General features: G+C 42.4%; 66 protein-coding genes, 2 tRNA genes and 1 other annotated feature (2 of these 69 cut by a window edge). Of the genes, 51 read left to right on the top strand and 17 right to left on the bottom strand.

The window, feature by feature from the left end; translation table 11 throughout:
- Positions 1-128, top strand: partial view of a hypothetical protein gene (locus FD27_RS07220; protein ID WP_057751958.1) — the 3' portion only. It extends 232 nt beyond the left edge of the window; only the last 128 of its 360 coding nucleotides appear in the window; the start codon falls outside the window, past its left edge; it ends in the stop codon at positions 126-128.
- On the opposite strand, the gene FD27_RS07215 is transcribed toward FD27_RS07220, so the two are convergent.
- Positions 79-708 (bottom strand): phosphatase PAP2 family protein, encoded by a 630-nt coding sequence (locus FD27_RS07215; RefSeq protein WP_057751955.1) that lies wholly within the window; start codon positions 706-708, stop codon positions 79-81. The genes FD27_RS07220 and FD27_RS07215 overlap by 50 nt on opposite strands.
- An 86-nt stretch (positions 709-794) precedes the next feature.
- Positions 795-1,000 (top strand) — a binding site (T-box leader).
- A gap of 70 nt (positions 1,001-1,070) precedes the next feature.
- Between FD27_RS07215 and leuS the strand changes: the two genes are divergently transcribed.
- The 3 genes from leuS to FD27_RS07200 all read left to right on the top strand — a co-directional run bounded on the left by leuS (position 1,071) and on the right by FD27_RS07200 (position 5,740).
- On the top strand, positions 1,071-3,491 hold the full coding sequence (gene leuS / locus FD27_RS07210; protein WP_057751952.1) for a leucine--tRNA ligase: 2,421 nt from the start codon (positions 1,071-1,073) through the stop codon (positions 3,489-3,491).
- Between the two features lie 252 nt (positions 3,492-3,743).
- Entirely contained in the window at positions 3,744-4,007 is a 264-nt protein-coding gene (locus tag FD27_RS07205; protein WP_057751950.1) for a type II toxin-antitoxin system HicB family antitoxin, read from the top strand.
- A gap of 80 nt (positions 4,008-4,087) precedes the next feature.
- Positions 4,088-5,740 carry a putative polysaccharide biosynthesis protein gene (locus FD27_RS07200; RefSeq protein WP_057751947.1) on the top strand — a complete coding sequence of 551 codons (1,653 nt, stop codon included), beginning with the start codon at positions 4,088-4,090 and terminating at the stop codon, positions 5,738-5,740.
- Positions 5,741-5,810: 70 nt separating this feature from the next.
- On the opposite strand, the gene FD27_RS07195 is transcribed toward FD27_RS07200, so the two are convergent.
- Positions 5,811-6,671, bottom strand: a complete 861-nt coding sequence (locus tag FD27_RS07195; protein ID WP_057751944.1) for an NAD(P)H-hydrate dehydratase — start codon at positions 6,669-6,671, stop codon at positions 5,811-5,813.
- Positions 6,672-6,762: 91 nt separating this feature from the next.
- On the opposite strand from FD27_RS07195, the gene pepV reads away from it, so the two are divergent.
- The 5 genes from pepV to FD27_RS07170 all read left to right on the top strand — a co-directional run bounded on the left by pepV (position 6,763) and on the right by FD27_RS07170 (position 11,457).
- Positions 6,763-8,163 (top strand): dipeptidase PepV, encoded by a 1,401-nt coding sequence (pepV, locus tag FD27_RS07190; RefSeq protein ID WP_057751942.1) that lies wholly within the window; start codon positions 6,763-6,765, stop codon positions 8,161-8,163.
- Positions 8,164-8,233: 70 nt separating this feature from the next.
- Positions 8,234-8,731 (top strand): universal stress protein, encoded by a 498-nt coding sequence (locus FD27_RS07185; protein ID WP_057751939.1) that lies wholly within the window; start codon positions 8,234-8,236, stop codon positions 8,729-8,731.
- 213 nt (positions 8,732-8,944) lie between these two features.
- Positions 8,945-10,330, top strand: coding sequence for a L,D-transpeptidase (locus tag FD27_RS07180; RefSeq protein ID WP_057751936.1), 1,386 nt, complete (start codon positions 8,945-8,947; stop codon positions 10,328-10,330).
- Between the two features lie 69 nt (positions 10,331-10,399).
- Positions 10,400-10,810 carry a hypothetical protein gene (locus FD27_RS07175; protein WP_057751933.1) on the top strand — a complete coding sequence of 137 codons (411 nt, stop codon included), beginning with the start codon at positions 10,400-10,402 and terminating at the stop codon, positions 10,808-10,810.
- Between the two features lie 47 nt (positions 10,811-10,857).
- Entirely contained in the window at positions 10,858-11,457 is a 600-nt protein-coding gene (locus FD27_RS07170) for a glycoside hydrolase family 73 protein (protein WP_268872918.1), read from the top strand.
- A gap of 62 nt (positions 11,458-11,519) precedes the next feature.
- On the opposite strand, the gene FD27_RS07165 is transcribed toward FD27_RS07170, so the two are convergent.
- The gene (locus tag FD27_RS07165; RefSeq protein ID WP_057751927.1) at positions 11,520-12,152 is read right to left on the bottom strand and encodes a deoxynucleoside kinase; all 633 of its coding nucleotides are present in this window, start codon (positions 12,150-12,152) and stop codon (positions 11,520-11,522) included.
- 191 nt (positions 12,153-12,343) lie between these two features.
- On the opposite strand from FD27_RS07165, the gene FD27_RS07160 reads away from it, so the two are divergent.
- From FD27_RS07160 to FD27_RS07150, 3 genes are read left to right on the top strand one after another with little or no spacing between them, the layout of a single operon-like run.
- Positions 12,344-12,979 (top strand): hypothetical protein, encoded by a 636-nt coding sequence (locus FD27_RS07160; protein WP_057751924.1) that lies wholly within the window; start codon positions 12,344-12,346, stop codon positions 12,977-12,979.
- Positions 12,980-13,037: 58 nt separating this feature from the next.
- Positions 13,038-13,268, top strand: a complete 231-nt coding sequence (locus FD27_RS07155; protein ID WP_057751921.1) for a hypothetical protein — start codon at positions 13,038-13,040, stop codon at positions 13,266-13,268.
- Entirely contained in the window at positions 13,261-13,929 is a 669-nt protein-coding gene (locus FD27_RS07150; RefSeq protein ID WP_057751918.1) for a CPBP family intramembrane glutamic endopeptidase, read from the top strand. The genes FD27_RS07155 and FD27_RS07150 overlap by 8 nt, the downstream gene beginning before the upstream one ends.
- A gap of 728 nt (positions 13,930-14,657) precedes the next feature.
- On the opposite strand, the gene FD27_RS07145 is transcribed toward FD27_RS07150, so the two are convergent.
- From FD27_RS07145 to FD27_RS07120, 6 genes are all read right to left on the bottom strand, one after another.
- Positions 14,658-15,743 (bottom strand): tyrosine-type recombinase/integrase, encoded by a 1,086-nt coding sequence (locus tag FD27_RS07145; protein WP_057751915.1) that lies wholly within the window; start codon positions 15,741-15,743, stop codon positions 14,658-14,660.
- A gap of 187 nt (positions 15,744-15,930) precedes the next feature.
- Positions 15,931-16,407, bottom strand: a complete 477-nt coding sequence (locus tag FD27_RS07140) for a hypothetical protein (RefSeq protein WP_057751912.1) — start codon at positions 16,405-16,407, stop codon at positions 15,931-15,933.
- 9 nt (positions 16,408-16,416) lie between these two features.
- Positions 16,417-16,854, bottom strand: coding sequence for a hypothetical protein (locus tag FD27_RS07135; protein WP_057751911.1), 438 nt, complete (start codon positions 16,852-16,854; stop codon positions 16,417-16,419).
- Positions 16,855-17,065: 211 nt separating this feature from the next.
- Positions 17,066-17,533, bottom strand: a complete 468-nt coding sequence (locus tag FD27_RS07130; RefSeq protein WP_057751908.1) for a hypothetical protein — start codon at positions 17,531-17,533, stop codon at positions 17,066-17,068.
- A 26-nt stretch (positions 17,534-17,559) separates the two neighbouring features.
- Entirely contained in the window at positions 17,560-18,402 is an 843-nt protein-coding gene (locus FD27_RS07125) for a DUF5067 domain-containing protein (RefSeq protein WP_057751905.1), read from the bottom strand.
- The gene (locus FD27_RS07120; RefSeq protein WP_057751902.1) at positions 18,403-18,960 is read right to left on the bottom strand and encodes a helix-turn-helix domain-containing protein; all 558 of its coding nucleotides are present in this window, start codon (positions 18,958-18,960) and stop codon (positions 18,403-18,405) included.
- A gap of 135 nt (positions 18,961-19,095) precedes the next feature.
- On the opposite strand from FD27_RS07120, the gene FD27_RS07115 reads away from it, so the two are divergent.
- The 12 genes from FD27_RS07115 (at position 19,096) to FD27_RS07075 (ending at position 24,024) form a co-directional block, all read left to right on the top strand.
- Positions 19,096-19,281: a helix-turn-helix domain-containing protein gene (locus FD27_RS07115; RefSeq protein ID WP_057751899.1), complete on the top strand. Its 186-nt coding sequence runs from the start codon at positions 19,096-19,098 to the stop codon at positions 19,279-19,281.
- Between the two features lie 13 nt (positions 19,282-19,294).
- The gene (locus tag FD27_RS07110) at positions 19,295-19,933 is read left to right on the top strand and encodes a BRO-N domain-containing protein (protein ID WP_057751896.1); all 639 of its coding nucleotides are present in this window, start codon (positions 19,295-19,297) and stop codon (positions 19,931-19,933) included.
- 5 nt (positions 19,934-19,938) lie between these two features.
- Positions 19,939-20,226: a helix-turn-helix domain-containing protein gene (locus FD27_RS07105; protein WP_057752069.1), complete on the top strand. Its 288-nt coding sequence runs from the start codon at positions 19,939-19,941 to the stop codon at positions 20,224-20,226.
- Between the two features lie 42 nt (positions 20,227-20,268).
- Positions 20,269-20,403, top strand: a complete 135-nt coding sequence (locus FD27_RS09005; protein WP_268872917.1) for a hypothetical protein — start codon at positions 20,269-20,271, stop codon at positions 20,401-20,403.
- A 16-nt stretch (positions 20,404-20,419) separates the two neighbouring features.
- Positions 20,420-20,596: a hypothetical protein gene (locus FD27_RS08735; protein WP_157055091.1), complete on the top strand. Its 177-nt coding sequence runs from the start codon at positions 20,420-20,422 to the stop codon at positions 20,594-20,596.
- An 11-nt stretch (positions 20,597-20,607) separates the two neighbouring features.
- A complete protein-coding gene (locus FD27_RS07100; protein ID WP_057751893.1) occupies positions 20,608-20,925 on the top strand; it encodes a hypothetical protein in 318 nt (105 codons plus the stop codon).
- A 166-nt stretch (positions 20,926-21,091) separates the two neighbouring features.
- Entirely contained in the window at positions 21,092-21,364 is a 273-nt protein-coding gene (locus tag FD27_RS07095) for a hypothetical protein (protein WP_057751890.1), read from the top strand.
- Positions 21,361-21,501, top strand: coding sequence for a hypothetical protein (locus tag FD27_RS08945; protein ID WP_235803025.1), 141 nt, complete (start codon positions 21,361-21,363; stop codon positions 21,499-21,501). Before FD27_RS07095 ends, FD27_RS08945 begins: the two co-directional genes overlap by 4 nt.
- Positions 21,502-21,642: 141 nt before the next feature.
- Positions 21,643-21,831 carry a hypothetical protein gene (locus tag FD27_RS08940; RefSeq protein ID WP_235803024.1) on the top strand — a complete coding sequence of 63 codons (189 nt, stop codon included), beginning with the start codon at positions 21,643-21,645 and terminating at the stop codon, positions 21,829-21,831.
- A complete protein-coding gene (locus tag FD27_RS07085) occupies positions 21,831-22,808 on the top strand; it encodes a hypothetical protein (RefSeq protein WP_057751887.1) in 978 nt (325 codons plus the stop codon). Before FD27_RS08940 ends, FD27_RS07085 begins: the two co-directional genes overlap by 1 nt.
- Positions 22,809-23,269: 461 nt before the next feature.
- Positions 23,270-23,623, top strand: coding sequence for a hypothetical protein (locus tag FD27_RS07080; RefSeq protein WP_235803023.1), 354 nt, complete (start codon positions 23,270-23,272; stop codon positions 23,621-23,623).
- A 35-nt stretch (positions 23,624-23,658) separates the two neighbouring features.
- On the top strand, positions 23,659-24,024 hold the full coding sequence (locus FD27_RS07075) for a primase-like DNA-binding domain-containing protein (RefSeq protein WP_057751884.1): 366 nt from the start codon (positions 23,659-23,661) through the stop codon (positions 24,022-24,024).
- A 1,036-nt stretch (positions 24,025-25,060) separates the two neighbouring features.
- On the opposite strand, the gene FD27_RS07070 is transcribed toward FD27_RS07075, so the two are convergent.
- Both FD27_RS07070 and FD27_RS07065 read right to left on the bottom strand, forming a co-directional pair.
- Positions 25,061-25,144, bottom strand: a tRNA-Leu gene (locus FD27_RS07070).
- A gap of 73 nt (positions 25,145-25,217) precedes the next feature.
- Positions 25,218-25,502: a YbjQ family protein gene (locus tag FD27_RS07065; protein ID WP_057751881.1), complete on the bottom strand. Its 285-nt coding sequence runs from the start codon at positions 25,500-25,502 to the stop codon at positions 25,218-25,220.
- Between the two features lie 214 nt (positions 25,503-25,716).
- On the opposite strand from FD27_RS07065, the gene folB reads away from it, so the two are divergent.
- From folB to folP, 6 genes are read left to right on the top strand one after another with little or no spacing between them, the layout of a single operon-like run.
- Entirely contained in the window at positions 25,717-26,088 is a 372-nt protein-coding gene (folB, locus tag FD27_RS07060) for a dihydroneopterin aldolase (RefSeq protein ID WP_268872919.1), read from the top strand.
- Complete coding sequence (gene folK, locus FD27_RS07055; RefSeq protein ID WP_057752063.1) at positions 26,081-26,587, top strand: 2-amino-4-hydroxy-6-hydroxymethyldihydropteridine diphosphokinase; 507 nt, start codon at positions 26,081-26,083, stop codon at positions 26,585-26,587. The genes folB and folK overlap by 8 nt, the downstream gene beginning before the upstream one ends.
- Positions 26,575-27,147, top strand: coding sequence for a GTP cyclohydrolase I FolE (gene folE / locus FD27_RS07050; protein ID WP_057751875.1), 573 nt, complete (start codon positions 26,575-26,577; stop codon positions 27,145-27,147). Before folK ends, folE begins: the two co-directional genes overlap by 13 nt.
- Positions 27,141-28,403: a bifunctional folylpolyglutamate synthase/dihydrofolate synthase gene (locus tag FD27_RS07045; protein WP_057751872.1), complete on the top strand. Its 1,263-nt coding sequence runs from the start codon at positions 27,141-27,143 to the stop codon at positions 28,401-28,403. The genes folE and FD27_RS07045 overlap by 7 nt, the downstream gene beginning before the upstream one ends.
- Positions 28,396-28,989, top strand: a complete 594-nt coding sequence (locus FD27_RS07040; protein WP_057751869.1) for a non-canonical purine NTP pyrophosphatase — start codon at positions 28,396-28,398, stop codon at positions 28,987-28,989. The genes FD27_RS07045 and FD27_RS07040 overlap by 8 nt, the downstream gene beginning before the upstream one ends.
- A complete protein-coding gene (folP, locus tag FD27_RS07035; RefSeq protein ID WP_057751866.1) occupies positions 28,986-30,149 on the top strand; it encodes a dihydropteroate synthase in 1,164 nt (387 codons plus the stop codon). The genes FD27_RS07040 and folP overlap by 4 nt, the downstream gene beginning before the upstream one ends.
- Here the strand turns inward: folP and FD27_RS07030 are convergent.
- Positions 30,118-30,453, bottom strand: a complete 336-nt coding sequence (locus FD27_RS07030; RefSeq protein ID WP_057751863.1) for a hypothetical protein — start codon at positions 30,451-30,453, stop codon at positions 30,118-30,120. The two genes, folP and FD27_RS07030, sit on opposite strands and share 32 nt — an antisense overlap.
- A gap of 133 nt (positions 30,454-30,586) precedes the next feature.
- Here FD27_RS07030 and FD27_RS07025 point away from each other — a divergent pair, with 133 nt between their 5' ends.
- Together FD27_RS07025 and FD27_RS07020 are read left to right on the top strand one after the other, a co-directional pair.
- Positions 30,587-30,940, top strand: coding sequence for a hypothetical protein (locus FD27_RS07025; protein ID WP_057751860.1), 354 nt, complete (start codon positions 30,587-30,589; stop codon positions 30,938-30,940).
- Positions 30,941-30,988: 48 nt separating this feature from the next.
- Positions 30,989-31,059, top strand: a tRNA-Gly gene (locus FD27_RS07020).
- 53 nt (positions 31,060-31,112) lie between these two features.
- On the opposite strand, the gene FD27_RS07015 is transcribed toward FD27_RS07020, so the two are convergent.
- Both FD27_RS07015 and thiD read right to left on the bottom strand, forming a co-directional pair.
- On the bottom strand, positions 31,113-32,054 hold the full coding sequence (locus tag FD27_RS07015) for an L-lactate dehydrogenase (protein ID WP_057751857.1): 942 nt from the start codon (positions 32,052-32,054) through the stop codon (positions 31,113-31,115).
- Positions 32,047-32,880: a bifunctional hydroxymethylpyrimidine kinase/phosphomethylpyrimidine kinase gene (gene thiD, locus FD27_RS07010; protein WP_057751854.1), complete on the bottom strand. Its 834-nt coding sequence runs from the start codon at positions 32,878-32,880 to the stop codon at positions 32,047-32,049. Before thiD ends, FD27_RS07015 begins: the two co-directional genes overlap by 8 nt.
- 310 nt (positions 32,881-33,190) lie before the next feature.
- Between thiD and argS the strand changes: the two genes are divergently transcribed.
- From argS to FD27_RS06980, 6 genes are all read left to right on the top strand, one after another.
- The gene (gene argS, locus FD27_RS07005; RefSeq protein WP_057751851.1) at positions 33,191-34,891 is read left to right on the top strand and encodes an arginine--tRNA ligase; all 1,701 of its coding nucleotides are present in this window, start codon (positions 33,191-33,193) and stop codon (positions 34,889-34,891) included.
- 152 nt (positions 34,892-35,043) lie between these two features.
- Positions 35,044-37,179, top strand: a complete 2,136-nt coding sequence (locus FD27_RS07000; protein ID WP_057751847.1) for a PBP1A family penicillin-binding protein — start codon at positions 35,044-35,046, stop codon at positions 37,177-37,179.
- A gap of 66 nt (positions 37,180-37,245) precedes the next feature.
- Positions 37,246-37,638, top strand: a complete 393-nt coding sequence (locus FD27_RS06995) for a YlbF family regulator (RefSeq protein WP_057751842.1) — start codon at positions 37,246-37,248, stop codon at positions 37,636-37,638.
- Positions 37,639-37,739: 101 nt separating this feature from the next.
- The gene (locus FD27_RS06990) at positions 37,740-38,957 is read left to right on the top strand and encodes a metallophosphoesterase family protein (protein WP_057751832.1); all 1,218 of its coding nucleotides are present in this window, start codon (positions 37,740-37,742) and stop codon (positions 38,955-38,957) included.
- Positions 38,947-41,397: an ATP-binding protein gene (locus FD27_RS06985; protein ID WP_057751829.1), complete on the top strand. Its 2,451-nt coding sequence runs from the start codon at positions 38,947-38,949 to the stop codon at positions 41,395-41,397. The genes FD27_RS06990 and FD27_RS06985 overlap by 11 nt, the downstream gene beginning before the upstream one ends.
- Before the next feature lie 110 nt (positions 41,398-41,507).
- Positions 41,508-42,458: a peptidylprolyl isomerase gene (locus tag FD27_RS06980; RefSeq protein ID WP_057751826.1), complete on the top strand. Its 951-nt coding sequence runs from the start codon at positions 41,508-41,510 to the stop codon at positions 42,456-42,458.
- Positions 42,459-42,527: 69 nt separating this feature from the next.
- Here FD27_RS06980 and FD27_RS06975 read toward each other — a convergent pair whose 3' ends face one another.
- Positions 42,528-42,797, bottom strand: coding sequence for a hypothetical protein (locus FD27_RS06975; protein ID WP_151495796.1), 270 nt, complete (start codon positions 42,795-42,797; stop codon positions 42,528-42,530).
- Positions 42,745-43,170, bottom strand: a complete 426-nt coding sequence (locus FD27_RS06970) for an HIT family protein (protein ID WP_057751819.1) — start codon at positions 43,168-43,170, stop codon at positions 42,745-42,747. The genes FD27_RS06975 and FD27_RS06970 overlap by 53 nt, the downstream gene beginning before the upstream one ends.
- Before the next feature lie 121 nt (positions 43,171-43,291).
- Between FD27_RS06970 and FD27_RS06965 the strand changes: the two genes are divergently transcribed.
- From FD27_RS06965 to trmB, 3 genes are read left to right on the top strand one after another with little or no spacing between them, the layout of a single operon-like run.
- Positions 43,292-44,029, top strand: coding sequence for an ABC transporter ATP-binding protein (locus FD27_RS06965; protein WP_057751806.1), 738 nt, complete (start codon positions 43,292-43,294; stop codon positions 44,027-44,029).
- A complete protein-coding gene (locus tag FD27_RS06960) occupies positions 44,022-45,224 on the top strand; it encodes an ABC transporter permease (protein ID WP_057751795.1) in 1,203 nt (400 codons plus the stop codon). Before FD27_RS06965 ends, FD27_RS06960 begins: the two co-directional genes overlap by 8 nt.
- A gap of 9 nt (positions 45,225-45,233) precedes the next feature.
- A complete protein-coding gene (trmB, locus tag FD27_RS06955; protein WP_057751793.1) occupies positions 45,234-45,881 on the top strand; it encodes a tRNA (guanosine(46)-N7)-methyltransferase TrmB in 648 nt (215 codons plus the stop codon).
- Between the two features lie 58 nt (positions 45,882-45,939).
- On the opposite strand, the gene FD27_RS06950 is transcribed toward trmB, so the two are convergent.
- Complete coding sequence (locus FD27_RS06950) at positions 45,940-46,275, bottom strand: hypothetical protein (RefSeq protein WP_057751790.1); 336 nt, start codon at positions 46,273-46,275, stop codon at positions 45,940-45,942.
- A gap of 160 nt (positions 46,276-46,435) precedes the next feature.
- Between FD27_RS06950 and FD27_RS06945 the strand changes: the two genes are divergently transcribed.
- The 10 genes from FD27_RS06945 to dnaI all read left to right on the top strand — a co-directional run.
- Positions 46,436-46,756: a thioredoxin family protein gene (locus FD27_RS06945; RefSeq protein ID WP_057751788.1), complete on the top strand. Its 321-nt coding sequence runs from the start codon at positions 46,436-46,438 to the stop codon at positions 46,754-46,756.
- An 81-nt stretch (positions 46,757-46,837) separates the two neighbouring features.
- A complete protein-coding gene (gene ytpR, locus FD27_RS06940; protein WP_057751785.1) occupies positions 46,838-47,488 on the top strand; it encodes a YtpR family tRNA-binding protein in 651 nt (216 codons plus the stop codon).
- A gap of 24 nt (positions 47,489-47,512) precedes the next feature.
- Positions 47,513-48,817: a UDP-N-acetylmuramate--L-alanine ligase gene (gene murC, locus FD27_RS06935; RefSeq protein WP_057751783.1), complete on the top strand. Its 1,305-nt coding sequence runs from the start codon at positions 47,513-47,515 to the stop codon at positions 48,815-48,817.
- Between the two features lie 83 nt (positions 48,818-48,900).
- Entirely contained in the window at positions 48,901-49,614 is a 714-nt protein-coding gene (locus FD27_RS06930; RefSeq protein ID WP_057751780.1) for a Bax inhibitor-1/YccA family protein, read from the top strand.
- Between the two features lie 119 nt (positions 49,615-49,733).
- Complete coding sequence (gene polA, locus FD27_RS06925; RefSeq protein ID WP_057751777.1) at positions 49,734-52,394, top strand: DNA polymerase I; 2,661 nt, start codon at positions 49,734-49,736, stop codon at positions 52,392-52,394.
- 18 nt (positions 52,395-52,412) lie between these two features.
- Positions 52,413-53,246, top strand: a complete 834-nt coding sequence (mutM, locus tag FD27_RS06920) for a DNA-formamidopyrimidine glycosylase (protein WP_057751774.1) — start codon at positions 52,413-52,415, stop codon at positions 53,244-53,246.
- On the top strand, positions 53,246-53,845 hold the full coding sequence (gene coaE, locus FD27_RS06915) for a dephospho-CoA kinase (RefSeq protein ID WP_057751771.1): 600 nt from the start codon (positions 53,246-53,248) through the stop codon (positions 53,843-53,845). The genes mutM and coaE overlap by 1 nt, the downstream gene beginning before the upstream one ends.
- A gap of 49 nt (positions 53,846-53,894) precedes the next feature.
- Positions 53,895-54,362: a transcriptional regulator NrdR gene (gene nrdR / locus FD27_RS06910; protein ID WP_057751769.1), complete on the top strand. Its 468-nt coding sequence runs from the start codon at positions 53,895-53,897 to the stop codon at positions 54,360-54,362.
- A gap of 11 nt (positions 54,363-54,373) precedes the next feature.
- Positions 54,374-55,744, top strand: coding sequence for a DnaD domain protein (locus tag FD27_RS06905; protein WP_057751766.1), 1,371 nt, complete (start codon positions 54,374-54,376; stop codon positions 55,742-55,744).
- Positions 55,741-56,592, top strand: the 5' portion of a protein-coding gene (gene dnaI, locus FD27_RS06900) for a primosomal protein DnaI (RefSeq protein ID WP_057751764.1). It continues 90 nt past the right edge of the window; the window shows 852 of its 942 coding nt (coding positions 1-852); it begins with the start codon at positions 55,741-55,743; its stop codon lies off the right edge, out of view. Before FD27_RS06905 ends, dnaI begins: the two co-directional genes overlap by 4 nt.

Genomic DNA, 56,592 nt, shown 5'->3' with positions numbered 1-56,592 from the left:
CCGATATAGAAAGTGTCATCAAGGACAAGTACCAGCAAATTCTGTTAGCCCGTTATAATGATGCCCAGGATAGCAACGTTACAGTTGCTGGGGGAAATAGTGACTCCACAACCAATCAAAAGTCGTAACTATCCAAATGCCTAATGACCAGCCCCCGAGCACGTCGGTTGGGTAATGGGCACCGACGTAAATTCGTGAATAACCAATCAACATGATCATGAGTACCCATATGAAAGTGAGAAGCCATTTAAGATTGGCTCGTTTGCAAACCCGCCAGGTTAGCAGAATGAGCGAACCGCCAACTAGAGCGACCGTACTGGAGTGCCCGGATGGAAAACTATAGCCCGAGTAATGCATCAAGATGTTATTGCCAGGGCGTGGGCGGCCGACAATTTCTTTAATAAATCGGTTAAAGAATAGGCCACCAAGGATGGTCAAGAAGATTTGAGCAAAGAAGAGACGGTTTACTAACCACCAAGCGGCACTAATGGTTAATAAGATCCAACCACATGCCCAGCTAAAGTTATACAACTTAGTCAGGTGCGTCCACCACATAGTCTGAAAGCTACTCCGATGAGCATTGATCATGATACGGATGGATTGGTCAAAATGATCAGCACTCGCTGGAGCACCTAATTGCCAGCAAATTAGTAGAATGAAAATGATTAAGCTGACCCACCACCAAAACCTTGTAATTGATATTTTCATAACACAACTCCTTAAACATTCTCAATTGTAGCAAATCACTTGATCTTATTCTTGCAAATGGACGAAAAATTTGTTATATTCTCATTAATATCTAATCAAACGAGGACTAGTAGCTTTAATTTTTGCTTCAGAGACCACATGGTGCTGTGAATGTGGGTAATGGATTGAGTGAACTCACCTCATAATGAGCAATGCTGAACCGAGTAGGCGTTGACGTTTTCCGCGTTAAGGAGTCAAGAGCTACGTTTTAACGTAGAATACGGGTGGTACCGCGGCTAGTTTCGTCCTGTAGATGTGTTGCATCTGCGGGATTTTTTTGTTTGGTTAGTAAGATGTTGTAGATTTCAAAAAGGAGTATTGGTATGGCATACGATCACACTGCCATTGAAAAAAAGTGGCAACGTTTCTGGAAGAAAAATAAGACCTTTAAGGCCGAGATTAATCATGACCAAAAGAAGTATTATGCGTTGGACATGTTCCCATATCCATCAGGACAAGGACTGCACGTTGGTCACCCTGAAGGTTACACCGCTACCGATGTTATGGCGCGTTTGAAGCGGATGGAAGGCTTTAACGTCTTACACCCAATGGGCTGGGATGCGTTTGGGTTACCAGCTGAACAATACGCGTTGAAGACGGGCCATAATCCAAAGAGCTTTACTAACCAAAACATTAACCACTTCCGTGACCAAATCCAATCACTTGGTTTCTCATATGATTGGGACCGTGAAGTTAATACCACTGATCCGCAGTACTACAAGTGGACACAATGGATCTTTGAACAACTGTACAAGAAGGGCTTAGCTTACGAAAGTGAAATCATGGTTAACTGGGCTCCTGACTTTATGGGTGGTACCGTTGTGGCTAACGAAGAAGTGGAAGACGGTAAGACCAAGCGTGGTGGTTATCCGGTTTACCGGAAGCCAATGAAGCAATGGGTCCTGAAGATCACTGCTTATGCAGATCGTTTGATTGACGACTTGGACTTAGTTGATTGGCCAGAAAGCGTTAAGGAAATGCAACGGAACTGGATTGGCCGTTCTGAAGGTGCTTCCGTCTTCTTCCCAGTAGCTGGCGATGAAGATACAAAGATTGAAGTCTTTACTACCCGTGCCGATACCTTATTCGGTGCTTCCTACGTCGTTTTGGCTCCTGAACAGGAATTAGTCGATCAATTAACCACTCCAGAACACAAGGATGAAGTTAAGAAGTACCAAGAAGAAGCTTCTCGTCGTTCCGACCTTGAACGGACTGATTTGAACAAGGACAAGACGGGGGTATTCACTGGTTCTTACGTGATCAACCCAGTTAATGGTAAAAAGCTGCCAATCTGGATTTCAGATTACGTCCTGGCATCATACGGGACTGGTGCGGTGATGGCTGTGCCAGCCGGTGACCAACGGGACTTCGACTTTGCTAAGAAGTTTGACTTGCCAATCAAGCCAATTATTGAAGGGGCGGACCTTTCAGAAGGTGCCTTTGATGGCGATGGCAAGCACATTAATTCTGGCTTCCTGGACGGCTTAAACATTGCGGACGCTAAGGCCAAGATGATTGACTGGTTAACTGAACATAAGGCTGGTCATAAAAAGGTTAACTACCGTCTTCGTGACTGGATCTTCAGTCGGCAACGTTACTGGGGTGAACCAATTCCAGTTATTCACTGGGATGATGGGCGGACAACCCTGGTTCCTGAAGATGAATTACCACTGAAGCTGCCTGATACCGACAACATTGAACCATCTGGAACCGGTGAAAGTCCATTAGCCAACGTTAAGGATTGGGTCAACGTTTATGATGACCAAGGTCGTCACGGATTACGTGAAACTAATACCATGCCACAATGGGCTGGTTCATCATGGTACTGGTTACGATACACTGATCCACACAACGACAAGGAATTTGCTTCTAAGGAAGCTTTGGACTACTGGTCACCAGTTGACTTATATGTTGGTGGGGCTGAACACGCTGTTCTTCACTTACTTTATGCCCGGTTCTGGCACAAAGTTCTTTATGACTTAGGCTTAGTTCCAACCAAGGAACCATTCATGAAGTTAGTTAACCAGGGAATGATTCTGGGTGCTAACCATGAAAAGATGTCCAAGTCCAAGGGGAATGTTGTTAACCCAGACGACATTGTTGAAAAGTACGGTGCGGATACTCTTCGTTTGTACGAAATGTTCATGGGACCGCTGACCGAATCTGTTCCATGGGATGAAAAGGGCCTGCATGGTGCTTACAAGTGGATCCAGCGGGTATGGCGGTTGTTAATGGATGACAACAACCACCTGCGTGATCGGGTTTCGACCTTCAATGATGGCCAGTTGACCAAGGTTTACAACGAAACCGTTAAGAAGGTTACAGAAGATTACGAACGGATGCACTTTAACACCGCTATTTCTCAACTGATGGTCTTCGTCAATGAAGCCTTTAAGGCAGATGACTTGCCTGTTGAATACATGGAAGGCTTTGTTAAGATGATTTCGCCAGTTATCCCTCACGTGGCCGAAGAATTATGGTCACACTTCCATGTTTCAGATACCATTACTTATCAACCATGGCCAAAGTATGATCCAAAAGCCTTAGTTGAAAATGAAGTTGAAGTAATGATCCAAGTTAATGGGAAGTTACGTTCGAAGATCAAGATGGCTAAAGACATCGACCGTGAAGAAGCGGAAAAGTTAGCTTTGGCTGATGAACACGTTAAGAAGTTTACGGACGGCAAAGACATCAAGAAGGTCATTGTTGTGCCGAATAAGATCGTGAATGTGGTGGCAAAATAGTAGAGGGTGTGAGGCCGTTGAAAGCCCTGTATGGCTTAGTCTAGTAAGATTCTTGAGGTGCGCACATTAAGTATTCTTACGTAACTAGACACTAAGGGCTTAGGCCGAGCACGTTTATTCAGCTACATTAGAACATCGCTTGACGACCTAATCAGTAAACATGTACATTAAAGCAGTGGAGTGGCCGGTAAGTTGATTAAACTTACCGCCTCACTACACTGTTTTTTTGAATTTAAAATTTGGAGAAAAATAATGGAAATTGTTAGCTACCCTGCTTTATTTCAAAAGCAAAATAATCAAATTGAAGTCGACTTTCCTGACCTACCAGAAGCCTTTACTCAGGGTCATGATATGGATGAGGCCATGGACTATGCTCAATTGGGCCTGGCCATCACCATTAATGATAAGTTAGGACATTTTGAGACGGCTCCACAGGCGTCGTCCATTGAACAAGTTCAAGCGGATCATCCAGGCGTAACCGTTAAAATGGTGACGGTTGATCTTGATAAATATTAATTAAATAGATTTGCGCCTGACTATTAATCAGGCTAAAATGGTAATTATTGATTTTGAATAAAGATAGGATGAAACCAATTATGAATGAAGAACAACAAAGTGGACCAACAGCGTCTACCAAGGTTGATGCTCGTTCTAAAATGCTGACGGGGTCCGCGTGGATGACTGCCGGAAGTATTACTTCGCGTATTTTAGGGGCATTATACGTTATTCCTTGGGTAACTTGGTTTGGGGCATACAGTAACGTTGCTAATGCCTTGTTTGCTCAAGGTTACAACATTTATAACCTGTTCTTAACGGTGGCCACGGCGGGGATCCCATCCGCAATTTCTAAACTGGTTGCTCACTATAACGGGATTAACCAGTATGGGGTGAGTCGTAGTTTATACCGGTCGGGAATGTATGTTTCGACCGCGATGGGGGTTATTTGTGCGACCATCATGATGTTCGGGGCCTCGTTAACTATTATGGATAATGGTGACCCGAATATGATCCCGGTTATTCGTTCACTGGCATGGGCAATTTTGATTATTCCACCAATGGCAATTACGCGCGGATTCTTACAAGGCTACAATTGGATGGCCCCATCTGCAATTTCGCAGTTTGTGGAACAGCTGTTTCGGGTTATTTACATGCTGGCGGCCACTTACCTGATTATGAAGATTCAAAAGGGCAGTTGGGTCCATGCGGTTACCCAATCAACCTTCGCAGCTTTTATCGGGGCGGTTGGTGCAATTATCGTTTTGGAAACAGCATGGTTGAAGCACCGGAATGAAATGAATTCGCTAGTAGCTCAAGGAGAGGTTAACCATGATGTTGCCACCCGTGAATTGATATTTAAGATCATTTACCAGTCCATTCCGTTTATCATTATTGAGTCTGGGATTATTTTCTTCCAATTGATTGACCAGTACTCATTCAAACGGATGATGCCACTAGTTGGTAACTTTAATAAGTATCAAATTGATGTGCTTTACGCCTTATTTGCCTTCAATGCCAATAAGTTATACATGATCGTTATTTCCTTAGCATCGGCTTTAGCAGCAACGGTTATTCCTTTATTGGCGATGGCGCGGGCACAAAATGATCAGGATGGGATGCGCAAGCAGATTCAAAACGTCTTGCTGTTGTTCTACTTTGTGATGATCCCTGCGGCGTTGGGACTATTTGCCGTTGCTCAACAGATCTACACGGTCTTCTACCGTTACGATCGCGCTGGAATCGTGGTTCTGCAGTTTGCGGCCTTCATTGCCATTCCAATGGGACTATATACAGTTGGGGCAGCCATGATGCAGGGAATCTCTGAGAACCGCCGGATGATGAAGTACTTGGCAATTGGCTTGATTGTTAAAATGATTATTCAGTTCCCATGTATCTGGGCTTTTCAAGGATTAGGACCACTGTTGGCCACCGGGTTATCCATGTCCGTTACTAACTACCTCATTATCCATTCATTTAATATGGAATTTAATTTAAACTTTGCAAAGATGGCCACACCAACCAATCAAATCTTGGCTTATTCATTAGTAATGGTGATCATTACTAAAGCGGTAATGATGCTGATTGGCTTACTCGTTAGTCCATATGGTCGTTACACCGCCTTCTTCTCCTTGATTCCAGGAGTGATCGTTGGGGTAGCAGTGTATGGATACTTGGCTTTACACTTCCGTCTTGCTGATAACTTGCTAGGTGGCCGGGCGGCTGGCTTACGTCGGCGCCTTCACATGGCTTAGTAATATAAAATAAAAAGACTGTCCGTGAACCAAATTGATTTGCGGGCAGTTTTCTTAGTTAGTAATAATGTTAGTTTAAGAAGCCAATGTGGTCTTCATCGTGTCCCTTTTCCATCTTTTTCATAAAGGTCGGTAGTGCTCGACTAATTTGGTGGGGGAGCACAATGTATTGCGATTCTGCAATTTGCTCTGCGACGGCGCTGTGGGCATATACAGCCGCTAAGACGGCTTGAAGAGGATGCTGAGAGAATTCGGCGGTGAAGCCACCAACCATTCCAGCTAAGGTGTCACCCATGCCACCAACCGCTTGGGCAGGAGTACCGATAGTAAGCTGATAGACTTTATCATCGGTATAGATTTCGGTGTGATGTTTCTTCAGAACTACAGTCGCACCTAATTTAGCTTGGGCAGCCTTATTACGTTCTTCGCTTTGGTCTGCAATCTTAATTCCCGAGAGTCGTTGCCATTCCATTTGATGAGGTGTATAGATGATATTACCTGCTGGTTGGGATAATCCTTCCCGGGCCATTAAAGTAATTGCTGACCCATCAATTACCACGTTCTGCTGGTTACTGGTATGAGCAAAAACGTTCTTCAAGATATGCAGACTTTGCTGGTCATCGCCGAGCCCTGGGCCCACCACAACCGTTGTCGCTGGTTCAACTAGTTTAGCGACTTGTTCGTCGTCATTGAAATCGGCAAACATTGCTTCTGGTAATTGCGAATGAAGTGGACTGGCATTTATAGGATCAGTACAAGTGGTTACTAATCCGGCACCTGCACAGACGGCAGCCGTTGAAGCCATGATGATGGCGCCACCAAAGTTTTTATTACCACCAACTAACGTAATCTTGCCAAAGGTTCCTTTGAAACTATCTTTGGGACGGGGCTTAATGACGTCAAAGAGAATTTGATCAGTCAATTTTTCCATCGTAAACACTCCTTCGTCAACACTATTCAATCGTGTTCTTACACATTCATGGTATCATTATTTGTAAGAAATATTAATTGGAGGTTTACGAATGACAAATTGGCAAGAAGCTGCTGAAGGGCAGAAGAAGAACTACTTAGCAGATTTAACTAACATTATGAAAATTGCCAGTGTGCGTGACGATAATGCAGCCACGGATGAATTTCCACTGGGTCCGATGCCCGCCAAAGCATTACAAGCATTCTTAGCAATGGCGGAAAAAGATGGTTTCCGGACTAAGAACATTGATAACTTAGTCGGGTATGCCGAATGGGGTGAAGGTAACGAAACTTTAGCCATCCTAGCACACTTAGATGTGATGCCAGCTGGTAAGGGATGGAATACCGACCCGTTTCAACCGGTAATTAAAGATGGCAATATTTATGGTCGGGGCGCTTCTGATGATAAAGGACCGGGTATGGCCTGCTACTATGCCTTGAAGTACTTGAAAGACCATGGGGTGCATTTCAACAAGAAAGTCCGCTTTATCGTTGGGACGGATGAAGAGAGCAACTGGACGGGGATGCATCGTTACTTTGAAGTAGAGCCAGCACCAACTCTCGGTTTCTCACCAGATGCTGAGTTCCCGGTTATTAACGGGGAAAAGGGGCAGGCTTCATTGAAGCTTACCGTGCCAGCTGGTAATGGGGATGGAATTAACTTGAAGAGTTTTCAATCCGGCTTACGGTTCAATATGGTGCCACGAGAAGCTGTGGCGGTTCTAGAATATGCTGATGCAGCCCAAATCAAAATGGACTTAGAAAAGTTCCTAGCTGATAACCCCGTTAAAGGCAGCGTTGAAGAAGACAATGGTAATGTTACTGTTACGATTATCGGTAAGGCCGCTCACGGGATGGAACCTGAAAAGGGAATTAATGCCGGAACGTACTTGGCAACCTTCTTAAACCAATACCCATTTGAAGGTGGAGCTGCTCACTTCATTGAATTTCTTGCCAAGTATCTGCATCTGGATACGCGGATGGAGACGTTTGATGGTGCCTTTCGTGATGATGTCATGGGTGAAATGACCATGAATGCCGGAATCCTGAACTTTACAGCTGAGGATGGCGGTCATATTGACATGAACTTCCGCTTCCCTAAAGGCATTACACCTGACCAGATTCAACAAATTGTCCAGCCAGTTGCAGATCAATTGCAAATTAAGGTTGAACAGGGGCCAAGCCAGAAGCCGCACTTTGTCCCTGCTGATGATCCACTAGTTCAAACTTTGATGAAAGCATATGTTGATCAGAGTGGTGATCAAGACGCTGAACCAGAAGTTGTCGGTGGTGGTACTTATGGCCGTTTGATGAAACGTGGTGTAGCGTTCGGGGCCCTAATGCCTAACACACCAAATACGATGCATCAAGCAAATGAGTACCAGCCAGTGGCTGACTTAATCAAGTCGATGGCCATTTATATGCAGGCAATTAATGATCTGGTCACAGACTGATCCATACCGTCATCTTATGCTAAAATAAAGGTAGATGGAAACATCCAATTGAATAGTGGAGGTGTGGAAAATGAGTTATTCAAAAATTTTAGTTGGGATCGATGGTTCCAAGCAATCAGCAATGGCTTTTGATAAGGCGGTGGAAATCGCTAAGCGCAATGAAGCAACGCTGTATTTGCTGAGTGTAATTAATGGTGAACGTTACCCAAGCACTAGTCCAAGCGGCTATGGCTTTGTTGATCACAGCATTTACGAATCTGCTGTTGAAGAAATGAACAAGCAGTTGGCTCATTTTAAGGATAAGGCCCAGAAAGCGGGCGTTGATTCAGTTGAGACGGAAGTTGAGATTGGCAATGCCAAGGTTGAACTTGCAGAACGTTATCCAAAGGAACACGACATTGACCTGATCGTTATTGGAGCAACGGGCTTGAACGTTGTCGGTCGGTTGATTGTTGGTTCTACTGCGGCTTATACTATTCGAGTTGCTCCTTGTGACGTTACAGTTGTTAAGACTGACGAAAATAATAAGAAGATTGATATCAAGGAAAGCTCATATCCAGAAATCTAAGAGGATGCTATTCGATGGCGCTTTGATCTCCAATGATCAAAGCGCTTTTTTATTAACATTCGAGCAAACTGTAATGTTTTATTGCCCTTGTTCGTGGTAAAATACAACAGTTAACTGTTTTACTAAACAGCCAGATCGATCTTTTTAGTAAAACAAGCAATGGATACTAAACAGAGACGAACAATAATGTGAGTTTCAAGGGGAGATTAAATAATGCGGTTTCGTATGAAGACTGTTGTGGCAATTATTGTTGTGGTAATTTTAATTGCCTTTGGATGGATAGGCTGGCATCAACACAACCACTTCAATCGAAATGTCACTATTAATGGCGTCAATGTTGGTGGAATGACTGTTGATGAGGCCTTTGACCGAGTAAAGTCAGATCACCAGGATAATAAGGTTTATCTTGATGGTAAGTTGATATATGACGGTGCGGATACTCAGGCAACAATGACCAGCACAGACCGATCTAAAGTTGAGCGCGCACTGGCCCAGCAACGGACAATTCTACCTTCACGGAAGAACTATCAGCTGCAGATAAACCCTGACCAAAATAATCAAACGCGGTTAGATAAAATTACATCGACAGTCACGTCAACGGTGAACAAAGAAAATCGGGGACGTCGGGCACCACATGATGCTTATGCCTTATTAAAGAACGATAAGGTCACTGTGGTCGCCGCCCAGTCGGGTACGAAGATTGACGAACAACGAATTAAGCGGGAACTTAATCAACAACGGAATAACAGCGTCATTCGGCTGAACAGTCACCACGAACAGCCACTAAGTGCTAACAGTACCACTGTTCAACACGAAAAGGCTCAATTGAAGAAGTTATTAAATCGCCATGTCACTTACCAGGTTGAACAGAAACAATATCGCTTTGGTACTGATGATGTGATCACGAGTGCTACTTATCAACATGGTCACTACCAATTTAATACGACTGCTGTTAATAAGCGGATTGCGAAAATCAACCGTCGTCAGGCTACGCTTGGGCGGAAGTTCAAGTTTAAGACGCACAGTGGTAAGGTAATTGAAACTAGTCAGGCCGGTACATATGGTTGGAGGATCAGTAAAGAACGAGCTGGTCAATCCTTAGCTCGTGCCATTGCGAATGGCACCAAGAAAGTTGAAGCTAAGCAGGATATTTATGGGATCGGCTATAATAAGCGTGGAACTGGCTATGGTGTTACTAGCAATGATGGAATTGGCGATACTTATGCCGAACTGTCAATTGCTGACCAACATGCTTGGTTCTACAAAGATGGTAAGTGTGTCTTTGAAGCTGATGTCGTTACTGGGAAAAACAGTCGGAAAGAAGATCAAACGCCCCTGGGTGTCTGGTATATTATGTATCAAGCCTCTCCTTCTGTCCTGAAAGGAACTGATGATTCTGGCTCTAACTATAGCAGTAAGGTTCACTGGTCCCAATTTACCAATAGTGGTTGTGGATTCCACGATGCTTCATGGCGGCATAATTGGTCCAAGACCGCTTACCTGAACGACGGTTCTTCAGGATGTGCTAACATGCACCCGGTTGACGCAGGACCAGCATATCGGGCACTGCAAGTTAACGAACCTGTTGTGGTTTATTAAATTTAAAAAGTGCAAAACTCTTCTTTTTACGTTCTTAATAGGTAGGACGTAAAAGGAGGAGTTTTTATTATGTCCAGACCAATTATGTTAGGAACCTTCGTAGCGCTAATGGTATTGCAGACGCCGTTAGCGGCCTTGGCGAGTGCTAGTACAGATGCTGAAAACGCCGTTATTGAGGACCGGACAATTTCATATGAGCAATTGCGCAGTTATGGTCCACGGTACGCCACTGATTTTATCAATGCTTATCATTATGGAACGATCACTTACCGTCAGGGCTACCAAGCGGGAACAAATGACTACTTTCATCATCGGCTGTACCAACCGCCGCAAAACCACGTCGGGCAAGTTGGGTATCAACGGGGATGGCAGCGAGCGCAAAATGTTCAGACACATTCAGCAGCGTCATTAAGACAGGAAGCATCGACCCCATCAAATGAGAAGCGACCAACCATATTGATGATCAACAATATCCGGTAAATGCTCCAGCACCGAACCAAGCCCATTTCATTAACCGAATTGCTAAGTTGGCACAGCGATTGGGAAAGCAATATGACTTATACCCCTCAGTCATCATTGCTCAGGCGGCCTTGGAAAGCAATTGGGGAAGTAGTGATCTTAGTCGTTCCCCGTACCATAACCTTTTCGGGGTAAAAGATAATGGCCGTGGTGACACGATCATGGCTCCAACTAGTGAGTACTTTGCTGGCCACCAGCACCAGGTTAAAGACCGCTTTCGGACCTATGATAGTGATTGGGCGTCACTGCTTGATTATGGGGAAACCCTCCAGAATTCGCTGTACCATAATGTTCATCGTTCAGTATGTTCACATTACCGTCAAGCCACCTATGCTTTATTAGGCAAATACGCTACTGATCCCGAATATGACCGTAAACTAAACCGATTAATCGACCAATACCAATTGACCAAGTATGATCAACCGTTGCGGAAAAGTGCGGTCCATCATCCAGTTCATGCCACTTACCATGATGTCACGGACTCTGCTAGCAATCATCATTCATCATCACATACTAGCCATCATTACCCAACACCCATTGTTTCAGTAATGGGCGGGGCCGGAACAGCTGGATTATTCCAATTGGTCCGGCGATTCTTGTTTAAATGAAAAAAGCCATTAGCATTCAGCATGGTGAATACTAATGGTTTCTAATGAATATCTGTTAAATATTAACGAATATCTTTGAGACGGTCGTCAATCATTCCTAATACAGCTGTGACATTGGCTGGGTTTTCTAGATCGTACTTTTCTAGGTCAATTTTCATCTTCGGACTAGCGTCATACTCGCGATACCATTGCTTGTATGCTTTCCACATTTTGTAGTAATAATCCTTCAGTTCAGGATTAGTATCAATCTGTTCATAATCACGCCCACGTTTTTTGATCCGGTAGAGGATTGTTTCAAAATCCGTTTCTGAATAAACCATCAAATCAGGAGCTCGTTTGGGGAGTCGTTGCAAGTCAGCCATCATGTTATCAAGAAGCTTCAGGTATACTTCCAATTCAGTATCAGAAATATTGCCTTCTGCGTTATTTTCCTTGGTAAATAACGCATCTTCGTAAATAGAACGATCAAGAACGTTATTGTCATCTTTTAAAGCGCGTTTGATCATTGAAAAACGTTTATTTAGAAAATAAATTTGGAGAAGAAAACCATATTGCTTCGGGTTCTTGTAGTATAACGGCAAGACGGGATTTTCGCCGACCGGTTCGAAAAATGCTTTTGTATGTAAGTGATCGGCAATCTTACCAGTAAGCGTGGTTTTGCCGACACCAATCATTCCTGCTGTAATAATCACCATAGTTGACCCTCTTTACTTAAAATTAAACACAAGAACCATCTTACTACAAAATATAGCAATTTCCTATTTTAAAAAGTCATATATTGTGTGATTACTTCAATTCGCTTATCATTCAAACAGGCTGTTATGATTGCCATTAACGGTTCAAAACTGGTACACTACTTTGAGTAACTTTTTTCATCCTTAATTGAATGATAACCGAAAGAGGGACCGCTTTGACTGAACAGATGAGTAATGAAGAAGTTCGTATTCAGCTAACGATTGCCAAGCAACAAGGGACGTTGATAGAAGTTCATAATCTCCCTCATGATGACTACTTTAATATTGGCTTCGTTGTCGGTTTGGATACCACCTTTTGCTTGCTGATTAGTATAGATTGGGATGGCAAAATCAATGATTTAGTTGCTATTCGATTGGATACTATTCGGTATACCGCCAGTGGAACAGATTATTTAACGACCGTATCAGAAAAAACTAAGGTGGCCCACGAACATCACTATTTTGACTTGTGGCATATTCAATCTTTCTTAGATGAGCATCCAGATTTTCCCAATGGCCCCATCCTTGAAAAAGCCTTAGCTGATTCGTATCAGCATCAATTGCCAGTCGTGATTGGCACTGATAAGTACCAGGGGCATGATGATTTCACAGGGATGATTCATGAACTTAATCAAATTACTTTGAACCTTCACTACCTGAATGAACATGACCTGTCATCTATGTGGACTTATGACATTCCTTTGAAGCAGATTACCTATGTCCGGATGCGGGGAACACAGATGCACACTACAAAGCAAATTATGGACGATGTGTTTCACCAGTATTAGTGACTTGCGTGAACACGGATGCTTTAGTAAACTGATTGAAAAAAATGGAGATAATGTTATGAAAGCAGATATGATCCTGAAAATTATTATTCCACCAGTGATTATCTTTGCCGTACTGATCTGGCTTACAATTGCCAAAGTCCTCACTGGCTGGTGGTTATATATTGTTTGGATTCTGGGATTTATCGTCGCTAATGTGATTGTGACCCGGATTACGGCCCGGTGGAGTATCCAGCGACAACGGGCCAAACGGTTAGCGGAGGAGAAGAAGGACCACCACAATGAGTAAACTTTGGAGTTTTATAAAACGAGTCGGTACCATGGCCGGCTTTTTTCTCTTTATTCAGGTACCGCCAGTAGCGGTCGAGATAGCTAACCGGCACCCCCATGCTGAATCAATTGTCGGCCCGATGTTGGCTGTTTTTATTGGCCTCATGCTGGCAGTGATTGTTCTTGCACGCAGCATGTACCGTCGTTATAACCAGTTAGGTAAACCGCGGGGGATTCGGCTTGGCGCAATTTTTCTCGGGTACCTGACGATCTTGTTTGCTGAAGGAATTCTTGGCAATTTAAACCAGTTGTTTTATCATCAGTCGGAAACAGCCAATAATGCTAATTTGGCAATGATGTTAGGACATAACCCGTTAATCACACTGGTATTTTCTTTTTCGGCGGTGGTTTTGTCACCGATTGCAGAAGAGTATATTTTCCGGGGAATTTTAACGAACATGTTTTTCAAGCCCGGTTCTTTCTGGCCTAAAATTATATTATCAGGGATCGTCTTTTCTTGTGGTCACCTTAGTACCAATCCAATTAGCTTTGCAATTTATGCGGTGATGGGGATGGTGCTAGCTTTTGTTTACCGGCGGACAGGCGACATCCGCAACTCAATGATTCTCCATGGGATTAATAACTTGGTTGCAATGATGCTCTTACTTTCACAAATTTAAGAAAAAGCATTGCAACCGCTTACAAAAGATGGTATATTACAGGTGTGGAAGGAAATAGAAATGAGGCAATGTTAATCATTGATTCCTCCCGTATCTCTAGCGCCGAAGGAAGTTACGGAGTAGGCTAGAAGCAACGTAAGTGTGACTAGAAATCTCATTTAACATTCTGTTAACGAATTATATGTAGTCACCAGGGTGCACTTAGAGAACGGTTAAATTAAATAAAGCGACTTTGCGGAAGTTTAGAATCAAAGAGTATGGTAGTTATTAGTTCCAGTGCAAAGTGGCTAGATTCCTTCCGTTAAAGCGAGGTACGATCGTCCATGATCGTACCTTTTTGTTTAAAAATATTTAGCGGATTGAACCTGTATTAGATTCAATCCGCTTTGTTCAAATATTTAAATAGTTCGTCAACTGATTACTATTGTTTATTTTTAAATTGATGAAGATATGATGTCACTATCTTTACCTCTAAACGTTCATTAACTAGTTACTTACATAGAAAGTAAAGTTAGCTGACAAAATATTGCAAAGTTGATTGAATCATTTGAAGATACTCATTAGATTATAACTATCGACTTTGTAAAAGGGTATCGATAAAACGAAAAAGCCCGGTAGAATAACATCTACCAGGCTTAGTTTATGCCCCAAACAGGAATATAATACCTCTTACAAATGCCGTTATATCAACATTCTGACTTTATTTTTCAACAATTTTTCAACACTTTCTATAATTCCGCAAGTTTATCGATAATTAGGCTGTCATTTTTAGCCTTGTACTCATCGATTAAATAAGAGTAAGTGTTCAGAGTTACAGTAATGTTAGAATGCCCTAGACGCTTACTAATAGCGTAAACATCCACGCCTTGACCTAGTAAATAGGCAACATGGACATGTCGCAATGAGTGAAAGTGGAAGCCTTGCTTTTTGATACCAGCATCGCTCATAATTGAACGTAGACATTTGTTAAGAGCATTACTTGTAGGAATTGTTCCTAACACATTTTGAAATACCATAGTTGTATGATTGGCTTTCAATTCAGCAAGATAGGTTAGCAACTGACGATTAACTTTAATCATTCGGTTACTGGATTCTGTTTTAGCTGGTTTGAAAGTCTTTTTCTTTTCGTCCCACGATTTACTAATTGAAATGGTGGCGTGAAGAAAATCAATATCCTTCCAGGTAAGAGCTTGAATCTCGCTTTTACGCATTCCCGTGTAAATTGCGGTGAGGATCATGTAACGACTAGTGTTGAAGTGGTTTAATTTGCCCGTAACGGCCTGTATTAGCGTTTGAAGCTCATTAGTAGTTAAGTACTCCACTTGTTGCTCTCTGGACTTGTCATAGACCAGTTTGACGTTGTGAGTGAAGTCTTTAGTGATAATGTCATCATCAATTGCATAACCAACTGCAGAACGGATAGCATTGTTTAACTTGCTGACACTATCATGAGCATGATTAGCACCATACCAATTGATAAAGGACTGATAGTCAGAACGTTTAATAGTCGCTAATTTGGTGTTCTTAAAGTAATCATGAATGACTTTTCCGATGACCTTATAGCGGTTCTTAGTAATATCAGTAATCCCGTTTTCTTCATAGAGCTTAAACCAGCGCTCATAGTAGGCGAATAGGGTAATATCCTTCAAATCTTGGTTTACGGTTCCTAGCTCTTGCTCTTTCTTATCAGCAACTGCCAGAGCCTCTCTTTTTAGTTTGAAACAACCAACAGATTTTTGGTGACGTTTGCCGTCACGATCTCTATAGAGGGCAATTCCGTAGTAGCCCTTCTTAGCTTTCTTAACAAAACTCATATAATAAAAACCTCTTTTCATTCGCACAGCCCGCCAGCGTGGATTGAATGAATGGAGGTTTATTTAGTTAAACCAATAGTTAAAGTGTTACTTAAAGGCTTACTTAAACTTTAAGCACAAATAGTTGTATCAACGTTACCAAGAACACGTCCCTCACAGTGGGGATGATGACTTAGAAATTAGAAGGTTAATTACTTGTGATTGTTCCATCAGGGAAAACATTAACGCTGTATTGCGTTCCCGTCATAGTTCCATTATCTGCTGTACCCTTAACGAAATATGAACCATCAGCGTTACGAATTGGTTGTCCTGTTTCACCATCAATCATATAGCCCCAGTGAACCGAACCATTATCATCACCATATTTAGCACGTGCAGCCGCAACCGCATCATCAGCATTATTTACACTTGTACTCTGACCATTTGCATGGTTAGTCTGTGTTTGCTGATTGCTTTGTTGGGTTGATGAATCAGTAGCAGAACTAGAATTCTTATTGTTTGTTTTCTTTACAGAATGTTTGTTGACTTTCTTTTTGAGTTTAGAGTTTGCAATTTTAAGACTTGAAGCCTCACTGTCCTGCTTAGCTTGTTTGCTGTTAGTGCCACAAGCTGATAGCGATAAACAAGCAAGTACAGCAAAACTAATTAATGATATTCGTTTCATATTACGCCTCTATTTAAAATTCTGACCACCGTTAGCATTCATTTGTTGACGCATATCATTCAATTGTTGGTCGTTCATCCTGGTTAAGGAACCAGTGGATGGATCATAATTGTAACCCTGATACCAAGCGTTATAACGCATATAGTCATCATGATTGGCAAAAGACTCAGGCTTTCTAGTTCCATCAGGATATAACCCTTTGTCAACATTTGCTTGTTGAGCAGAGCTGAGATGTTCGCCATCATTACTTTGTGTTGCATGGTGATCATTATTTTGTCTCGTATTTTGATTGGAAGCCTTGTTCTGAACATCAGATGATGATTTCTTGCTTGAAGCGTTTTGCTTGGCTTCTTTCTTAGACTTGGTTGAGTGACTGTTAGAATGATTGTGTGTCTTATGTTTAGATTGCTTTAATAATCGTGCATGCTCTGCACGTAGCTTTTTCAAGCTATAGTTATGACTGTTACCACATCCCCCGAGCGAAAGCCCTACAAATGTAACAGCACTTAGTAGTAATATTTTTCTCAATGTTATATCTCCGATTTTGGAATTATTTATCCTGAGCAATGTTTGCATCACTATTATTGGATTACATGAAGTTTAGACATAATATCTTAATATAAATAGCAATAAAAGCAATTGTTGTTTATGTTCTATGTTATTTTGCCGGCTCATCAACAGAACTAGGCTGGGTGCTATTGTAATAGCCATTTTGATAAGGATCATTAGCCCTACTTTCACCATCGGCCCACTGACTCCATTCTTGCTTTTCTTGTGGTGAAAGGTTTCTCCAGTAGTCATCATTGGCTTTTTGCAGTGAAGAATAGTAAGCAGAGGAATCATCTTTAGCCACTTGATTACCATTGCTGTTCTGTTGAGTGCTTTGCTTAACAGATTGTGATTTGGATTTTTGCCGATTTGATTGAGAATTAGATGGCTTAACACTTTGACTTTTAATTCTTCTAGCATGTCTATGCTTATGTTGCTTTAGTTGCTTTTCTTTTTTTAAAAGTCTACTGTGTTCAGATTTTAAATTACTAAGTTTTGATGAATGATCACCATTTCCACAAGCAGTTAAAGACATTCCCACCAGTGCAGTAGCACAGATTAAACATATCTTTTTCATGAATTACATCCCCCAAATAGTAGAAATTACTCATTGTAATAATTAGGGTCTCTAGAAGCCCAATAATCATGATTTGCTTCAATATAATCGTATCGTTGCTGTGGAGTGGCATTCTGATACATAGAACCGTTCCAATTATCATCGTTTTGGGCATCATTCCATAACTCTGGGTCATTATGCCAATCTCCAGAATGACGGTTATCACTCTTATTAGAACTGTTAGAAACAGTTTGAGAGATGGTATTAGGCTTTAAGCCATTCTGTGAAGTCGATTTATTAGCGCTGATAGAATCGTTATCTTGATCGACATTTATCGTTTTTAATTTATCTAATCTGTAAGTTCTTTTGCCTAAAAAGTGACTATCACTACCTTTAGTAGCTTTAAGGATAATTGACTTCTTATTGCTATCAAAGTTATAGGCAGCACGGCATTGTACAGTACCGTTTTTCTTAATGGCTTGGTTCTGATCGTGTAGCACTTGATTGCTAGTGTCAGGTGGTAGTGCGCAAACTTCGAGCTTATCTTCAGTATTTTTGTTATCTTGGTAAGCGTTAAATACGGATTGCCAACCTTCAATAGCATTGATATCCTTATCAGTTTTATTAGTGATAGTGTAGTCAAAACAAACTAAATTCTTGTTATTAGTCGTTTCACTTGCTTTGTATATTTGTACCTTGTCAATATGAATCTTGATATCGTGTAAGTTGGCTGTTGTACCATTAAAGTAGTATTTTTCTTTTGTAGTATATGTTGTGTAGTTTGATGAGCTCTTCTTAGTGGACGATAGAGTACCGCAAGCTGACAAACTGAAACATGATATGACTATAGCAAAAATGAGGTAAACTATTTGCATTCTTGAGCTCTTCATCTAATCATCACCCTTTGACTTAGAAACATCATCCAGTTTTTCCAAGATACTGATTACTTCGTCCACGTCCTTATCGTGTAGTGAATTTGTTATGTTGTTGATTAGTTTATTTATCCGATTTATAACAATATGTTTTTTATGTGAGTCATCGAATGAGTCGTCATTACTAGGAATATATTTAGAAAGAATATATTGTAGTTGGTAAACAGTGTTAACCATCCTGATCTTTTCACCATCAGATAAGTCTGTATTGCTTATATTTCTAGTATTTTGTTGGAATAAAGTATTGAAATTTTTAAGCGCGTCTATATTGCTGTTGACGGGCGCCATCCTATATCCACCAGTGTTGTTTATATTGGACTTGCCTTTTAAATAATCAACGTTCACATTAAAAAAGAAAGCAAGGCTAATCCAATTTTCGATTTTTGGACGACGCACTTCTCGCTCATACTTTGAAATTGAAGCAGGAGATATGGAAACACCTCTTTTCTTCAATTCTTTACTAAGTTGGTCAATGGAAAGACCTCGCTTTTGCCTCAATTCTTTTATACGGTTCATAGTTTCACCACCTTATCAAAGCTCTTTCATAATACCACAAAAAGGTTCATTTCAGTACAAAAGTATTGACAATACATTTGTACTGGTTTATTTTTGTGTCTGGTGAGTACATTTGTACTGAAAGGAGGTGTGATTATGTCCGAATACTTTAGCTACAAGCAGGCCATGCAATACATAGGCATTAAATCAAAAGTTACCTTTGATAAATACCTTAAAAACGGTTTACCAACAATCAAAATTGGAAATTCCAAACGTATCAGTAAATCTGATATTGATAAGTTCATGGCTGATCATCGTGTCGTAGCAACACAAGACAAGTAAGGGGATGATCTGAATGAAATTACGAGTTGAGAATTGGAATGGTAATTTAATTCGATTCATCAGTTCGGATAATAATTGGAAAGCTATCGGTTTTGATGTTGCTAAGGCATTAGGCTACAAGCAACCAGACCATGCAATTCAGCAACACGTTTCAGGACAAGATAAACAACTAATTAACTTGGGTTCCCTCCTAAATCAGGCGGGAACCCCAAAAGGTGGTTCACCTGTAATGCTTGTTATTAGTGAGTTCGGAATATATGATCTTGTTTTCAGTTCAAAAATGAAACAAGCAAAAGAATTTAAACGGTGGGTCTATCAAGTCATCCAACAATTGCGAAAACAATCCGGGCTTGAAGAATCTGAAGCCTTGAAAATGCTTGATGCTCGCATTCAACAGCAGGCAATGGAACGCCTGGATGCTGATAATGAAGTGGATTATATCAAGGCCAACTCCATTGCTAATAAGGCGGTATCTACTAAGTATGGTTTGCCAAAGATGATTGCTAAGCGTGATATGACCCCAGCTATGAAGCGTGATCGTCCAATGATTCTTAACGATGTTGTGGACCTAATGAATGCTAAACGGCGGTTTGGACTTGATGTTTCTGTATCACAAACTATTTATCACAACCTAAATAAGGAATCGAGGTGACCATTATGGACGCAACAATTCAAATGCAATTGCCAAGCGACTTGCAGCGGGCCATTACCCGCATGACCAGCCAGGCGATCGAGCAGGCACTAATTGAAGCCAAAGAAAAAGATGGTTTCCCGCCTTACATGACTAAGACCGAAACCGCCAAGTACTTACATATTGCACCTAAAACACTTCTTGACTTGGAATCTCGTTACCATGACATTCCCACCATTGAGATTGAAGGTGTGACCCGTTATCAGCGGATTGCACTTGATGAGTGGATGCAACGACACCAATTGAAAAGGTAGATTATCGACAGCCCGCCAGCGTGGATAATTTGGAGGTACACCATGAAACTATTAGCAACTATTGACCAGCGTATTCTTGCATTTTGGGACACAGCACCAAGTGAACGGCTGTGGGCTTACTTAGCAAGCATGCCCGTTGTCGTATTAATTATTGATGCACTCACACGATTCATCTAATGAGGGGATGGTTTACATGAAGTTAAACAAAGACGACAGATTGTTAAAAACGGCTTTACTGAATGATGTTGCGGGCAACATCGCAACCCTACAGGGAAAAGCTAAAACCACCATTAATGGTGAAAAGCCAAATGACCAAGAACTAATCAGTGAAGCCATTGATGACTTAGAGCAACTCAAAAAATTAATCTAAGAGGTGAAATTATGGCACGAAAGTTAGATAAAGAAGAACAACGCATTATGGATTTATTGCCAAAGGGAATTGACCGGCCTCGACCCTTAAAAGAGCTAATTAATCTCACAGGCTGGAGCAGTCGCAAAGTTCGGGGAACGATCAACCGTTTAATTGTGATTCATCATCAACCAATTGGAGCAAGATACGAGCATCCAAACAATGGTTACTTCATTATTACCAATGACAAAGAACGGTCTATTGCCCTTGCTCCACTTACTTCTCAAATAATGGTAATGACCAAGCGAGCACAAGTAATCGGTAATGCACAGTTAGGAAATGAAGAATGATGTTCAGACAAAATAAAAAGGCCGTCAAATGCTACTCACCGACCAAAGTAGTTAGCATTTAACAGCCCAAAATATAAGCATTGCAACGGTTTCCCGTTGCTTGCTTATTCTAACATGTAACTTTTGATATTGGGGCAATCATCCCTAAAAATGGAGGAATAAGATCATGAAACAATTCAGTATCGACAAAGTGGAGAATGTTCAAATCACATTGGATACCGTGAAGGGATTGTCAGCAACGTTTAATGACCTAATAAGCGATTCAACAACGCTTTTTACCAATTACCCCTCAACTGATAAGGGCAAGCAGTACCAAGCAAAACGGCTTTGGTTTAAATTGCTAACTCTGTCTAACGCTTCCGAAGATACTATCAACCAGGCTGAAAAACAATTGAATGAGGCTGTCAGCGCATATTACAAAGGGGACGATGACCAATGAATCTTGTAACTTTAACCGCCCCAGATGGACGCAAAGAGCGTTGTGACATTAATACTACATATCTTGCCTTGTTGAGCTGGTATAAGTATTTGAAGGATGTTGACCAGGCCAAAAAGCCAAACGACTTAGCTAACTGAATTGGTGAATTTGTTGGAGATAATATTGGGCGAGTTCATACTTTATTGATTTATCTTGATGGTTTCAATGATGATCTATATTCCAAGTTGTCACTATTAACGCACAATCGCAATGAGGATGTAACCCGCTTATATTTCATCATGAAGTCAATTGGCAATCCTAATTACTTAACTCATAACAAAGGTAAAGAGCGTAATCGCCAAAATCTTATCAACCGGATTAAGCAAGTCACCAATAATGACCCAGACACGTTAAAACGGCTTATTGAACTAACAAAGTTATTTGTTGATGGCGAATTATATTACAACAAACTGGAGGAATTTCATTAATGGCTGAAAGAAGAATGATTAGTCGGAGTATTGCAGAGGATGACCGCTTCGTTGATATGAATCCTATTAGTAAACTGTTGTATTTTTATCTTGTCTTAAATGCTGATGACGATGGCTTTGTTGGAAGTGTTAAAATGATTAACTTTTTGACAGGGGCTAACGCCGACAATTATGAGGAATTGTTAGATAATAATTTAATCCTAAAGCCTACCCAGAGCGGTGTCTATGTTATTACAGATTGGTACTCTCAAAATAAGATTGAAGGTAAAATTTACAAGCCTACAGAATTCCTATCGATTCGAGAATTGCTCTACATAAAAACGAATTTTGCATATACTCTTAATCCATCTGATGATGATGTAATGGCGCCTGTTAATGCATGGATTAAAAATGGCCGAGACAAGAAAACATCGCCAGAAATCCAGTTACAACAGTATTCTCACCACTTCCAAGAAACTTCTAAGAAAGTTCCTGGAAGTGTCGAAGAAACATCATCGAAACTTCTTGCACAGAATAGAATAGATAAGATTAGATTAGATAAGAGTAGAGTAGACAAGACAAGAAAAGATCAAGTCAGCAAAGATCAACATAGATCAACGCACACGGCAACAACTACTTCTAATAAGGGTTTGGGGAAAGATTCTTCGTCATCTGTCGCTTCTACTTCCACTATGTATAATAATGCTACTATTGCAAGCACCGAAAGACCGTCAATGGAAAACCGATTAGCGGTGAATGATGAGATTGAATCTCTCTTCGATTCACTGAATCGTGAGTTTGACAGCAATATTCCTTATGATGACCAGCGCCTAGTGGTAATCTTCACTGACTTACTCAATAAGTACAAAATGTCTTTTGTTCAAGAAGGAATAAGTCAGTTAGCATCAACAAGATCAGGACAATCAGATGTTAATAGTATTAAGAATCTGGTAGTTAATCATCTGTCGGATGCTATTGAGCAGGTTACAGTTGGATAATCTCTATATACAGATTAGATAGCCAATAAAAGGGCAGTTAGGGCACACTATAAAAAGATTGTCATATTTGACGGGTGTTAAAAAGCTATGGTGTTACTTTGACCGCTAAACATTAACATCCCCTAACCGTTGTCATTTCAACGAAAATAGGGGATGCTTTGTTATTATTGAGCGGAAAAGGATGAAAATGTAGTAGGATTCTGGTTTCATAGTGTGCATATCAATCGTGAACATACGTTTATTTTGAAAAATTACCCTGTTTTAAAACGACTAGCAGGCAATTAATATAATTTAATCATCTTAAACCCAAAATGGCTCAGACGGCTTTAAAATCGAATCTAAGTATATGCAGATTTTTCGGGCATAAAAAAGGCGCACCATAATCGGCACGCTCACGCAATCAATCAAACAAGCCAATTATATTGGAGCTGTTTAAATTATCAATCATCCCCACTGTAGACGTGAAAAGCGCTAGTCAAGAAGCTAAAAACTATCTGAAAAGTTTTGAGGATTGGAATCTGATCTATAGTCGCCGAAAAATTAGTAACTTAGCTAATCCAATTGAACATCAACAAGCAAAATATGAACTCGTTGAAAGAAGAACGGTAGTTAGTGCAGTCAATCAGATTGATCCTAGCAGTGCAATTATTTTAGAATGTCGCTTTATCAAGAAGTACAGCACTCAAAAGACGATTGAGCAGTTGGCACGCCATGATATTACTATCACGGTTGGCAACTTTTACCACCGACAGAGAAAAGCATTGTTATTGGCTTATGAGTTCATGCCTAAAAGCCACACGAAAATAGTTAAGTAACCAGCTTGAATAAAGCAGAATGGAGATGATTTTGAATGAGTTGGTATCGTGGACGCTATGTATTTAACCGAAATAATCTAATGCAGATGATGACAGAAAGCAAAAAAGATTATCATTTCAGAGTTAGAAATAAAGACAAAGCAGACCCCACAGTTGTTAGTTTTGTGTTCTCTGACAGTATTAGCAAAGATAGACGGTTATATAGTGCTTGCCGTGTTATCTATGAACATTACAAAGAATACTGTAATCAACAAGGACTAAAGCCGTTAACCAATCGCAAGTTCAAGCAAAACATGGAGTTACTGGGGTTCGTGTATCAAAAGCACCGTCGCTTTTATGCAGGATATTACAGTAACAAGGTGACGACCGCATACAAGAATATCGGAATAATGGCCGATTAGTTCCATACAATGTACAACCATTAGGGATTGCCTAAACATTGATACAACGGCAACACAGTACCAATAGTATTGGGCAAAATTGGACATCATGAGAGCATTTGTAGTTACTAAAATGTAGGAAAATGTTACGTTATACCGTGATTCGTAGTTAACAATCGTTACCTTTGATCGAATGGCAATAAGCGTTGGTATTACAGGAATTATCACAAAAGGCAAGCGCAATAATTAGGGGCTTTTAACTGTCGAATTTGAACATAAAGAACCTGTCAAAATACTATATTGATAGTGAATTCGTAGTTAAAGGGGATGATCGTGTTGAATGATGAGATAGATAAATTTATCAATGATTACTTACAGTAAATAAAGACCATTGCTCTATACATGCTAGGGCGATGGTCTTTGAGTTAAAAAGATTCAATTAATTAAAATATTCTAGTTGTTTAACTCTTTAGATAATTCATCAATAGAATTAAATGACTGGTAATTACCGTCTTTCAGCTCTTTTAATGAACGGTCAATACTTGATGGACGATTAGTCAATTCAAAAGGGATGCCATTAGTATTATTTATTTGATTCAAGAACTAGCTCAATTGCCAAAAGCAAAAGGACAACCTAAGAATTACTTAGATTGCCCTTTAATTTTGTACCACTCAATAAGTCAATTATAATCCTGTAATGACTTACAGCGAGCAATAAACAAAAAGCGTCCTACATGGCGCCTTCAACGGTATATATTCAAACAGAATCATTATATCATCTCCCAAATAAACTTTATTTTTGGTGGGGATGATTCCTAATTCTGACAATTCAGACACCCTAAAAAGAGAAAAAGCACCATTTTTTCCGCAAAAGTTCCGCAGGCAAAATAAAAAGACCACTGAAAACAGTGATCTGACACGCTGACGGGAAGAAATGTTTTTCAACAATTTTTCAACAATTTCTTCAAAAGATACCTTTTATTGGCATTTTTCAAAATTAAGAATGCTGATATATCAACGTTTAGCGACTAGTAAAAAGTATTTAAAACTAAAAAAGTGCCCCAAACAGGATTCGAACCTGTACATGGAAACCCATACAACGACCTGAACGTTGCGCGTCTGCCAATTCCGCCACTGGGGCAACAAATTGCTATCAATCACTTGACAACAATAAATAGTATACAGACTCTTTCGATAAATTACAAGACTTTTAATCAATCCTTCTTCAAGAATTGGATCATTGTCCCATAACCTGTCAAAACTAAAAACTTAGGGGCAACTTGGACATTGGCGACATTCGTTGTAAAGCGGATGTTCACCACACCGTCCGCGTGCTTGCTGTTTGCCCGCTCTTTTAATTTTTCACGGACTTCATCAAACAACTGGTCCATTGATTCGAATGCATCGATAGAATCACTCGGTAACATTAAATGAGCAGTTGCATTGACGATTCCTAAAACTTTGTGGGCTTGGGGAAAAGCTTCAGTTGAAAGAAACATTTTATCACTTCCTATTTGATTCCATTATACAGGATAATTTAGCTAATGCTTCCGTACTTTAAGATTATCAATGCCATAATTGTTCGCTTAAATCGAACTATTACCAGCAAAAAGAAAATAAAAATAGTCAATTCCTTGGTCATTCCACTTGGCGAAAGTCATATGGTAAAGTATGATTAAATTAGTAAAGAGCCTTGTTAGGGGAGTGATCGTTATCGGAAAGATTTGTTTAAATAACATGGTCTTTCATACCTATAATGGTGTGTTTGATGCAGAACGGCAGCTAGGACAGAAATTGGAAATTGATTGTCTGATGACCTATCCTATTGAGGAGCAAGTTCAGGACGATGACCTGCACGAAACAGTTAGTTATGCAGACGTTTACGAGACTATTCGTCAATTTGTTAGTCAGCACCACTATAAGCTGATCGAGAGTTTGGCTAACCATTTGGGAAAACAAATTTTGCGTGATTATCCCCAATTACAGGCAGTTCATCTAAATATTCGGAAATATAACTTGCCAATTGAGGGCGTCCTCAATAATGCTGAAATCGAGGTTGATTTCCACCATGAACAAAATGATTGAAGCGGTGTTAAGCTTAGGTAGCAATATTGGCGACCGGTTAAGCAATCTTCAAACGGCTGTCCGAATGCTTAACAGCCAGCAAGCAGTGACGATTACGTCTATATCGTCGGTATATGAAACTGAACCAGTCGGTGGGGTTGAGCAACAAGCTTTCTATAATATTGCGATCATTTTACAGACGAGTTTAGACGCTCAACAGTTGCTGGACTTACTGCACGATATTGAGCAGCACTTACACCGGAAAAGACTGATTCACTGGGGACCACGGACGATTGACTTAGATATTATTTATTATGGTCAGGAACACATTAATACGCCGACGCTGACAGTTCCTCATCCAGAAATGGGGAATCGCCGGTTTGTGTTAATTCCCACTTTGGAAGCGATGTCCAAAGATGACGTTCACTACCAAGCAGTTCAGCGACTATTGGACACGACAACCGACCATAATTGGCTCAAAAAGAAGTATTCAAGTGAGGTGTTAGGATGGACCAAGTGAAAGTTGAAAGGGCAATTCATGATTTAATTGTCGCCTTGGGCGAAGACCCTGACCGTGAAGGCCTTCGTGAAACGCCAACACGGGTTGCTAAAATGTATGGGGAAATTTTCTCTTCGCTTAATCATCGACCAGAAGAATTTACTAACTATAAAGTCTTTCACGTTGATGAACAACCGGAAATGGTATTGATTCAACACATCCCCTTTTACTCCATGTGTGAACACCATTTTCTACCGTTCTTTGGGTATGCTAACGTCGCGTATGTTCCACGTAATGGTCGGGTGATTGGCCTAAGTAAGATTCCGCGGTTAGTGGACTTTGTTACCAAAAAGCCGGGGATGCAGGAACGAGTTACGACTGAACTGGTTGGCGAATTACAGCGTATTTTAGACCCCCAAGGGATTGCAGTTACAATTGTTGCCCGCCATATGTGTATGGAAATGCGGGGAATTTGCAAGGCTGGTCAATTTACGTACACTGATAAGTTTACTGGTGATTTTCATGACCGCCAGGATCTTCGTCAGGAATTTTTGCAACAAACGAGGCAAACACAGTGTTAACTTACCAGCAATTAGTCCATGAGATGAACCAGTCAATGTTGGGTGGGAACGATGACCGGGTGCCATTATTAAAACGCGTACTATCTGCACTTGGTCATCCGGACCACGATTATCAAATTATTCACATTGCTGGCACAAATGGGAAAGGTTCAACAGGCTCACTCATTGAAAAAACTCTTCAGGGTGACGGAAAGCGTGTTGGCTACTTCTCGAGTCCTGCGATGGTCGATCAACGTGAACAAATCAAAGTCAATGACCAAATGATTAGTCCGCAAGATTTTGTTAAAACCTATCAATATATTGCAGAGCGGTTACCTCACGGAGTTACCGCGCCAATGCTATCGATATTTGAGTGGTGGACTTTGATCATGCTTCAGTACTTTGCTGATCAACGAGTGCAGTGGGCCGTTATCGAATGTGGGCTCGGTGGTCAAGATGATGCGACTAATGTCATTGATGCGCCCTTATTAGCGGTGATTACTCATATTGCTTTAGACCATACCAGAATATTAGGATCTACAATCAAACAAATTGCCCAGGCCAAGGCCGGGATCATTAAACCGGGAACCAAGGCCATTTTCCTGGCTCCACACCAGGAAACGGTTGCAGTAACGGTTATTGCTGACCAATGTCACCGTCAACGTGTATCCTTACATCGAGCCGACACTATTCATATTGTTCGTCAGGGCCAACAGGTTCAACTAACAGTTGCTGGTCAGCAAATTAATAGTCGGCTTAACTTGCTGGGTACCTTTCAAGATGACAATGTCCGGACTGCCGCATTGGTTGTCAACTGGCTGATTGCCCATCATCAAATAAAGAGCTGGCAGTCATTCTGTCACGTGATGGCAACTATCCAGATTGCGGGACGGATGCAGGTGGTTCAACAACATCCGTTAACCATTTTGGATGGTGCTCATAATCCGGATGCTGCCCGCCAGATTGTGGCAACGATGAAGCAATTGCCACGACACGGCCGTTTAATTATGGTGATCGGCTTTTTAGCAGATAAGGATTGGCAAACGATGGTTGACCTTTACCAGCCCATCGCCGATCAGTTGATTCTGACCAGTCCCGACAATCCACAGCGAGCATTAACCCTCAGCGCTCTTCAATCAGCGTTACCGGGCGGACTCCCAGCAGCAAACGGCCATGATGCTATGGTCTTGGCCCAAAAGTTAGCGACTCCAGAAGACACGGTTTTAATGACCGGCTCGTTTTACTTAATTAAGGAAGTGGAAAAAGATTATGACTGAATACTATATTGCAACTCATAACCCTAATAAGATTGCTGAATTACAGCGCATTTTAACCTGGACTGGTAACCATGGTCGGCCATACACTGATGTGATGCCCAAGCAGCGGTATCCAAAGGAGAGTAACGATTCTTACCGGGCTAATGCCATCAATAAGGCCCTCTTTATTAGTCACCTGCTTCCTAACAAATACGTCATTGCTGATGATTCAGGGTTACAATTAGCGGCTTTTCCAGATTGGTTGGGAGTGACAACTGGTCGCGATTTGGCAGCTTATCCCACCCCGGAAGCCTATGATGAGGCCATCTTAAGTAAATTAAAGGGACACGAACGAGGCTTCACAATGGTATCTTGGTTAGCCTGTGCTTATAATGATGAAATTATTGCGACTAGCCGAGCAATGATCCATGGTCGCGTCGCTCATGAACAACGCGGTTCTTATACCAAGGGGTTTGACCGGATCTTGATTCCAACTGGAGAGAACCAGACCTTAGCAGAAATGCCGTTCAATGAGCGTTACTACTACTTAGTACGGTCTAAGGCAGTCAATCAATTGCTCGCTAAGCTGAGGGGGCGGCAACGATGAAAATTATGGAAATGCCATTGCAGAATAATCGAACTAGTCTTGGTCAGGAGACTATCAAATATTTTACTAATGTTCACCGGCAAGTTGCTTTGACGTGGGTGGCTAATCCAGAAGAATTACCAGCTGTTGAAGCATTCTTGAACCACTTTGATTGCCCGCTGGCGTTTGATTTTCAGAAGGCGTTGGTTAATTTTTTGCTTCCCCAAGACGCCTTGTCAGTGCTTCAACAAGCAATTAGCCAACAGTGGCCCCAAGACCAAGTCCTGGGGTCATCAATTGCGGCCATTGTCAAGGAGCACCAACTAATCTGGCAAGCGGGGCGGTTCGCATTTAATTTAACGTCAATGGGGTTGGTATATGCTATTCTGAACGTTACGCCAGATTCTTTCTATGACGGTGGTCAATTCAATTCTCCTGACAAGATGTATCAGCAAATCGATAAGCTGGTGGCCGCAGGTGCTGATGTGATTGAAGTCGGTGGTCAAACCACTAAACCGGGTGGATTTAACGAAATTAGTCCCGAAGAAGAAATTGACCGGATCAGTCCAGCAATTGATTTCTTACAGGAACATTATCCGCAGATGCCAATTGCGGTTGATACCTATAAATTACCGGTCATGAAGTTTGCGTTGGATAGGCACGTTGACATCATCAATGATGTGAATGGATTTGAAACACCAGAGAAGCGGTCGTTGCTAGCAGATAGTCAGGCCGGCTTGATTACGATGCATAGTAATCGGAACCAAGAATATAATGATTTAGGACATGCAATGGTGCACTTCTTTCAGGAAAACGTCAGTGCATTAATCAGTGCTGGCATTGACCGTCGTCGGATCTGCCTTGACCAAGGAATCGGCTATGCTAAAGTGGCAGACGGTCATCAGGATATGACAATGATGCGTAACATTAATTTACTTACGCAATTCAACCTGCCATTGCTGGTGGCAATTTCGCGGAAAGGCTTCGGCAAGCAGCTATTTGGGTTAGATAAAAAAGACCGCCTGCCGGTAACATTGGTGGCTGAAGCAGCAATGTACCAGCATGGTGGTCGGGTATTCCGTGTTCACGATGTTGTCGAAACAAAGCAATTAGTCAAGATGCTTGCGACAATTGATCAGGCCTACTGGGTTAAGCCAGCAGACAAGCAATCAAGAAATTAAGAATCAATCCGATGGTCATCAGGCGCGCATGACGGGGGTTGCCAAATGTTTCGCGCTTTTCCCGAAAGGCAATTTCCATTAAACAGAAGACAATGGTAACCAGGATTAACCAGAGAATTTGCCAGATGATTAAGTGGGGAAATTCAACAATAATGCGGACAATGATCGCCACAAGTAAAATGAAAAATGAGAGGCGACTAGCGCCCAGCCAATCGGCGACATGCTTTTCCATTTTGGCTTTAGTGCCGGCGATTGATGAAACTGCTGCAAGAACCGTAATAAAAATGATTAAGTCGGACAGCATACTACCACTCCTTCAGTTTGATTTTAGCACTCTCGGCAGATTGCTACTATGGTCATTTGGCTTGAAAAAGTCGTTGAAAAAGTGTAGTCTTACGTATTGTGACCATTAATCTGAATTTATGAGGTGAGAATCAGTGGCAGATTTCGAAATTGGTGATTTAGTTCAAGGCAAGAAGTTCGGCCCGATGGATCATGACTTTACTGGGATTGTTGAAAAGGTCTACAACAATTCTATTATGGTTTCAATTCAAGATTTCGATCCAAGTGACAAGAGCGGTGTTAATGAATTAAACAATCGTGCCGTGATTCGTCAGAGTGAAGCCAAGATGATAAAGGCCGTTCCACGGACGGAAAAAGATGATGATGACGAGGAAGAAAAAGATGCCAAGTCATCAAGCAAGACCGCCGCAAAGAAGACGACCACTAAGAAGTCCTCTGCAAAGAAGAGCAAGACAACTAAAAAAACAACAAAAAAGGCTGACAAATAGGTTAGTTCGCGATATACTATGAAATGTGTTAATTGCATATTTCATTATGCGGGTATAGTTTAGTGGTAAAACTCAACCTTCCCAAGGTTGCGTCGCGAGTTCGATTCTCGTTACCCGCTTACTAAATAAGCGTCTATTTGAAGTATCATTACTTCAGATAGACGCTTTTTCATTAATCATTTTTAACTTGCTCAAGAACAGCTTTTAGCTGATCTGCGGAAGCCTGCATTTTCAGCTGTTCTTCGTGTGATAACGAATATTCGATAACCTGACCAATTCCTTGGCGATTAATCACGGCAGGAGTACCGAGGTAGAGATCATTGATACCGTATTGACCATCGAGTGGGGCTGAAATTGGGAGAACGCGGTTTTGATTTTCAATAATGGCACTAACGATTGCTGATAAGCACTTAGCAACTCCATAGAAGGTAGCGCCCTTCCGTTTGATAATCTCGGCACCTGCCCGATGGACTTGTTCTTCAATTTCCGCTCGTTCCTCGGCAGTGAAGTGCTTGATTGCATCTAGGGGACGTCCATTAATCATTGTCTCTGAGAAGGTTACAAATGACGAGTCACCATGTTCACCAAGTACCTGTGAATCGACTGCATTAACGGACAATCCAAGGCGTTGACTCAAGAAGAGACGCAGCCGTAATGTATCGAGTGATGTTCCTGTCCCGATCACGCGGTCTTTTGGAAATCCAGAGAAGTGCTGGGTCATAGTGGTCAGGAGGTCGACGGGATTACTGGAGATTACAAAGATTCCTTTGAAGCCAGTTGCCGTGATTTTGGTAACAATCTGTTTTAAAATGGCGACATTCTTGTGGATTAGGTCAAGGCGACTTTCGCCTGGCTTACGGGGAACACCAGCCGTAATGACAACGACGTCAGCATCGTGAGCGTCTTCGTAGTTCCCGGCTTTGACTTCAACTGGACTCGTGAGGGGTGTGATATCCGCAAGGTCGAGTGCGTCCCCCGCCGCCTTTTCACGGTTCCTGGTTACAATGACCAGCTGGTCGACTTCATTAGTTGTTTGGAGTAAGGAATAGGCAAACGCTGAGCCGACCGCGCCATCACCAATTAAGACTACTTTATGCGAATATTGATTAATCATGTTTTTCCTCCTGGTGAAGAGCGTGTTGAGCGGCCCAGTGATTAATCGGGCCAAATTTATGACCAACACTAATTTCGTTGGCAATGGCTGCATAGACGGCGTCCTTTGCATAACGAACAGCTTGGGCAATATCTTGCCCCTTCGCTAATTCACCGGCAATTGTTGCGGAGAAGGTATCGCCGGTGCCGTTAACGTGGGTTGTATCAACGAACGGCTTCGTTAATGTAAAGTGCTCACCATTTTCGAGGAGGACCACGTCGGTCACAGTATTTTGAGTTGGATCATTGTGTTCACCCTTAACAACCACATTCTTGGCACCCATCATGTGAAGCTTCTTTGCCGCGGCCAGCATATCATCAGTATTATGAATCTCCATTTCGGCAAGCTTTTGTGCTTCATAAAAGTTAGGGGTAATAACAGTTGCTAATGGAATGATTTTTTCGCGGAAAAGTTCATATGCCGATTGTTCCAGCAGCATGTTGCCATGCTTAGTAATGATGACTGGATCGACAACGAGGGGCCCAAAGTTAGCCATGGGGTAGTGCTCAGCGACGACCTGAATAACATCGTCGTTAGCAAGCATCCCCGTCTTGGCTGCCTTAATGTTGAAATCCGCTGCTAATACTTCAAATTGTTTTGCAATGAAGTCCGTGGGCATAATCTGTTGTGCTTCAATGCCATATGAGTTACCGGCAACAGCCGCCGTGAGGAGTCCATGGCCATAGACACCATCAGCAAAGAAAGCATGTAGGTCGGCAGGCATCCCCGCACTACCGTCACTATCATGACCAGCAATTGTGACTGCTTGTACTTGTTGATTAACCATTTTATCAGCAACCTTTCTAATTATTTGATGAAAATTGTAACATAATCATTAACATTTGTATTTACAAAACTGTTTGATATGATAATATAGTAACGAACCAATAATCGAGGAGTAGTACTTGTTTACTAATTTACAGCGATCCTACGTTGGTGTGAGGTAGGAAGTTAGAACAATGAAAGCGTGCCTCGTAGGCATTAAAATTTAATGAAAAAACGAGTGGAATTCTATTCAATTAGAGTGGTACCGCGGGAAATTCTCGTCTCTAGTAAGCAGTGCTTATTAGGGGCGTTTTTGTATAGGAGGAATTGTAATGAGTGAAAAAGAACAAGTTGTTTCAGCATTAGCTGCTGCTTTACCAGATCTAGGCGCGGCAGAAATTGCTGATAAGATTGAACGGCCAAAGGACTCCAAAAATGGTGACTTTGCCTTTCCAGCATTTTTCTTAGCAAAAACAATGCATAAAGCTCCTCAAATGATCGCCCAAGACATCGTGGCTAAGATAGACCAAAGCGGCTTTGACAAGGTTGTCGTAGCTGGCCCTTATATCAACTTCTATCTTAATAAGGCTAAAGTTGGGGCTAACATTTTGGAAAAAATTCTGAATGATCCTGAGCATTATGGTGAAATTGACTTGGGTCACCAAGCTAACGTTACAATCGATTATTCTTCACCTAACATTGCTAAACCAATGGGGATGGGACACCTGCGTTCGACGATGATCGGTGAAGCCATTGCCCGGATTCTGGAAAAGGTTAATTATAACTTGATTCGTGTTGACTACTTGGGTGACTGGGGAACTCAGTTCGGTAAAATGATGGCTGCTTACAAGATGTGGGGCGATAGCCAAGAAGTTCAAGATGGCTTGAAGAATGACCCAATTAACACCTTGCTGAAGTTGTATGTCCGGATCAATACTGAAGCTGATGAACACCCAGAATACACTGATGCTGGTCGTGAATGGTTTGCTAAGCTGGAACATGGTGACAAGGAAGCTTGGCGTCTCTGGCGTTGGTTCCGGACCATTTCATTGCAACGTTTCCAACGGGTTTACGATATGTTGGATGTCAAGTTTGATTCCTTCAATGGTGAAGCCTTCAGTGCTCAAAAGATGGATGAACCAATTCAATTACTCCGTGACAAGCACTTACTAGAAAAGAGTCGTGGGGCTGAAATTGTTGACCTTGATGAATACAATTTGCCACCATTGCTGATTATCAAGAGTAACGGAACAACCACTTACATTACGCGTGATTTGGCAACGGCTCTTTTCCGGAAGCGGATGTACGGTCACGCTAAGTCATTGTACGTTGTTGGTGCTGAACAAGAAGTTTACTTCAAGCAACTCCGGATGGCACTGAAGAAGATGGGCTTCAACTGGTGGAATCAAATTACTCACATTTCATTTGGTTTGATGAACCTGAATGGTAAGAAGATGTCCACCCGGAAGGGAAATGTTGTTTCTCTTGAAGATGTGCTGAATGATTCGGTTGATTTAGCACGGAAACAAATTTCTGAAAAGAACCCTGACTTGAAGAACCCTGATGAAGTTGCTAAGCAAGTCGGTATTGGGGCCGTTATTTTCCATGACCTGAAGAACTACCGGCGGAATGCGGTTAACTTCAAGTTGGAAGATGTTGTTAAGTTTGAAGGGGAAACTGGTCCTTACGTTCAATATGCTCGTGCGCGTGCCGAGAGTATTTTGCGGAAAGGCGGCATTCGGGACTTCTCTAATGTTGACTTAAGCCAAGTTGGTGACGAAGCTTGGGAACTGATTTCCTTCTTAGGTCAATACAGTAATGCCATCAAGCGTGCTGCTGATAACTATGACCCATCAGTTGTTGCTAAGTATGCGCTGGAACTGGCTAAGAAGTTTAACCAGTACTATGCTCATCACCGGATCTTGGATAATGATGCGGCTCAACCTGCACGGTTAGCATTAACCCAAGCTGTTTCTGATGTTTTAAAGTCGGCATTAGCTTTGCTTGATGTTAAGGCTCCAGACGAAATGTAATTCATAACTAAATTAATTATTAAAGGGACTGGGTATCACTGCTCAGTCCCTTTAATTTATTGTTAAGCTTGGCCATTAACTTTACTGGTCTGCAACCGACTATGGTAAAATGATGATCGATTTAATCGCAGTATAAATGGAGAGAGAAAGTAATGAGACGTTCACCTGAAGATGAAGAACAATCGACTGTTGGGCAACGGTTCAAGACATGGCTAAAACGCTTGTGGCACCAATTTCGGCAAAGCTTCAAGGCCTTCTGGCATCGTTACCAGTTAACGCGATGGATCATCGTTATTATCCTGGGGGTCTTTTTGATTGCCTCTACTTATCTAACATTCGTCGCTAAGACAGCTGATGTTAAAAATCTGGAGAATCGTTTACAACGGCCCACCATGATTTATGACCGTAAAAATCAATCAGCAGGGAGCCTGTATTCGCAAAAGGGCACCTATGTAAAGTTGGACCAAATTTCGGATAACGTTCCGGCGGCGGTCCTGTCCACAGAAGACCGGAACTTCTACCATGAGCATGGTTTCTCAGTTAAGGGTCTTGGTCGGGCTGGATTTTTACTGTTGAAGAATAAGTTGCTACACCGGGATTACATTTCTGGTGGTGGTAGTACCTTGACCCAGCAGTTGGTTAAGAATGCCTTCTTGACTCAACAGCAAACATTCTCACGGAAAGCGAAGGAAATTTTTATTGCGGTCGAGGTTGAGAATCAGTACAGCAAGAAACAGATTCTGACGATGTACTTGAACAACGCTTACTTTGGTCATGGGGTTTGGGGAGTCCAAGATGCTGCTCGCCGCTACTTTGACTGTGATGCCAGTGAGCTGACGGTGCCGCAAGCCGCAACTCTTGCTGGAATGTTAACTTCGCCCGGAATTTATGACCCGATTGTTCATCCTGACCTGACTAAGCAGCGTCGTAACCTGGTTATCCAGCTGATGGTTGAAAACCACAAGATCAGCCAGGCAAGTGCAAATACTTATAAAAAGGCCCCGTTACATGTAGTTAATGGGTACGTACCAAGTGATACTTACCGTTACCCATACTTCTTTGATGCAGTGATCGCCGAGGCGGAAAGTCGTTATCACCTGTCAGAAAAAGAAATTATGAACAACGGCTACAAGATTTACACCACCCTGGACCAAGATCAGCAACGGTCCATGCAGCAGACCTATGCGGATGATGATAACTTCCCAGTTGATTCGGCCGATGGGACGCGGGTCCAATCGGCATCTGTGGCCATGGATCCCAAGACTGGTGGGGTAACAGCCATTGTCGGCGGTCGAGGTAAGCATGTGTTCCGAGGCTTTAATCGCGGGACACAAATGCGCCGTCAGCCAGGGTCAACGATTAAACCATTAGTCGTTTATGCACCGGCACTGGAACATGGTTACTTCTACGATTCTACCCTCCAGGATAAAAAACAATCCTATGGTTCAAATAACTACACGCCGAAGAACTATGATGATACATACAGCGGCAGTGTACCGATGTATAAAGCCTTGTATGAAAGTTTAAACGCTCCGGCTGTCTGGTTGTTAAATAAGATTGGGGTTAACACTGGTTATCGGATGGCTCAGAAATTTGACTTGCCCGTTGAAAAAGGCGATCGGAACTTAGCTTTGGCCCTCGGTGGGATGACGAAGGGGGTTTCCCCAGAACAAATTGCCCGGGCTTACAGTGCCTTCGATAATAGTGGTAATATGCCGGAAAGTCATTTTATTACTAAAATTGAAGATGCATCCGGTAAGACAATCGTCAAGGCTCAAAAGACGAAGACTAAACGAGTTGTTTCGGCTAATACTGCTAAGAATATGACTTCAATGTTAATTGGTGTTTATGACCACGGAACCGGGCAAACTGCCAAGCCCGCTGGCTACACTGTAGCTGGTAAGACCGGGACTACTAACTCAGGGGTCAAGTGGGATGACCAAAATGACCGTGATAAGTGGATCGTTGGTTATACCCCTGATGTGGTTGTGGCGACGTGGGAAGGCTATGACGACACAAATGCTAACCACACCTTGAATGATATTTCGGCGCATAGTATTAACTCGCTGTTCAAAGCGGAAATGACCGGAATCTTAAATAATACGCCAAATACCAAATTTAATGTTGAAGATGCACAGGAACGGGCTCAAGCAAATACCGGCAATGATAAAGGTTGGGGATCATTCCTCAAGGATGGTAGTAACTTGATTAACCGGTTCGGCCAGACAATTAATAATTTTGGTGGTCGGGCAGAACAATGGTGGAATAATGTTAAATCCTTGTTCTAAACGCTACCTGTAGAGAGTGTCTTAATATGATACAATTGAAACTGATGAATAAAAGAAGGAGCGAATATCATGGTTAATATTTACGATACAGCTAACGACTTGAGCCGCCAATTAAAGGAAACTCAAGAATACCAAAATCTGAAGAAGGCTTTTGACGACTTGAAGGCGGAAAAGGACACCTTTGAAACTTTCAAGAAGTTCCAACAAATGCAAGCTAATGCTCAACAAAAGCAAATGGCTGGTCAAAAGCTTAGTCAAGATGAAATCAACGCTATCCAAACCATCGCTAAGGAAATTAGCACTAAGCCTGCTGTTCAAACCTTAATGAACCAAGAACGAGCCGTTGATAACATGCTTCAACAATTAAATAAGACGATTACTAGTCCAATCCAAGAATTGTACCAAGATGTTATGCCAAAGGGTCCCCAAGGTCCTCAAGGCCCACAAGCTAACAACTAAGCTTTGGAAGATAACTTTAACTAACTGGGTTCCAGCGTTCGGCGTGGCCGAAAGTTGGAACCCATTGTTGTCATGTTGAAATTAATGAAAGAGGAATGAACATGAAGTTTATTCATACAGGTGACCTCCACCTGGATAGCCCCTTTTTGGGACTTACTGAAATGCCTGATCAATTGTGGAAACAAGTGCACCAATCAACTTTTGCGGCATTTCAACGGATTGTAGATGCTGCAATTGAACAGGTGGTTGATTTTGTTCTTATTGTCGGCGATATCTATGATCGTGATCATCATTCGGCAGCGGCAGAAGACTTTTTTGCAGAACAGTGTCAACGCTTAGCTGACCACCACATTCCGGTGTACCTCAGTTACGGTAACCATGACTATCAACCGGTAACGAACCATTCACTTCTGCCTAGTAACGTCAATGTTTTTGATAATCAAGTGGAAACCAAGTTCCTGACTTTGCAAAATGGTCAGCGGGTTGCCATTAGTGGCTTCTCTTACGATCAGCGATGGTTGGATCAGGATTATGTAGCACAGTACCCTCAGCGAAAAAAGGATATCGATTGGCAGATTGGGATGTTGCATGGAGCTGTTCGTACCGGTAACGACCAGCAGGATCACTATGCCCCTTTCACAACTAGCGAATTATTAGCGCTTCATTATGATTATTGGGCACTGGGCCATATTCACAAACACCAGGTGTTACATGAACAGCCAGCGGTGGTCTACTGCGGTAATCCTCAGGGTCGTCACAAGAATGAAGATGGTCAGCATGGCTATTACTTGGTAGAAAGTCAGGACGATCGACTGATTCCAGAATTTCGTCCCGTTGCCCCAATTGAGTGGCACCAGGAGATAGTATCAATTAACAATGACGAAACTAGTCAACAGCTGGTTGACGACTTGGTTCACCAGATTGATAATCCCGCTACAGAAGACGCCTTTGCGATGGTCGAAATTAAATTACCGGCTGACCAGCTTAGTGCAGGCCTTAAACGTCAGGTATTAGCCGGATCAATTCTAGAACGCCTGCAAAATGCTTGTGAGGACCAGCAATTACGGTGGTGGCCATATCAGCTCAACCTGCAATCAGCCAGCACACAATTGCCTAAGATTACCGACTTAGATGAAAAATACTGGTCAGAGTCAGCCCAGCAAGTCTTTACCAGTGATCAGGTCATGGCTCTAGCTGGCAAGCTGGCTAACTACCCGTTTATTGCTGATCATTTGGAAGACCAGCAGCTGGTTGCTGAATTGCAAAAGTCGGCAACCCAATTATTAGGGCAAGGAGGTGCGGACGACGATGAAGATTAACCGTGTCCATATTGATGGCTTCGGCAAGTGGCATGATCAGGATTTTAACTTTGAGGACAATCCAACGGTGGTTTTTGGTCACAATGAAGCAGGCAAAACAACCCTTGCTAATTTTATCTTGAGTATCCTTTTTGGTTTTGCTGATGGTCGGGGTAAAAACCGCTTCCAACAGTACCTGCCTAAGGATGGGACGGCCTATGGTGGCTCTCTGACAATCAATCAAAATGGCCAAGAATATACAATTAAACGGACCAAAGGTAAAAATGGGGGCAAGGTGACAATCACTGATATCAATGGTCACCATAAGCCAGTTTCTTTTTTGAACCAGTTAATTGGCCCCTTGGATCGTGACTTATACCGCGCAATTTATAGCTTCGGTAATCAGGACTTGATTACGGATGATCTGGACCAAGCAACTGTTGAGCAGCAACTCCAACAGGTTGGAGCAGTTGGCTCACAAGAATGGCTTGCGCAAAGTAATAAGTTAGCTAAACAGGCTGATGAATTGTACAAACCCCGGGGACGGAAGCAGCCAGTGGTCAAACATTTGAAGGAATATCAAGAACTACGTGGACGTCTCGCTGATGCCCGTGACCAATATGCCGAATACCAACAATTACAGCAGCAGGTGCAATCACTAACTAGTCAGCAACAGCGACTGGCAACACAACGGCCGGATTGCAAACAGCAGGTTGCCAAGCTTGAGCACCTTCAGCGGTTATGGCCGGTTTATCAAAATTGGCAGGCTGGTCAGCAGAAAAACCAGCTTCGGCACGAGATGAGTGATGAGACCATTGCCAAAGTGCAGGGATTGCAAACATCCTTAGCCGAAGTTCAGCGCCAATTAAAGGCAAATCAAGAAACGGTGGCACGGTTGAGTGGGCAGCAAGCAGGACTAGCCAATGAGCAAGTACAAGATTACCAGAATAATAAGGTCAAGTACCAACAACTAAAGGATCAGTTATTAACGTTGCAAATGAAGATGCAAAATCAATCATCTCAACAGCTGGCAGATTGGCAACGAGAACAATCCCAAATTGAAGAACGATATCATCGGCAACCATTGCCAGCGCCACTAGGGGAAAACGATTTGTTCAAACTGCATACGTTGTTAGAAACGACCACAAGTAGTCAGAAGGCCCCTGTCCTTGCTTTAAGCTTGGTGGGAGTTACTCTATTTATTATTGGCTTGGCGGTTCATACGTTACTATTGACAGTACTGGGCTTAGTTATCGCCATTGCTGGCGGTGTCTGGTATTATTGGACTAATTATCAAAGTGCTAAAAGTCAAACAGCAGCCATCCACCGTTTTGGTAAGCAACATGGTTTATCGGCTTTTCCAACCAATCAGTGGATTACTATGCAAGCAGACTTACACCGGTACCAGGAGCTTCAACGTCAGGTCCAGGTTAGCCATCAGGCAACGGTTTCTTTGACTAAGCAATTTCAAACTCTGCGTCAGCAACTGCCCCGGTTTGTCCAGGGCAGTGATGATGACGCACTGATTAATAACTACCGTCAATGGCTTGTCCAAATCGAGGATCAAACGCAACAAGCTAATCAATTGGGCCGGGAACTCAGTCGTGAACAAAAGCAGGTGGTTGATTTGCAAAACCGACAGTCAACAATGGAAAAGCAATTATCAGCTTACTACCAGCAAGTGGATGTTCATGACGCTAATGAATTTAGTCATTATCTAGCTACCCGTGCTGCGGCTCAAAAACAGGCAGTTACGCAGTCAGCATATGATCAGCAACTGAGTGATCAGGATAAACAGCAATTGGCTAGATATGACAATGAAGCAGATTTAAGTCAGAACTTAACTGCTGCCCACCAGAAACTGGCGGCTAACCAACAGCAAAGCGAAGAAATTGTCACCAAATTGGCTCATCTAAAGGTAACGATTGAGGACCTCGTCAAGAATGGCACCTATAGTCAACTGCAGCAAGAACAAGCCAATCTCGAGACGGTGATCTGGCAAGAGAGCCGTCAGTGGTTGACTTACCAGTTGGCTATTAAATGGATTCAACATGCACTCCAACTAGCATCGGCGGACCGCTTTCCAAAGATTGTTCACCAGGCTGAACAGTTCTTTACTACATTGACGAATAAACATTACTCGCAAATCCTGCTGAATGATGAAGGAATCCAAGTGATTGATGATCATCAACAGACTTATCAAGTAGAGGAACTTTCTTTAGGGACCGCCGAACAATTATTTATTGCCTTACGTTTAGGATTTATCATGGTTATTGCGGACCAGTTAAAATTACCAATTTTAATTGATGATGGCTTTGTTAATTTTGATCAAGTTCGTCGTCACAAAATGATGGCCATCTTAAATCAGTTAGCTGCGAACCAACAGGTAATTTACTTTACCGCTGATGAACGGGCCCTTAATTGGTCTGCGGCAGTGATTGATTTAAATAAATGTGAATAAATATTGAAAAACTCTTAAACATTTTGGACTTCTAATTCGTGCCGCTTTCTGATTGTGGTATATTAGATTGGTAAGTTTTCGAATTAAAAATTATAGAAGGATGTGTTCTTTTGAAATCTAAAAAGTTATTAGCAATTCTCGCTAGTGTGACTTTGATTCTGCCATTGGCTGCCTGTGGTAGCAAAGCTGTGGCAACGACTAGTGGTGGGAAGATTACCGAAAGTGAATACTACAGCAGTATGAAGCAAACCAATTCCGGTAAGCAGGTTCTTCAACAGATGATCCTTGATAAGGTATTGGAAAAGCAATATGGTAAGCAAGTTTCTGACAAGGAAGTTAATGCTCAATATAATACCTACAAGAACCAATATGGATCTCAATTTTCAGCCATGCTTCAGCAAAACGGTTTGACTGAAAAGTCCCTGAAGCAACAAATTCGTTCCAACCTGTGCTTGGAAGCTGCTGTTAAGGCGCATGTCCACATCACCAACAAGCAGATTGACAAGCAATGGACTAAGTACCAGCCAAAAGTTCAAACTGCCGAAATCCTGGTTGGCAGTAAGGAAGATGCCCAAAATATTATTGATCAGATGAATAATTCTGACAGTCCTTACAAGACTTTTAAGAAGTTAGTCAAGTCAAAGTCTACTGACAGTTCTAATAAGAACGTTGGTGGTAAGGTGGCAGCCTTTGACAATACTTCCACCGCTGTTGATTCAGCATACAAGAAGGCCGCTTTCCAATTGAAGACTGGTGAATACACAAAGGAACCAGTTAAGACTGACGATGGTTACCAAGTTATTTACATGATTGAACACCCAGCAAAGGGTAAGAAGAGTCAACACATTAATGATTTGCGGAACCAAATTGTGCAAGAAAAGATGAATAACTCAACATTCTTACACAAGGTGGTTGCTGATGTCCTGAAGAAGGGGAACGTCTCCATCAAGGATAATGACTTAAAGAACATTCTTGATGAATACCTGAATTCCAACGCTACTACTGCTAATAGCAATAGTGGTTCACTAGGCCAGAATAGTTCCAACTCAAACAACAAGTAAACCAATATAAAAGGCGACCGTTAACGTCCAACGCAATGATTGAACGCTAACGGCCGCTTTTATTTGCAGCTATTTATTTAATTTTTCAATATCATGTTTTAGCTTATCAATCGTCGGTTGAGCCTGCGATTGCCAACGTTGCACATCACGCTGAACAGCGTCTTCCCAGCTAGCTGCTTGTCGACTAGCATGTTGCAAACCTTTAACGTTGGTGGCTAATCGTCGACTGGCATTGACAACATCCTTAACATCGCTGACGGCTTCATCTGCTACCGTCTTAACGGTTTTAGTTAAACTGCTTAATGATGGAATCTTGGATTGCTTTATATTTTTCATCATTGTAATCGCCTGAATTATCCTTAAAGATCATCTTGAAATCGTCGTGATCAGAGTAGCGTGGCACAAGGTGAATGTGGGAGTGGAAGACAGATTGGTAAGCAACCTTACCATTGTTATTGACGATATTCATACCCTTAATATCTGGATTTGAAGCCTTGATCGCACGGGCAATCTTTGGAATACGTGAGAAAACCGCTGCTGCAAGGTCAGGATCATATGCAAAAATATCCTTCACATGTTTCTTGGGTACAACTAGGGTGTGACCAGGAGTGCCTTGAGAAATATCGAGAAAGGCTTTTACAACATCATCTTCATAAACAGTGTAACTAGGAATTTCACCTTTGATAATTTTACAGAAAATACAATCGTCCATGTTCACTCGCTCCTTTTTACATTATTAACAATAGTATACCAAAAAATGACATCAAACCGTATTCTCACGATTAGGGGACCCTATGATATAATCAACGCTAGAACGATCAAAGGAGATTACCATGGCATTAGAAGTAAATCAAATTGTCGGCGGTTATTCACAAATACCGGTTCTTCATAAGGTCAGCTTCACCGTTAAACCGGGGGAATTAGTGGGGCTAATTGGCCTAAATGGGGCAGGTAAATCCACTACCATTAACCATGTAATTGGCTTACTGCGACCATTTTCTGGGTCCATTACTTTAAATGGGATCAAGATCGACCAAGACCCCGCGGAGTATAAGCGACAGATTGCTTATGTTCCTGAAGCACCGGTCTTATATAATGAATTAACGTTACGTGAACATCTGGAATTAACAATGACTGCTTATGGATTGGCCCCTGAGCAGACATGGCCACGGGCTCACCAACTTTTGAAAACCTTCCGCTTAGACAATAAGTTAGACTGGTTCCCAGCAGACTTTTCCAAGGGGATGAAGCAGAAGGTGATGATCTGCTGTGCCTTTATGACTAACGCCAAGCTATTAATTGTGGACGAACCATTCTATGGATTGGATCCGCTCGCTGTCCATGACTTGCTTAACCTAATTGAAGAACGAAAACAAGCGGGAACGGCAGTCCTGATGTCAACCCACGTTCTGGACACGGCCCAAAAGTATTGTGATCGCTTTGTCCTACTTGCTAACGGTCGGGTGCGTGCTCATGGAACATTAGACGAATTACGTGCTGAGGCTGATCAGCCAAATGAATCACTGGATGATATTTATCTTCGTTTAGCAAGGAATGATGACGATGAGTAGTTTATTTAGTCAACGTCGTCAAAAGCATTTTATGACGCTACTTAAGTATTGGCGACTCGTTTTTAATGATCACTTTGTCATTGCCTTATTCTTTTTGTTCGGGGCATTAGCTTATGGTTATTCTCAGTGGCTGCCACAATTGAATTCCCATTTGTGGTGGACACGGTGGCTACTGATCCTTTGGTTTACCATCCTGCCTCAACTTGGTCGACTGGCGACATTGCTTAAACGGGCAGATCCAATTTTCCTATTGCCCCAAGTTAAGGCGATGGAGAATTATCTTGACCATGCTTATCGCTACAGCGTTCTTTTAGCAGAGCTGATTACTATCGCAGGTACAGCTGTGGCACTGCCGTTCGCAATGACCACCGAGCGATTGACCAATGTGGACTTAATTATGATTGTGATCACCGCAATGCTCGCTAAGGAGAATTGGTTATTTACTGCCCGAAAATCCATTAGTTTACGCTGGTCAGCACAACGCTGGCGAAGCCGTTTCGAATATTGGGTGAACCCCTTAATTATTGCGGCAGCCACCTGGTTGATAAATCCATTTGCCGGTCTGGCCGTGGCAATTGTCTTAACACTTGGTATGCGCTTGGTTTATCGTCATTTAACGATTGATTGGCGGGCCGCTGTTAAAATGGAAACTGACCGAATGTACAGTGTGTACCGCTTCTTCAACCTGTTTACGGATGTCCCAAGTGTCCAAGGAAATGTTAAGCGCCGTCAATGGTTGAGCTGGTTAGTGAACTGGTTGACGATTGCGGGGCATCCATGGTCATACCTGTACGCTCATGGATTTGTTCGCAATGTCGAAATTAGCGGTTTAGTTGCTCGGCTAACAATCGTGGGAATGTTAGTATCATTTTTCGTCCAGGTGAGTTGGTTGAATACTATCTTGGTGATCCTGTTTATTTACTTAGTTGCCACTCAACTAATGCCGTTTTACGAGCAGTATGCGGACAATGTTTTTACCCACCTGTATCCTGTTTCTACTGAAGACCAGGTGACAGATTTCCGTCAATTATTGGCTAAAATAACGACAATCGAAATGCTGTTAATTGTCCTGGCTTCACTGGGTTACCAGACTAATTGGTCACACTGTGCACTAAACTTGGTGGTCGGGATAATTGAAGTATTCCTGCTAGTTCGCTTCTACTTTGGAACCAGAATTAAAAAGATGAATAAGTGAGGTTTTCTAATGCGTGTTAAACACAAAAAATGGGCAGACCCATTAATGGCTGCTCATCCTGAAATGTTAGTTGAAGATGCAGCCCAATTCCGTGGTAAATGGGAGAGCCGTTTTCCTAAGAAGCAGCCCCTTCACCTTGAAGTTGGAATGGGCAAAGGGCAGTTCATTATTGGGATGGCCAAGGCGCACCCCGAGATCAATTTTATAGGTCTGGAAATTCAGCGGACGGTGGCTGCCATTGCTTTGAAAAAAGCATTGCCGGAAGAACTTCCCAACCTCCAATTGATTTGTGGGGAGGGAGAAGAGTTGGAAACATACTTTGCGTCTGGTGAAGTTCAGCAACTGTATTTAAACTTTTCTGACCCGTGGCCAAAGAAGCGGCATGCCAAGCGACGGTTGACATACCATACCTTCTTGGCAGAATACCAACAAATATTAGTCCCTGGAGGAAAGGTGGAATTAAAGACTGACAATATGGGCTTCTTTGAATTCTCCCTTCAGAGCATGAACAACTTTGGCATGCACTTTGATGGTGTTTGGTTGGACCTTCATCACAGTGATGAGAATGATCATAATGTTGAAACCGAGTATGAGCATAAATTTGCTTCTAAGGGTCAACCAATTTATAAGTTGACGGCGACGATGCCTGAAAAGTGACGAAATAAGTAAAGGCTCTATTATTCAGTACTGAACTGAGTAATAGAGCCCTTTTAGATTATCGTTCTTCACGTTTGAGTGACAGCAGACTACCAGTTTTTGCGTCAGCGATAAACTGGTAATCAACAGGTTGGTCATCTTCCAGACGAGTCAGGCCACCTTCATAGGCTTCGGTCCGCACTGCAAACCGTTGGTAGGGGATGCGGTGGTGGTTAATCCAACTACCGGTAATGGTTCCTTCTTTAGCAAAGTCATCATGAACCATTTTGAGAATATCGTCCGCAGAAAGCCGACTTTGACCGACTAATTTACCGGCTAAAAAGCCTAATATTCCAGACGCACCAAGAGTAACTGGCAAAAGCCAGGGATTGATTGTGCTGTTTGAATCATTCATTAAGTAATTGCTTCCTTTATTTGTTAATATCGTTTATTATACTGCTTTATCAATGAATAATAATGATATTTTATCATGAATTGCGTAGAATGCAAAAAGTCCCCGAATATTAATGGAGAATGCTATAATGCAATTACTACTAGAGGGGGATCAATTACTTATGGAAAAGTTAGCGACCATGGATGAAGAACAACTATTGCAAACAATCAGTGAAGGACAGTATGTCCTCTTTTTCTCAGCCAACTGGTGTCCTGATTGTCAATTTATTAAACCAGCTATGCCAGAGATTGAAAGGGACTTCCCAGATTTTAAGTTCCTTGCAGTTGATCGTGATGATAATTTGTCTTTAGCAGCGGATTTGAATATTTTCGGCATTCCGAGCTTCGTCGTGTATTGCGATGGAAAGGAAATTGGCCGATTAGTAAATAAAGATCGTAAAACCAAGCAACAAGTGGAAGATTTTTTGAACGATTTGAAGTAAAATATAAGACGGTAATTTGAAGGATGAGGGGCATCAGGCAATCATCCTTCTTTCATTTCAATTGTAGAAAGGGATAATTAAATGTTAATTTCCAGTTATAATCCGGCTGAACTTGACGATACTTTAGTAGTCATCACTGCACCAGATACTGACGATCAAGAAACCACTGTTAAGGATAACATCGCGCAGATTACTGCCAGCAATGATCACCACCTTTTGGGCTACAACTTTTTAGCGGCCAGCAAGATCTTACCTGAATTGAAGCAGGAAAATGGTCAGGTCTTTTTAACTGCTGACCAAGTCGCTAAGTTGAATGATGCTCTTAAGGCAGCAGGCTTTGACCAACTATTGACTGCTGATGAATCACCAAAGTTTGTTGTGGGCTACGTTGAAAAAATGACTGACCACCCTAAGTCAGATCATTTGAAAATTACCCAAACTAAGATTGGGCATGATCAAACTGTTCAAATTGTTTGTGGCTCCCCAAATGTCAAAGAAGGCATTAAAGTTGTCGTTGCCCGTCCTGGTGCAATGATGCCCGACGGTAAGATTATTTGGCCTGGCCAGTTAATGGGGGTTGACAGTGATGGGATGCTTTGCGGATTCCGTGAGCTCCACTTGAAGAACGCCCCTGATAAGAAGGGATTATGGATTATTCCAGATGACTGGCAAGAAGTTGGTGAAGCAGTTGACTTTGCAAAGGCCAACACTTACTTTCCAGCTCAAAATTAATGAATTGAGGAAGGAATCAGATCAATGAGCAAAACTTATTATTTTATTGGCATTAAGGGAACTGGGATGGCTTCATTAGCCCGCATTTTGCATGACCAGGGTAACGAAGTTCTTGGTTCTGATATTGAAAAGGAAACCTTTACTCAGGGCCCATTGCTAAAAGCAGGCATTCGGATTTTGCCTTTTAATCCGGATAACCTGAAGTCCGGGATGATTGTGATTCAAGGAAATGCCTTTGGTGATGACCATCCAGAAGTTAAGAAGGCCCATGAGCTCGGATTACAAATTCTTTCGTACCCTGAAGCAGTGGAACAAATCGTCCAGTCCCACACAAGTATTGGGATCGCTGGGGCTCATGGTAAGACGAGTACAACCGCCCTTCTGGCCCATGTTTTAGATGGGGTTGAACCAACTTCTTACTTAATTGGTGACGGTGTTGGTAAGGGCAATGTCAAGGACCGCTTCTTTGTTTTTGAAGCAGATGAATACCGTGACCACTTTTTGGCTTACCATCCTGACTATGCCATCATGACAAACATCGATTTTGATCACCCAGACTACTTTAAAGATATTAATGATGTTCGGGATTCTTTTGAAACCTATGGTAAGCAGGTAAAGAAGGCTATCTTTGCCTGGGGTGACGATGCCAACTTACGGAAACTCGATGTTGATGTGCCCGTATATTATTACGGTACCGGTGAAGGCGATGATTTCCGGGCCGAAAATATTCAACGGACGCCAGCAGGCTCCACATACGATGCTTACTTTAAGGATCAAAAACTCGGCACCTTTACTATTCATTTGTATGGTGAACATAGTGTTTTGAACAGCCTAGCGGTGATTGCTGTCGCATACATGGAACACGTTGATATGGCTGATATTAAGCGTGAACTCGCTAACTTTACTGGGGTTAAGCGTCGTTTCAGTGAAACTGACTTTGCTGACGATACCTTAATTGATGATTACGCTCACCACCCAAGTGAAATCAAGGCTACCATTGATGCCGCCCGGCAGAAGTTCCCTGATCGGCCGATTGTTACCATTTTCCAACCCCATACTTATTCACGGTTGGCGGCATATATTGATGGTTTTGCCAAGTCCCTCAGTCGGGCAGATAAGGTTTACGTCACGCCAATTTTTGGTTCCATTCGTGAAAATGCCGGTCACGTTTCTAGTGAAGATCTGGAAGCCAAGATTCCTAATAGTGAAGGAATTGATATGGACTCAATGGATAAGCTATTGCAATACCATAATGCTGTCCTGGTCTTCATGGGTGCTGGTGATATTGAAAAATACGAGGATAAATATAAAGAATTGATGAACAAGTAGGCTAATTGCTTGCAGTTAAAGAACAGCTCTGTTACTATCTCTTTATTAGTCAAACTTAGTCAAATAGAAAGGGAGACCACATAATGAATAATTTCTCTCAAGAACCTGGTCGTCGGGTTGTCACCGATGCAAGTGGCCTGAACCAATTCTTGACCAGAATGTATGGTAATATGGCGCTCGCCATTTTAGTTTCAGCATTCTCTGCTTACTTAACGATGAATACATTCCGAGCACAAGTATTTGGTTACTTTGGTGCTCACCCGGGAATGGTTTGGTTAGTATTATTGTTACCAATTGCTTTATCGATGGGGGTTGGCTTTAGTGCAACCCGGAATCCAGTTGGAGCATTTGTAATGTTGATGCTGATTTCCATTATCTACGGAGTGGAATTTGCGCTGATTGCCGGCGTTTACACCCAGGCCAGCATTGCTTCCGCCTTTGTTTCTTCATCAGTCATCTTTATCGTGATGGCTCTATATGGAACGTTAACTAAGCGGGACCTGAGTCGAGCAGGGTCACATGCTATGGCAGCGTTGATTGCTCTAATAATCGCCTACTTGATTAACATGTTCCTGCAAAGCCCGGCCATTGCGTACATCTTTTCCTTTATTGCGGTTATTATCTTTACGGTATTAACTGGTTGGGACGCACAAAAGATGAAGGCTATTTACACTCAATATGGCGATCAAGTCTCTGTTACTGGGTTGGCAGTTTTAGGGGCACTACAGCTCTACCTAGACTTTGTTAACCTCTTCATTTCACTTTTACAAATCTTCGGTATGAGTGACCGAAACTAATTGTTAAAAAGCTTCTAGCGTTTGCTAGGGGCTTTTTTGTATGGTCAAACAGTAGATTAACCTCTCATCCTAATCTTTGGTACAATATTAAGCAGCAATAGAAGGGCGGTTTTTTAAGTATGGCAAAGCATTTACTTTTAATTGATGGAAACAGCATTGTTTTTCGAGCATTTTTTGCAATGCATAGTCAAATTGATAAATTTACCAACCAGGATGGTCTGCACACTGCAGCAATTTATGGCTTTAAGCTGATGCTGGATCATGTGCTGGACTCGTTCCATCCAGATGCAGCATTAGTGGCGTTTGATGCGGGTAAAGTGACGTTCCGAACGAAAATGTATGGTGATTATAAGGGTGGTCGTAATAAAACTCCTGAGGAATTAACCGAACAGTTGCCATATGTCCGGGAACTAGTACAAAAGAGCGGTTTACATAGTTATGAGCTTCCTAATTATGAGGCCGATGACATTATTGGGACGTTGGCCAAGCAAGCCGATGATGCTGGCTATGAAACCTTAATTGTTACTGGTGACCGTGACTTAACTCAGCTCGCAAGTGATCATACAACAGTGGCGGTTACTCATAAGGGAGTCACTGAAACTGAACACTATACTCCTGCCCACGTTGAGGAAAAACTAGGTATAACCCCCACACAGATTATTGATATGAAGGCGCTTATGGGTGATAGTTCTGATAACTATCCGGGAGTCACTAAAGTCGGTGAGAAGACGGCCATTAAACTTGTTAAGCAATTTGGCTCCGTCGAAGGTTTGTATGACCATATCAACGAGTTAAAGAAGAGCAAGATGAAGGAACACTTGGTAGATGAAGAAGATATTGCCCGTCAATGCAAGACCCTTGCGACGATTTTGCGCGATGCCCCAGTCAAAATTGGCTTGCAAGACTTATCATATCAGGGCCCACAGACCGAGGAATTGATCGAATTTTACCGGGAAATGGACTTCAAATCTTTCTTGAAAAAGATGAATATTAATCCCGATGATGATGAAGAACACCTGAGCACTATTAAGTATGTGCAACTAAGTAAGGATAACCTTGATCAGTTGAAACAGCTGACGGGGGAAGTGAGCTTCTACCTTGAAATGCCGGAAGCTAATTACCACCTTTCACCATTTGCCGGTTTTGTTATTGGTGACGGTCAGCATTGGTTTGTTAGCCGGGAAACTGAATTACTGAATCAGCAACCTCTTAAGCACATTTTGGAAAGTACGGAGATTAAAAAGAATGTCTTTAATGCGAAGGCTCAGATTGTGGGCTTACATCGTCTCGGTGTTGATTTCCGCAATGTTGACTTTGACTTGTTGCTGGCATCATATTTGTTAAATACCAATGACAATAGCAATGACTTGGGTAACGTTGCTCGGGAACACGGCTTCAATGACGTCCAAACTGATGAAGCAGTGTACGGAAAGGGTGCTAAACGCACAATTCCTGATGATGACCAGGTCTTCTTCGACCACTTAGTTCATAAGGCCCACGCTATCGATCACCTGCGAGTAAGTCTGTTTAAGCAGTTAGATGAAAACGAACAGCGGCCCCTCTACACTGATATTGAATTGCCATTGACCCGTGTTTTGGCAGAGATGGAAATGACCGGGGTTCATGTTGATGCCCAAACACTCAAGAACATGGGTAGCAAACTGAAGGAACGGATGGCCGAAATTGAGGCCCAAATATACGAAGAAGCAGGTGAGAAGTTTAATATTAATTCCACCAAACAATTAGGCCATATTCTGTTTGAAAAACTGAAGTTACCAGTTATCAAGAAAACTAAGACGGGCTATTCAACGGCCGTTGATGTTTTAGAGAAATTGGCTCCCCAGGCGGAGATTGTCGAACAAATTCTTCAATATCGGCAGATCTCAAAGCTCCAATCAACGTATATTACTGGCTTGCTCAAGGTGATCCATTCCAGTGACCAGAAGATTCATACACGGTACTTACAGACCTTGACCCAGACTGGTCGGTTATCGTCAGTTGATCCGAACCTCCAGAACATTCCGGTTCGTCTGCCAGAAGGTCGGCAAATTCGGCGTGCCTTTGTACCAAGTCATGAGGGCTGGCAGATCTTTTCTTCCGATTATTCCCAAGTGGAACTACGTGTGTTAGCCCATATCACTGGTGATAAGAATCTCCAAACCGACTTCAAGAACGGTGAAGATATTCATGCCGCAACTGCACGGCGGATTTTCCACCTGCAGCCAGATCAGAAAATCGATCCGAACATGCGGCGGCGTGCCAAGGCCGTTAACTTTGGAATTGTTTATGGAATTAGTGACTATGGGTTAGCACAACGGATTCACGTCAGTCGTAAGGATGCCCATGAGTTCATTCAAAACTACTTCAAAGAATTTCCAAACGTTAAGAAGTATATTCATGACACGGTTGATTTTGCCCGCGAACACGGTTATGTTGAAACAATCACTCACCGTCGTCGTTACCTACCTGACATTAATGCCAAGAACTTCAGCCGTCGTTCATTTGCAGAACGAACTGCAATGAATACGCCAATCCAAGGGAGTGCGGCTGATATTATTAAGATTGCCATGATTCGGATGCAGGATGAATTGCAAAAGCATCATCTTCAAGCCAAGATGTTACTGCAGATTCATGATGAATTAGTGTTCGAGGCTCCTGCTGAAGAAATCCCAGTGCTCCAGAAGCTCGTGCCGTCAGTAATGGATTCCGCAGTTAAGTTGGACGTGCCACTGAAGGTGGAAAGCAAGTTTGGTGACACTTGGTATGACCTCAAGAAGTAAACGAGGGAGGAAATAAATATGCCTGAATTACCCGAAGTGGAAACAGTGCGCCGTGGTTTATTAAAGATTGCTGCTGGCCGTAAAATCAGTGGGATCGATGTTTATTATGGCAAGACGATTACTAATGATGTTGAAAAATTTCGCCAGGCCCTGATCGGTCAAACGATTGTCACCGTTGATCGGCGTGGTAAGTATCTCCTTTTTCGCTTTACTAATGATTTGACAATGGTCTCGCACCTGCGAATGGAGGGAAAATACTTTAACCAGCCAATCGGCGGGCCAATTGATAAACATACGCATGTTGTTTTTGAGTTTACTGACGGTAGTGAACTCTGTTATCACGACACTCGTAAGTTTGGTCGGATGACCCTCGTTAAAACCGGCGAGGAGATGACAGTGGGGGGCTTGAAAACCATTGGCCCCGAACCAACAGCTAATGACTTTACCTTGCCGTACTTCAAAGCAATTTTGGCAAAGAGTCGGGGCAAGATAAAGCCATTCCTTCTTAACCAACGGCATGTTGCCGGGTTAGGCAATATTTACGCGGATGAAGTCTTATGGATGAGCAAGGTTAACCCTGAGCAACCTGCCAATAGTTTAACTGACCAGCAGATTAGGGACCTACACGATAACATTATCAAAGAGCTGGCTCGGGCCATTGAATATAAGGGAACGACGGTTCATAGTTTCACCAATGCTTTTGGTGATGCAGGGGCCTTCCAAAACCAGTTAAACGCCTATGGCCATGCTGGTGATCCGTGTCCACGCTGTGGTACTAAAATGGTTAAGATCAAGGTTGCACAACGGGGGACAACTTTCTGCCCTCACTGTCAGCCATTGGAGAATGACTAATGACAAGGGTAATTGGTTTAACGGGTGGAATTGCCAGTGGTAAATCCACCGTTTCCCGCATGCTGGCGACTGCCGGGCTGCCAATCGTTGATGCTGATCAGGTAGTCCGGACATTACAACAGCCGAGCTCCCAGGGACTACAGGCCCTAGAACAAGCATTTGGGCGTAATATTATCACGGCGACTGGTGAACTTGATCGGTCTGCACTTGGTCAACTAGTTTTTAACGATGACCAACAGCGAAATAAGTTAAATAGAATTATGCAGCCAATGGTCTGGAATGAAATTTGGCAAGAGGTTGATCAATTTCGTAAACAAGGAATACCGTGGGTGGTATTAGACGTTCCACTATTAATTGAGGAACATTATGATCGCGATTGCGACTTAGTCATCGTTGTTGCAGTTGATCGTGCAATTCAACGTCAGCGCCTTATGGACCGCAACCACTTGACAGTTGACCAGGCTGAGGCCCGGATAGTGTCCCAAATGTCATTAGAAGAGAAAAAGCGCCATGCTGATATTGTAATCGATAATAATGGAAACTTGCAGAAACTTCGTCAACAGGTAGAAGCCGTCCTTAAACGCTTAAAAGAACAGTAAAATATGGTAAAATAAAGTATTAATAGTTTTACTGAAGGAGGTTGTCGTGGTGCGCTGTCCACACTGTCATAAAAATGGTTCGCGGGTGGTTGATTCCCGGCCAAGTGAAGATGGGACCTTTATTAGACGTCGACGGGAATGTGTCCACTGCGGATTTCGCTTTACAACCTTTGAGCGATATGAAGAAACCCCGTTACTGGTCATTAAAAAGGATGGTACCCGGCAGGCATTCAGCCGCCAGAAGATCCTTAATGGTATTGTGCGGTCGGCTGAAAAACGCCCGGTAAGCATGGAGCGACTGACCAAGGTCGCAGATAAAATTGAAAAACAGGTTCGCTCGTTAGGTGAGAATGAAGTTTCCAGTCAGGTGATTGGCAAGTTTGTAATGAACGAACTGAAACAAGTTGATGAAGTGGCATACATTCGCTTTGCCAGTGTCTATCGGCAATTCAAGGATGTTGATGCATTCATGGATGAGCTAGAATCAATGATGAAGGATAATAAAAATAATAAGTAGAGGTGACGACGGTGGAGCAACAGCAACAATTATTTGATCCCGAAGATGGCTTCATCGTTACTGCCGCGGAGGATTGGTCTCATTTTGATAATGAGACCTTTCTGCGCTTTTATCAACCAATTGTGGGTAGCCAAGCTTTTAGCACTTTCTATGGCTTAATGGCTTTTCTTAAGCCCCAGCCCGTATTGGCGGATCGTCAGTTGCAATCATTACTGTTGGCGCAGCTTAATATGGGTCGACAAGATATAACGGAAAGCTTAAAGCGACTTGAAGGCGTAGGGATGGTGCGGACTTTTACCAAGAAAGACAGCATTGGTCGCGTTCAGGTCTATGAACTTCAAGCAACAATGTCGCCAGCTACCTTGATCAATGATGACTTGTTGAGTGTTCTTTTGTTGGAATCCGTAGGCGAGCAAGCATTTGATCGATTGGTGAACTCAGCGTCAAGTTATCAATTGCGTGGTAATCCCCAATTAACGGAAATTAGCCACCGCTTTTTGGACGTCTTTAATATCGATCAGCGATCAGTCACTGCTCCACCGTCCACTCTAGTTACTGCGCGTCAGCAACTGACGACCAAGCAATATCATCCATTGGTGACTAACGATGATGACTTTGATTGGCCAACACTGACGCAACTACTGGCTAACCAGCCGATCACTGAGGATGACTTGACTAACCATCGTGAGTTAATTGAGGTTGAGCATCAATTGTATGGGATCGATGAACCAACAATGGCCCGCTTCTTAATTAAGAGTATTAACTTAGCAGATAATCATATTGATACTAATGCGCTTAAGAAGGCAATTGCACAATCCTATGCGTCAGTGGGTCAGTCCATTGATGATTCCGGTCAAAACCAGTCTTTAGTGAAGGACGGAGGACAACTTAACGCAGACGAACAGCAACTGGTTGCTGCTTGTCGGTACTATGCCCCAGTTGAGTTTCTCCAGCAGTTAAAACGACAGACTGGCGGTTACGTAACCTCTAAGGATCGGTTTGTCTTACAGGGCTTGATTGAAGAAGGCCACCTTTCTAAGGAAGTTGTTAACGTCCTATCATGGTATGTGCTGATATCTCTGGACAATGCTACCCTCCCCAAGGGACTTGTTGATACGATCGCTAATAACTGGATGAAGGCTGGTGTCCAGAACGCTAGCCAAGCTCTTCGACAAATTCAGGCATTTAATAAAAATGGTCAAAAACGGGCCTTCAGTAAGCGTCGACCACGACAAACTGGTAAGCGAGTGGTTAAGGAAAAGATGCCAGAGTGGACCCGAGAGACGGCTAAGAAAACAGAAAAGTCATCCGCACAAGATATTGCAAAACTGCGTGAGCGGATTGCTAAACATAACCAAAGAAAGGGAGATGCTAAGTCATGAAATCACTAAGTAGTGCTATTCAACAGTTGATGAACGGCCAAAACATGCAACCAGCATATCAGCAAATGATGCAAAAAGTGTTTGCTGATCCCACGGTGAAGAATTTCTTGAACCAGCACCAGGATGCCCTTTCTAAAGATGTTATTCAACGCGGTGAAGCCAAGCTGTATGAGTACTATCACGAAACAGAATTGATTCGGAAGGGAACACCAACGGTTGCCCCAGGTTATTCGCCGCAACTGACTATCAATGCGGGCCAGATCGATGTTGTCTACGTCCCAACAAAAAAGCTGATTGAACAGCAACGGCAACAACATATTCAGAACCTGGTTCGCTCAATTAATATGCCGAAGTTTATCCGACATGCTTCGTTTGATAGTTATTATGTTGATGATGCTCATCAAACAAAGAGCCGGAATGAGGCCCTTGATGCCGCCCTTAACTTTGTGGAGCACTATTCACCTAGTCAGTTCCGTCCGGGTCTGTATTTATATGGAAGCTTTGGGGTTGGCAAAACCTACTTGTTAGGGGCCATTGCTAACGAATTAGCCAAGGCCAATGGGATTGCAACGACAATGGTGCACTTCCCAAGCTTTGTCGTTGAAATGCGTAATTCGATTAAACAAAATAATACCGGTGATAAGCTTGAAGTAGTTAAGAAAGCTCCAATCTTAATGCTTGATGATATTGGAGCGGATTCAATGACAACCTGGGCGCGTGATGATATTTTAGGTGTGATCCTGGAATATCGGATGCAGGAAGAATTACCGACCTTCTTCTCTTCTAACTTCTCAATGGATGAATTGGAACATGAGCATTTGGCGGTTAATAATCGCGGTGAAGAAGAA

This window comes from Limosilactobacillus frumenti DSM 13145, assembly GCF_001436045.1.
GTDB lineage: Bacteria > Bacillota > Bacilli > Lactobacillales > Lactobacillaceae > Limosilactobacillus > Limosilactobacillus frumenti.
The sequence above is the reverse complement of the archived record's forward strand: the minus strand, read 5'-3'. Positions and strand labels throughout refer to the sequence as shown.

Coding starts and splice junctions, on each gene's coding strand:
- FD27_RS07000 (WP_057751847.1), top strand. CDS start 35,044: ATGAGACGTTCACCTGAAGATGAAGAACAATCGACTGTTGGGCAACGG.
- FD27_RS07180 (WP_057751936.1), top strand. CDS start 8,945: ATGCGGTTTCGTATGAAGACTGTTGTGGCAATTATTGTTGTGGTAATT.
- thiD (WP_057751854.1), bottom strand. CDS start 32,880: ATGGTTAATCAACAAGTACAAGCAGTCACAATTGCTGGTCATGATAGT.
- FD27_RS06960 (WP_057751795.1), top strand. CDS start 44,022: ATGAGTAGTTTATTTAGTCAACGTCGTCAAAAGCATTTTATGACGCTA.
- trmB (WP_057751793.1), top strand. CDS start 45,234: ATGCGTGTTAAACACAAAAAATGGGCAGACCCATTAATGGCTGCTCAT.
- FD27_RS06970 (WP_057751819.1), bottom strand. CDS start 43,170: ATGGACGATTGTATTTTCTGTAAAATTATCAAAGGTGAAATTCCTAGT.
- folP (WP_057751866.1), top strand. CDS start 28,986: ATGAAAATTATGGAAATGCCATTGCAGAATAATCGAACTAGTCTTGGT.
- FD27_RS07165 (WP_057751927.1), bottom strand. CDS start 12,152: ATGGTGATTATTACAGCAGGAATGATTGGTGTCGGCAAAACCACGCTT.
- FD27_RS07120 (WP_057751902.1), bottom strand. CDS start 18,960: ATGAACCGTATAAAAGAATTGAGGCAAAAGCGAGGTCTTTCCATTGAC.
- FD27_RS07195 (WP_057751944.1), bottom strand. CDS start 6,671: ATGGAAAAATTGACTGATCAAATTCTCTTTGACGTCATTAAGCCCCGT.
- FD27_RS07085 (WP_057751887.1), top strand. CDS start 21,831: ATGGCTGAAAGAAGAATGATTAGTCGGAGTATTGCAGAGGATGACCGC.
- FD27_RS08945 (WP_235803025.1), top strand. CDS start 21,361: ATGAATCTTGTAACTTTAACCGCCCCAGATGGACGCAAAGAGCGTTGT.
- FD27_RS07075 (WP_057751884.1), top strand. CDS start 23,659: ATGAGTTGGTATCGTGGACGCTATGTATTTAACCGAAATAATCTAATG.
- FD27_RS07185 (WP_057751939.1), top strand. CDS start 8,234: ATGAGTTATTCAAAAATTTTAGTTGGGATCGATGGTTCCAAGCAATCA.
- FD27_RS06950 (WP_057751790.1), bottom strand. CDS start 46,275: ATGAATGATTCAAACAGCACAATCAATCCCTGGCTTTTGCCAGTTACT.
- FD27_RS06985 (WP_057751829.1), top strand. CDS start 38,947: ATGAAGATTAACCGTGTCCATATTGATGGCTTCGGCAAGTGGCATGAT.
- FD27_RS07095 (WP_057751890.1), top strand. CDS start 21,092: ATGAAACAATTCAGTATCGACAAAGTGGAGAATGTTCAAATCACATTG.
- FD27_RS07030 (WP_057751863.1), bottom strand. CDS start 30,453: ATGCTGTCCGACTTAATCATTTTTATTACGGTTCTTGCAGCAGTTTCA.
- FD27_RS07100 (WP_057751893.1), top strand. CDS start 20,608: ATGGCACGAAAGTTAGATAAAGAAGAACAACGCATTATGGATTTATTG.
- FD27_RS07200 (WP_057751947.1), top strand. CDS start 4,088: ATGAATGAAGAACAACAAAGTGGACCAACAGCGTCTACCAAGGTTGAT.
- murC (WP_057751783.1), top strand. CDS start 47,513: ATGAGCAAAACTTATTATTTTATTGGCATTAAGGGAACTGGGATGGCT.
- FD27_RS07160 (WP_057751924.1), top strand. CDS start 12,344: ATGATAACCGAAAGAGGGACCGCTTTGACTGAACAGATGAGTAATGAA.
- mutM (WP_057751774.1), top strand. CDS start 52,413: ATGCCTGAATTACCCGAAGTGGAAACAGTGCGCCGTGGTTTATTAAAG.
- argS (WP_057751851.1), top strand. CDS start 33,191: ATGAGTGAAAAAGAACAAGTTGTTTCAGCATTAGCTGCTGCTTTACCA.
- FD27_RS07205 (WP_057751950.1), top strand. CDS start 3,744: ATGGAAATTGTTAGCTACCCTGCTTTATTTCAAAAGCAAAATAATCAA.
- FD27_RS06990 (WP_057751832.1), top strand. CDS start 37,740: ATGAAGTTTATTCATACAGGTGACCTCCACCTGGATAGCCCCTTTTTG.
- pepV (WP_057751942.1), top strand. CDS start 6,763: ATGACAAATTGGCAAGAAGCTGCTGAAGGGCAGAAGAAGAACTACTTA.
- FD27_RS07110 (WP_057751896.1), top strand. CDS start 19,295: ATGAAATTACGAGTTGAGAATTGGAATGGTAATTTAATTCGATTCATC.
- FD27_RS07065 (WP_057751881.1), bottom strand. CDS start 25,502: ATGTTTCTTTCAACTGAAGCTTTTCCCCAAGCCCACAAAGTTTTAGGA.
- FD27_RS07145 (WP_057751915.1), bottom strand. CDS start 15,743: ATGAGTTTTGTTAAGAAAGCTAAGAAGGGCTACTACGGAATTGCCCTC.
- FD27_RS06945 (WP_057751788.1), top strand. CDS start 46,436: ATGGAAAAGTTAGCGACCATGGATGAAGAACAACTATTGCAAACAATC.
- leuS (WP_057751952.1), top strand. CDS start 1,071: ATGGCATACGATCACACTGCCATTGAAAAAAAGTGGCAACGTTTCTGG.
- coaE (WP_057751771.1), top strand. CDS start 53,246: ATGACAAGGGTAATTGGTTTAACGGGTGGAATTGCCAGTGGTAAATCC.
- FD27_RS07105 (WP_057752069.1), top strand. CDS start 19,939: ATGGACGCAACAATTCAAATGCAATTGCCAAGCGACTTGCAGCGGGCC.
- FD27_RS07150 (WP_057751918.1), top strand. CDS start 13,261: ATGAGTAAACTTTGGAGTTTTATAAAACGAGTCGGTACCATGGCCGGC.
- FD27_RS07140 (WP_057751912.1), bottom strand. CDS start 16,407: ATGAAACGAATATCATTAATTAGTTTTGCTGTACTTGCTTGTTTATCG.
- FD27_RS07175 (WP_057751933.1), top strand. CDS start 10,400: ATGTCCAGACCAATTATGTTAGGAACCTTCGTAGCGCTAATGGTATTG.
- FD27_RS06930 (WP_057751780.1), top strand. CDS start 48,901: ATGAATAATTTCTCTCAAGAACCTGGTCGTCGGGTTGTCACCGATGCA.
- FD27_RS07130 (WP_057751908.1), bottom strand. CDS start 17,533: ATGAAAAAGATATGTTTAATCTGTGCTACTGCACTGGTGGGAATGTCT.
- FD27_RS07125 (WP_057751905.1), bottom strand. CDS start 18,402: ATGAAGAGCTCAAGAATGCAAATAGTTTACCTCATTTTTGCTATAGTC.
- FD27_RS08735 (WP_157055091.1), top strand. CDS start 20,420: ATGAAGTTAAACAAAGACGACAGATTGTTAAAAACGGCTTTACTGAAT.
- polA (WP_057751777.1), top strand. CDS start 49,734: ATGGCAAAGCATTTACTTTTAATTGATGGAAACAGCATTGTTTTTCGA.
- ytpR (WP_057751785.1), top strand. CDS start 46,838: ATGTTAATTTCCAGTTATAATCCGGCTGAACTTGACGATACTTTAGTA.
- folE (WP_057751875.1), top strand. CDS start 26,575: ATGGACCAAGTGAAAGTTGAAAGGGCAATTCATGATTTAATTGTCGCC.
- FD27_RS06965 (WP_057751806.1), top strand. CDS start 43,292: ATGGCATTAGAAGTAAATCAAATTGTCGGCGGTTATTCACAAATACCG.
- FD27_RS08940 (WP_235803024.1), top strand. CDS start 21,643: ATGAAGTCAATTGGCAATCCTAATTACTTAACTCATAACAAAGGTAAA.
- FD27_RS07155 (WP_057751921.1), top strand. CDS start 13,038: ATGAAAGCAGATATGATCCTGAAAATTATTATTCCACCAGTGATTATC.
- folK (WP_057752063.1), top strand. CDS start 26,081: ATGATTGAAGCGGTGTTAAGCTTAGGTAGCAATATTGGCGACCGGTTA.
- FD27_RS09005 (WP_268872917.1), top strand. CDS start 20,269: ATGAAACTATTAGCAACTATTGACCAGCGTATTCTTGCATTTTGGGAC.
- FD27_RS06975 (WP_151495796.1), bottom strand. CDS start 42,797: ATGATGAAAAATATAAAGCAATCCAAGATTCCATCATTAAGCAGTTTA.
- FD27_RS07015 (WP_057751857.1), bottom strand. CDS start 32,054: ATGATTAATCAATATTCGCATAAAGTAGTCTTAATTGGTGATGGCGCG.
- FD27_RS07115 (WP_057751899.1), top strand. CDS start 19,096: ATGTCCGAATACTTTAGCTACAAGCAGGCCATGCAATACATAGGCATT.
- FD27_RS07040 (WP_057751869.1), top strand. CDS start 28,396: ATGACTGAATACTATATTGCAACTCATAACCCTAATAAGATTGCTGAA.
- FD27_RS07215 (WP_057751955.1), bottom strand. CDS start 708: ATGAAAATATCAATTACAAGGTTTTGGTGGTGGGTCAGCTTAATCATT.